Annotated in this window: 46 protein-coding genes; 21 read left to right on the top strand and 25 right to left on the bottom strand. The window is 67.6% G+C overall.

The genetic code is table 11. From position 1 onward, the window contains the following. Both F3J10_RS12320 and F3J10_RS12315 read left to right on the top strand, forming a co-directional pair. Nucleotides 1-1314 (top strand): autotransporter strand-loop-strand O-heptosyltransferase (locus tag F3J10_RS12320; RefSeq protein ID WP_205200272.1); only part of this gene is annotated, 1314 nt, incomplete at its 5' end. A gap of 82 nt (nt 1315-1396) precedes the next feature. Then, entirely contained in the window at nt 1397-1603 is a 207-nt protein-coding gene (locus F3J10_RS12315; RefSeq protein ID WP_167242199.1) for an oxidoreductase-like domain-containing protein, read from the top strand. A 24-nt stretch (nt 1604-1627) separates the two neighbouring features. Here the strand turns inward: F3J10_RS12315 and mgtA are convergent, their stop codons facing one another. From mgtA to F3J10_RS12300, 3 genes are all read right to left on the bottom strand, one after another. Next, on the bottom strand, nt 1628-4432 hold the full coding sequence (gene mgtA / locus F3J10_RS12310) for a magnesium-translocating P-type ATPase (protein WP_167242198.1): 2805 nt from the start codon (nt 4430-4432) through the stop codon (nt 1628-1630). 736 nt (nt 4433-5168) lie between these two features. Then, a complete protein-coding gene (locus F3J10_RS12305; protein WP_025099918.1) occupies nt 5169-5837 on the bottom strand; it encodes a cation diffusion facilitator family transporter in 669 nt (222 codons plus the stop codon). Between the two features lie 350 nt (nt 5838-6187). After that, nucleotides 6188-7966 (bottom strand): S8 family peptidase, encoded by a 1779-nt coding sequence (locus F3J10_RS12300; RefSeq protein WP_167231666.1) that lies wholly within the window; start codon nt 7964-7966, stop codon nt 6188-6190. A gap of 592 nt (nt 7967-8558) precedes the next feature. Here F3J10_RS12300 and hpaI point away from each other — a divergent pair. Next, nucleotides 8559-9356: a 4-hydroxy-2-oxoheptanedioate aldolase gene (gene hpaI / locus F3J10_RS12295; RefSeq protein WP_167242197.1), complete on the top strand. Its 798-nt coding sequence runs from the start codon at nt 8559-8561 to the stop codon at nt 9354-9356. Between the two features lie 58 nt (nt 9357-9414). Here hpaI and F3J10_RS12290 read toward each other — a convergent pair whose 3' ends face one another. Continuing rightward, nucleotides 9415-10308, bottom strand: a complete 894-nt coding sequence (locus tag F3J10_RS12290) for a LysR family transcriptional regulator (RefSeq protein ID WP_025099921.1) — start codon at nt 10306-10308, stop codon at nt 9415-9417. Between the two features lie 122 nt (nt 10309-10430). Here F3J10_RS12290 and F3J10_RS12285 point away from each other — a divergent pair, with 122 nt between their 5' ends. Further along, nucleotides 10431-11492, top strand: coding sequence for an NAD(P)-dependent alcohol dehydrogenase (locus F3J10_RS12285; RefSeq protein ID WP_167242196.1), 1062 nt, complete (start codon nt 10431-10433; stop codon nt 11490-11492). A gap of 52 nt (nt 11493-11544) precedes the next feature. Here the strand turns inward: F3J10_RS12285 and F3J10_RS12280 are convergent, their stop codons facing one another. The 3 genes from F3J10_RS12280 to F3J10_RS12270 form a co-directional block, all read right to left on the bottom strand. Next, nucleotides 11545-12666: a porin gene (locus tag F3J10_RS12280; RefSeq protein ID WP_167242195.1), complete on the bottom strand. Its 1122-nt coding sequence runs from the start codon at nt 12664-12666 to the stop codon at nt 11545-11547. 55 nt (nt 12667-12721) lie between these two features. Next, the gene (locus F3J10_RS12275; protein ID WP_025099923.1) at nt 12722-14071 is read right to left on the bottom strand and encodes an aromatic acid/H+ symport family MFS transporter; all 1350 of its coding nucleotides are present in this window, start codon (nt 14069-14071) and stop codon (nt 12722-12724) included. 87 nt (nt 14072-14158) lie between these two features. Next, on the bottom strand, nt 14159-15139 hold the full coding sequence (locus F3J10_RS12270; RefSeq protein ID WP_167242194.1) for an amidohydrolase family protein: 981 nt from the start codon (nt 15137-15139) through the stop codon (nt 14159-14161). A gap of 161 nt (nt 15140-15300) precedes the next feature. On the opposite strand from F3J10_RS12270, the gene F3J10_RS12265 reads away from it, so the two are divergent. The 7 genes from F3J10_RS12265 (at nt 15301) to F3J10_RS12235 (ending at nt 27364) form a co-directional block, all read left to right on the top strand. Next, nucleotides 15301-16254: a LysR family transcriptional regulator gene (locus tag F3J10_RS12265; RefSeq protein WP_105820916.1), complete on the top strand. Its 954-nt coding sequence runs from the start codon at nt 15301-15303 to the stop codon at nt 16252-16254. Between the two features lie 727 nt (nt 16255-16981). Beyond that, nucleotides 16982-22768: an autotransporter-associated beta strand repeat-containing protein gene (locus tag F3J10_RS12260; protein ID WP_167242193.1), complete on the top strand. Its 5787-nt coding sequence runs from the start codon at nt 16982-16984 to the stop codon at nt 22766-22768. A gap of 211 nt (nt 22769-22979) precedes the next feature. Next, nucleotides 22980-23120: a hypothetical protein gene (locus F3J10_RS12255; RefSeq protein WP_017919173.1), complete on the top strand. Its 141-nt coding sequence runs from the start codon at nt 22980-22982 to the stop codon at nt 23118-23120. Nucleotides 23121-23229: 109 nt separating this feature from the next. Next, nucleotides 23230-23901, top strand: a complete 672-nt coding sequence (locus tag F3J10_RS12250; RefSeq protein WP_025099926.1) for an alanyl-tRNA editing protein — start codon at nt 23230-23232, stop codon at nt 23899-23901. Between the two features lie 536 nt (nt 23902-24437). Then, nucleotides 24438-25430 (top strand): TRAP transporter substrate-binding protein, encoded by a 993-nt coding sequence (locus F3J10_RS12245; protein WP_166913948.1) that lies wholly within the window; start codon nt 24438-24440, stop codon nt 25428-25430. Nucleotides 25431-25524: 94 nt separating this feature from the next. Continuing rightward, nucleotides 25525-26004: a TRAP transporter small permease gene (locus F3J10_RS12240; protein WP_013690060.1), complete on the top strand. Its 480-nt coding sequence runs from the start codon at nt 25525-25527 to the stop codon at nt 26002-26004. A 7-nt stretch (nt 26005-26011) separates the two neighbouring features. Then, nucleotides 26012-27364 (top strand): TRAP transporter large permease, encoded by a 1353-nt coding sequence (locus tag F3J10_RS12235; protein ID WP_017919171.1) that lies wholly within the window; start codon nt 26012-26014, stop codon nt 27362-27364. Nucleotides 27365-27510: 146 nt separating this feature from the next. On the opposite strand, the gene F3J10_RS12230 is transcribed toward F3J10_RS12235, so the two are convergent. The 3 genes from F3J10_RS12230 to F3J10_RS12220 all read right to left on the bottom strand — a co-directional run bounded on the left by F3J10_RS12230 (nt 27511) and on the right by F3J10_RS12220 (nt 29961). After that, nucleotides 27511-28017 (bottom strand): hypothetical protein, encoded by a 507-nt coding sequence (locus F3J10_RS12230; RefSeq protein WP_167242192.1) that lies wholly within the window; start codon nt 28015-28017, stop codon nt 27511-27513. Between the two features lie 110 nt (nt 28018-28127). After that, entirely contained in the window at nt 28128-29171 is a 1044-nt protein-coding gene (locus F3J10_RS12225; protein WP_124095230.1) for an AraC family transcriptional regulator, read from the bottom strand. Between the two features lie 97 nt (nt 29172-29268). Continuing rightward, nucleotides 29269-29961, bottom strand: a complete 693-nt coding sequence (locus F3J10_RS12220) for a hypothetical protein (RefSeq protein ID WP_240155533.1) — start codon at nt 29959-29961, stop codon at nt 29269-29271. 112 nt (nt 29962-30073) lie between these two features. Between F3J10_RS12220 and F3J10_RS12215 the strand changes: the two genes are divergently transcribed. Beyond that, nucleotides 30074-30457 carry an ATP-dependent protease gene (locus F3J10_RS12215; protein WP_123038174.1) on the top strand — a complete coding sequence of 128 codons (384 nt, stop codon included), beginning with the start codon at nt 30074-30076 and terminating at the stop codon, nt 30455-30457. A 113-nt stretch (nt 30458-30570) separates the two neighbouring features. On the opposite strand, the gene F3J10_RS36250 is transcribed toward F3J10_RS12215, so the two are convergent. Together F3J10_RS36250 and F3J10_RS12210 are read right to left on the bottom strand one after the other, a co-directional pair. Next, the gene (locus F3J10_RS36250; protein WP_013690065.1) at nt 30571-30699 is read right to left on the bottom strand and encodes an HHHH-motif protein; all 129 of its coding nucleotides are present in this window, start codon (nt 30697-30699) and stop codon (nt 30571-30573) included. A 279-nt stretch (nt 30700-30978) separates the two neighbouring features. Further along, nucleotides 30979-31497, bottom strand: a complete 519-nt coding sequence (locus tag F3J10_RS12210; RefSeq protein WP_025099936.1) for an Lrp/AsnC family transcriptional regulator — start codon at nt 31495-31497, stop codon at nt 30979-30981. A 192-nt stretch (nt 31498-31689) separates the two neighbouring features. On the opposite strand from F3J10_RS12210, the gene F3J10_RS12205 reads away from it, so the two are divergent. The 3 genes from F3J10_RS12205 to F3J10_RS12195 all read left to right on the top strand — a co-directional run bounded on the left by F3J10_RS12205 (nt 31690) and on the right by F3J10_RS12195 (nt 34754). Next, entirely contained in the window at nt 31690-32706 is a 1017-nt protein-coding gene (locus tag F3J10_RS12205) for a 1-aminocyclopropane-1-carboxylate deaminase (protein ID WP_036031554.1), read from the top strand. Between the two features lie 155 nt (nt 32707-32861). Beyond that, nucleotides 32862-33635: an SDR family NAD(P)-dependent oxidoreductase gene (locus F3J10_RS12200; RefSeq protein WP_017919165.1), complete on the top strand. Its 774-nt coding sequence runs from the start codon at nt 32862-32864 to the stop codon at nt 33633-33635. A 54-nt stretch (nt 33636-33689) separates the two neighbouring features. Then, entirely contained in the window at nt 33690-34754 is a 1065-nt protein-coding gene (locus F3J10_RS12195; RefSeq protein ID WP_017919164.1) for an L-idonate 5-dehydrogenase, read from the top strand. Nucleotides 34755-34891: 137 nt separating this feature from the next. On the opposite strand, the gene F3J10_RS12190 is transcribed toward F3J10_RS12195, so the two are convergent. The 6 genes from F3J10_RS12190 to F3J10_RS12165 form a co-directional block, all read right to left on the bottom strand. Then, nucleotides 34892-35749 carry an ABC transporter permease gene (locus tag F3J10_RS12190; RefSeq protein WP_167242191.1) on the bottom strand — a complete coding sequence of 286 codons (858 nt, stop codon included), beginning with the start codon at nt 35747-35749 and terminating at the stop codon, nt 34892-34894. Next, nucleotides 35742-36932: an ABC transporter substrate-binding protein gene (locus tag F3J10_RS12185; RefSeq protein ID WP_167242190.1), complete on the bottom strand. Its 1191-nt coding sequence runs from the start codon at nt 36930-36932 to the stop codon at nt 35742-35744. The genes F3J10_RS12190 and F3J10_RS12185 overlap by 8 nt, the downstream gene beginning before the upstream one ends. Nucleotides 36933-36934: 2 nt before the next feature. Next, nucleotides 36935-37723 (bottom strand): ABC transporter ATP-binding protein, encoded by a 789-nt coding sequence (locus F3J10_RS12180; protein WP_167242189.1) that lies wholly within the window; start codon nt 37721-37723, stop codon nt 36935-36937. After that, nucleotides 37720-38835, bottom strand: coding sequence for an acyl-CoA dehydrogenase family protein (locus F3J10_RS12175; RefSeq protein ID WP_167242188.1), 1116 nt, complete (start codon nt 38833-38835; stop codon nt 37720-37722). Before F3J10_RS12175 ends, F3J10_RS12180 begins: the two co-directional genes overlap by 4 nt. Then, on the bottom strand, nt 38832-39398 hold the full coding sequence (locus F3J10_RS12170; protein WP_167242187.1) for a carboxymuconolactone decarboxylase family protein: 567 nt from the start codon (nt 39396-39398) through the stop codon (nt 38832-38834). Before F3J10_RS12170 ends, F3J10_RS12175 begins: the two co-directional genes overlap by 4 nt. A 127-nt stretch (nt 39399-39525) precedes the next feature. Next, the gene (locus F3J10_RS12165; RefSeq protein ID WP_167242186.1) at nt 39526-40488 is read right to left on the bottom strand and encodes an AraC family transcriptional regulator; all 963 of its coding nucleotides are present in this window, start codon (nt 40486-40488) and stop codon (nt 39526-39528) included. 247 nt (nt 40489-40735) lie between these two features. On the opposite strand from F3J10_RS12165, the gene F3J10_RS12160 reads away from it, so the two are divergent. Next, a complete protein-coding gene (locus F3J10_RS12160; protein WP_025099945.1) occupies nt 40736-41107 on the top strand; it encodes an MAPEG family protein in 372 nt (123 codons plus the stop codon). A gap of 79 nt (nt 41108-41186) precedes the next feature. On the opposite strand, the gene F3J10_RS12155 is transcribed toward F3J10_RS12160, so the two are convergent. Further along, nucleotides 41187-42104, bottom strand: a complete 918-nt coding sequence (locus F3J10_RS12155; RefSeq protein WP_166915798.1) for a LysR family transcriptional regulator — start codon at nt 42102-42104, stop codon at nt 41187-41189. Nucleotides 42105-42378: 274 nt separating this feature from the next. On the opposite strand from F3J10_RS12155, the gene F3J10_RS12150 reads away from it, so the two are divergent. Further along, on the top strand, nt 42379-42780 hold the full coding sequence (locus F3J10_RS12150; RefSeq protein WP_025099947.1) for a hypothetical protein: 402 nt from the start codon (nt 42379-42381) through the stop codon (nt 42778-42780). Between the two features lie 411 nt (nt 42781-43191). Here the strand turns inward: F3J10_RS12150 and ahpF are convergent, their stop codons facing one another. Together ahpF and ahpC are read right to left on the bottom strand one after the other, a co-directional pair. Then, the gene (gene ahpF / locus F3J10_RS12145) at nt 43192-44778 is read right to left on the bottom strand and encodes an alkyl hydroperoxide reductase subunit F (RefSeq protein WP_167242185.1); all 1587 of its coding nucleotides are present in this window, start codon (nt 44776-44778) and stop codon (nt 43192-43194) included. 120 nt (nt 44779-44898) lie between these two features. Next, nucleotides 44899-45462 (bottom strand): alkyl hydroperoxide reductase subunit C, encoded by a 564-nt coding sequence (gene ahpC / locus F3J10_RS12140; RefSeq protein WP_013690079.1) that lies wholly within the window; start codon nt 45460-45462, stop codon nt 44899-44901. A 52-nt stretch (nt 45463-45514) separates the two neighbouring features. On the opposite strand from ahpC, the gene F3J10_RS36525 reads away from it, so the two are divergent. From F3J10_RS36525 to F3J10_RS12125, 4 genes are all read left to right on the top strand, one after another. Further along, on the top strand, nt 45515-45643 hold the full coding sequence (locus F3J10_RS36525) for a hypothetical protein (RefSeq protein ID WP_258181967.1): 129 nt from the start codon (nt 45515-45517) through the stop codon (nt 45641-45643). A gap of 385 nt (nt 45644-46028) precedes the next feature. Next, nucleotides 46029-46931, top strand: a complete 903-nt coding sequence (locus F3J10_RS12135) for a DUF817 domain-containing protein (RefSeq protein ID WP_167233641.1) — start codon at nt 46029-46031, stop codon at nt 46929-46931. Between the two features lie 221 nt (nt 46932-47152). Continuing rightward, nucleotides 47153-47875 (top strand): YecA family protein, encoded by a 723-nt coding sequence (locus F3J10_RS12130; RefSeq protein WP_025102179.1) that lies wholly within the window; start codon nt 47153-47155, stop codon nt 47873-47875. After that, a complete protein-coding gene (locus tag F3J10_RS12125) occupies nt 47872-48495 on the top strand; it encodes a hypothetical protein (protein WP_166915792.1) in 624 nt (207 codons plus the stop codon). The genes F3J10_RS12130 and F3J10_RS12125 overlap by 4 nt, the downstream gene beginning before the upstream one ends. Before the next feature lie 47 nt (nt 48496-48542). Here the strand turns inward: F3J10_RS12125 and F3J10_RS12120 are convergent, their stop codons facing one another. From F3J10_RS12120 to F3J10_RS12105, 4 genes are all read right to left on the bottom strand, one after another. Continuing rightward, nucleotides 48543-49409 carry an NADPH-dependent oxidoreductase gene (locus tag F3J10_RS12120; protein WP_167242184.1) on the bottom strand — a complete coding sequence of 289 codons (867 nt, stop codon included), beginning with the start codon at nt 49407-49409 and terminating at the stop codon, nt 48543-48545. A gap of 118 nt (nt 49410-49527) precedes the next feature. Continuing rightward, complete coding sequence (locus F3J10_RS12115; RefSeq protein ID WP_025102176.1) at nt 49528-49791, bottom strand: hypothetical protein; 264 nt, start codon at nt 49789-49791, stop codon at nt 49528-49530. After that, nucleotides 49788-51206 carry a putative sulfate exporter family transporter gene (locus tag F3J10_RS12110; protein ID WP_167242183.1) on the bottom strand — a complete coding sequence of 473 codons (1419 nt, stop codon included), beginning with the start codon at nt 51204-51206 and terminating at the stop codon, nt 49788-49790. The genes F3J10_RS12115 and F3J10_RS12110 overlap by 4 nt, the downstream gene beginning before the upstream one ends. Before the next feature lie 267 nt (nt 51207-51473). Beyond that, nucleotides 51474-51968: a hypothetical protein gene (locus F3J10_RS12105; protein ID WP_025102174.1), complete on the bottom strand. Its 495-nt coding sequence runs from the start codon at nt 51966-51968 to the stop codon at nt 51474-51476. Nucleotides 51969-52101: the final 133 nt, after the last annotated feature.

Below are 52101 nucleotides of genomic sequence, written 5' to 3'. Positions count from 1 at the left end.
GTGCCGGTCGGCCCCGCGGCGACGCCGGTCGAGGCGCGCGGCCCGGCCGGCACCGCCGATGCGCCGCCCGAGCCGGTATTCGAGGGCGGCCCGGCGGCGATCGTCGATCCGGGCGCGCCGGTGCTCGAAGGGCCGCACGGGATCCGCTACGACTTCAACTACGGCTGCCGCGTGCAGGTGCCGGCCGGGCCGTGGCGGGTGCGCCTGCTGGACCTGGACGCCGACGTGGTGCTGTTCGACGAGCTGGTGGACGACGGGGTGGTCAGCAGCACGAAGAAATATTTCGTGCGCTTTCGCATCGAGGTGCTGCGCGACGAGGAACTGGTGTTCGAGCATGACTACGACGCTTGCGGCCAGCGCGTCTACATGCGCCTGCCGGTAGGCACGCTCGGCGACATCCTGGCCTGGTTCCCCTACGTCGACGAATTCCGCCGCGTGCACGACTGCCGTGTGTCGGTCTCGATGGGCGAGGCGCTCTGGTCGCTGTTCGAGGACGCCTATCCGGAGCTCGACTACGTGCGTCCCGACGAGGAAGCGAAGGCGCTGGCCGGCGCCTACGCGAGCTACTACCTCGGCATCTTCTTCCCCTGCGACGACCGCACCCACCAGCCGACCGACTTCCGCGTCAGCGGCCTGCAGAAGACCATTCCCTACCTGCTCGGGCTGATGGCCGTCGAGCGCCGGCCGCGCATCGCCGTGCGCGACACCACGCGCCTGATCGCCGAGCCCTACGTGGTGATCGCCGCGCAGTCCTCCTCGCAATGCAAGTACTGGAACCACCCGACCGGCTGGTACGAGCTGGTGAAGTTCCTGAAGGCGAGCGGCTACCGCGTGCTCTGCATCGACAAGCAGCCGGCGCACGGCGAGAAGCTGATGTGGAACCTGATCCCCTACGGCAGCGAGGATTTCACCGGCGACCTGCCGCTGCAGCAGCGCGCCAGCCTGCTGCTGCATGCCGATTTCTTCATCGGGCTGTCGAGCGGGCTGTCGTGGCTGGCCTGGGCGCTGGGCAAGCCGGTGGTGATGATCAGCGGCTTCACGCATCCGCTCAACGAGTTCGAGACGCCGTGGCGCGTGATCAACTACCACGTCTGCAATAGCTGCTGGAACGATACCTCGGTGGAGTTCGACCATCGCGACTTCGCCTGGTGTCCGCGCCATGCCGGCACGGATCGCCAGTTCGAATGCTCGCGCCTGATCACGCCAGGGCAGGTGATCCGCACCGTCAAGAGCCTGATGACGAATCTCGATCTCGATCCGCGCCGGGTGGTGGAACCGCAGGACGAGGCGGCGAAGCAGGGCGGTTGCCGCTGATGAAGCCTCGGGGCCGGGCACGGCCCCGGGGCGATCGGCCTATACTGGCGGCTCGTTACGATTCCCAGCCAGCCCAGCCGCCGTGTCGAAGTCGCCAATCCCCCCGTCCTGTTCCGCCACCGAGCCCGCCGACGATCCGCGCCCCGAGGCGCCCGTGCCGCCCGAGCTCGAGGATTGCTGCCAATCCGGCTGCTCGCCCTGCGTGTTCGATCTCTACGACACCGCGCTCGAGGAGTACAAGGCCGCGCTCGCGGCATGGCGCGAACGCCATCCGCAAGCGCAGCCCTGAAGCGGGCCGCCGGGCGCGTCGCGCTCAGAACCACTCGCGATAGCGCCGCACGTAGATCGTCTTGACGGTCTGCGCCAGCACGATATACCCGAGCATGGTGGCCGCGAGCCACAGCCAGTAGCTGCCGGGCAGCCGCACGAAGCCCAGCGCGTTCGCGAACGGCGAGAACGGCAGCCAGCAGCCCAGCGCGATCGCGGTGACGGTCGAGAGCAGCACCGGCAGCGCGGCCGTGCTCTGCAGGAACGGGATCCGGCGGGTGCGCAGCAGGTGCACCACCAGCGTCTGCGAGACCAGGCTCTCGATGAACCAGCCCGAGTTCATCACCACCTGGCCGGCGGCGCCGCCTTGCGCGTGATACAGCGCGCCCGCGCCGAACACGAACCACATCAGCAGGTAGGTGCTGACGTCGAACACCGACGAGGTGGGCCCGATCCACAGCATGAAGCGGCCGATGTTGCCGGCTTCCCACTTGCGCGGCTTCTTCAGGAACTCCGGGTCCATGCGGTCCCAGGGCAGCAGCAGTTGCGAGGTGTCGTAGATCAGGTTCAGCACCAGCAGCTGGGTGGCCAGCATCGGCTCCCAGGGCAGGAAGGCGCTCGCGATCAGCACCGAGAACACGTTGCCGAAGTTCGAGCTGGCCGTCATGTTCAGGTACTTGAGGATATTGCCGAAGGTCTCGCGGCCCTTCACGACGCCGGCCTCCAGCACCATCAGGCTCTTCTCGAGCAGGATGATGTCGGCGGTTTCCTTGGCGATGTCGGCGCCGCTGTCCACCGAGATGCCCACGTCGGCGTCGCGCAGCGCGGGAGCATCGTTGATGCCGTCGCCGAGGAAGCCGACCGTGTGGCCGTTGGCCTGCAGCGTGGTGACGATGCGCGACTTCTGCATCGGCGTGAGCTTGGCGAACACGGTGGTGCGCTCCACCGCCTCGGCCAGCGCCGCGTCGTCGAGCGCGTCGATCTGCGCGCCCAGCAGCGGCACGCCGGTCGCCAGCCCGACCTGGCGGCAGACCTTCAGCGTGACGGTGGGATGGTCGCCGGTGAGCACCTTCACGGCCACGCCGTTCTCGCGCAGCGCGGCCAGCGCCGGCGCGGCCGAATCCTTGGGCGGATCGAGGAAGGTCAGGAAGCCGCGTACCACCAGGTCGTGCTCGTCGCTGCCGCGGTATTGCTCGCGCGCCTCGGCCGCGGCGATCGTGCGGGTGGCGATCAGCAGCACGCGAAAGCCGTCCTCGCTGTAGGCATTGGCCTGCGCGACCAGGCGCTCGCGGGTGGCGGCGTCGAGCGGCTGCGGCAGGCCGTGCTCGTCCTGGAAGCGTGTCGACACCGCCAGCATCTCGTCGACCGCGCCCTTGCAGATCAGCAGGTGCGCGCCATGCGCATCGCCCACCACCACCGACAGCCGGCGCCGCACGAAATCGAAGGGCAGCTCGTCGATCTTGCGATAGCCGAAGGGCTTGGCGCGATCGCCGAGCGCATCGGCGCGCGTCACGATCGCGATGTCGATCAGGTTCTTCTGGCCGCTCTGGTGCACGCTGTTGAGCCAGGCCAGGCGCAGCACCTCGTCGTCGCGCTGGCCGCGCAGGTCGAGGTGGTGCTCCAGCAGGATGTCGTCCTGGGTGAGCGTGCCGGTCTTGTCGGTGCAGAGCACGTCCATCGCGCCGAAGTTCTGCACCGCGTTCAGGCGCTTGACCACCACCTTGCGGCGCGCCATCGCGATCGCGCCGCGCGCGAGGTTGGTGCTGACGATCATCGGCAGCATCTCGGGCGTGAGGCCCACCGCCACCGCCAGCGCGAAGGTCATCGCGCCGAGCCAGTCGCCCTTGGTCAGGCCGTTGATCACGAACACCACCGGCACCATCACCAGCATGAAGCGGATCAGCAGCGCGCTGACGCTGGCCACGCCGCGGTCGAAGCTGGTTTCCACGCGGCGGCGGCCCGTCACGTTCTTCGCCAGCGCGCCGAACACGGTGCGCTCGCCGGTGGCGATCACCAGCGCGGTGGCGGTGCCGCTCACCACGTTGGTGCCCATGAAGCAGACGTTGGCGAGGTCGAGAGGGGAGCCGGCATCGGTGCTGCCTGCGTTGCCCGTATCGACAGCATCGCCGGCCGCCTCGGCTGCCGCTGCCGGCGCCTGCGCCGACTTGCCGGCCACCGCGCCGAGCGTGTCGTATTTCTCCACCGGCAGCGCCTCGCCGGTCAGCGCGGCCTGGCTGATGAAGAGGTCGCGCGAGGCGAGCAGGCGCACGTCGGCCGGCACCATGTCGCCGGCCGACAACTGCACGATGTCGCCGGGCACCACCTCGCGGATCGGGATTTCGCGCAGCATCGGCTCGGTGCTCGCGGTGGGCCGGCGCCGGACCATGGTGGTGGTGCGCACCAGCGCCTTGAGACGATCGGCGGCCCGCAGCGAGCGGAATTCCTGCACGAAGCGCAGCACCGCGCTGATGGTGACCATGCTCAGCAGGATCGTCATGCCGACATAGTCGCGATCCTCGGGCGCGGCGAACCAGACGTCGGTGCAGAAGCTGATCGCGGCCAGCACCAGCAGCACGTAGACGAAGGGATTGTGGAACGCATGCAGCAACTGGCGCAGCCAGTGCGGCGGGCGATCGTGCGCGATCTCGTTGGCGCCGTGCTGGGCGAGGCGGTCCTCGGCCTGCGAGAAGGTCAGGCCGCGCGTGCCGGTATGCAGGCGGGCGAGCACGTCCTCGAGCGAACGGTTCGCCTCGGCGACGATCGGCGCGGTGGCCGGGGAAGCGGCGCGCTCTCGCGCGCCGGGCTGGACGAAACCGCGCTGGCGGTTGCGGCGAAGGAATCTGAGTGTCATCTAACGCTCCTGATGCCGCGCATGACGGCGCGCGGCGAGCGTCGGGCGCGGCGATCAGCGCGCGCAGGCTCCCCGCCGCGTCGCGTCCTGCGCGTTCGGCTGCTTGGATCGGAATTCGGGGCGGCCCGCCGGCGCGACGGCCGGCGCCATCGCGAGGAGGATCGGCATCGACGCGCCGGCGGGCCGTAATGGACCACCGGGGCTACTGTCGCTATCCATCTGGACTCCTGTCGATTGGGGCAGGGCGCGTGCCCTGCCATGGGCGGGATCGAGGTTCACGCCGCCGAAGGGCGGCTTGCCATGTGCTTGTCGGCGGGCTGCGGCGCGAGCCGCTGACCGGCGCCTCGCGACACGCGCCAGCGGCATGCCATGGCGGTGGCGAGGACGAGCGGCTGCGTGCCGGGCCGAAGGCTCGGCGGCATCATGCGCGATCTGGAAAAAGCGGGGAAATCAGGCCGGCTTGGCCCGAAGAACGCCGCATCCCGAGGCCCGGGATACGGCGGGAGACGAACTCCGTGGGTATGCCTCAGGCGATGGGGAAGCCGGTCGAGGACCGACTATGACTACTCGCATCAGGGTTCACGGAAACGCTCCGGTCGTGAGGACGGGGCGATGGTAATCGGCCCGCTTACGCAGCGTCAAGCCTTGGCAGGCAATTTGTCGTGAAACGGGGAGGGCCGGCGGTCGATCGCGGAACGCGACGAGGCAATGCAAGCGGCAGGCGAGTCTCGCCCGATCAACGCGGCGGGACCGCGCGGCTGCCCCAGCCCGCGTGGGCGGCGCGCATCTGGTAACCACGCCGGGCGAAGCCGTAGCCGGTGCGCAGGATCATCACGCCAATCAGGGTGGCGGCCAGTTCGTCCAGGCGCGGCAGGCCGGCCCGCGCGCCGGCCAGGGCCAGCGTGGCCAGCAGCAGGGTGAGCGCGTCGGCGCGCAGATGGCAGGCGCTGGCCTCGATCAGCGCGGCACCGCCGATCGCCCGGGCGCGCTTGAGCATCCATTGCGAAAGCCCGCCCTTGCCGGCGAGCGCGACGGCCAGCACCGCGAAGGACAGCGCGTTAGGCGAGACGTCGGCGGGGGCGTCGAGGCTGGTGGCGGCGTGCCAGATCATCTGGGCGCCGGTGGCGAGCAGCAGCGCGCCCAGGCCGAACAGCGCGACCGGCTCGTAGGTCGGCCGCTGCTCGGGCGGCAGCTTCGCGTCGAGACGGCAGGCCAGCAGCAGCAGCGCGTCGGCCAGCAGGTCGATCGCCGCGTGGATCGTGTCGGCCAGGATCCCCGACGAGTGCGCGGCGTAGGCGGCGCCGGCCTGCGCGATCATCAGCACCAGGTTGACGACGAGGCTCGTCGTCAACACGCGGCTGGTGATGGCATGGACGGACTGGGACGCGCGCGCTGAACTCGGCATAAAGGCGTGGGGTTGGGTGTGCTTGCTGGTCTAGGCCGGACTCTATCGGCGCCAGATGGCAGACCGATGACATCGGGGGGATTGCGGGGAGCGGGCGATGCGGCGGGGCGGCGGGGCGGCGGGGCGGCGGGGCGGCGGGGGCGCGGGGATGCGGGAATTCACCGAGGCCGCGAGGCGGTCGGTGTCACAGGCGTGTCATGAAGCGGCTCGGCGCGTTGCAGGGCGAGAGCCCGAAAAAGCAACGCCCGCGCAACGCAGGAGCGTGACGCGGGCATCGCGGGATCGGCATCGAACCGCGATGCCGTGACAGGGATCGTTACCGCCTGGAGGACTCAGCTGGCGTGCTTGCCTCAGTTGGTTGCGGACGCAACCGCCGCGCCGGCATCCATCAGGCCCGCGCCCGGCGCCATCGCCGTGCACGAGGAGGCGGTGGTGGCCGCGATCTGCGACGGGCGCGCGGTGGCCGCGAGCTTCTGCGAGATCTGCGCGGGCGTCAGGTTCGGGTTGCGCGTGAGCATCAGCGAGACCACGCCGGCCACCTGCGGCGCGGCCAGGCTGGTGCCGCTGTTGAGCTGGTAGGTGTCGCTGCCCGGCGAGGTGGTGCCGGTGTTGCTGGTCGACAGGATGTTCGAGCCCGGCGCGCTCAGCGTGATCTCGCTGCTGAAGTTGCTGTACCAGGCGCGCTTGCCGGTGCTGTCGGTGGCGCCCACGGCCACCACGCCGGTGCAGTTGGCGGGACGGTCCTGCGCGTTGGCCAGGCCGTCGTTGCCGGCTGCCACCACCACCGTCACGCCGCGCGCGATCACGTCGTTGACCGCCGACTGGAAGGTGCTGCCGCAGGGGCCGTTGCCGCCCAGGCTCAGGTTGATGACCTTGGCCGGCGTGGCATTGTCGGGCACGCCCGGGATCGAGATGCCGGCCGCCCAGCGCATCGCGTCGGCGATGTCGCTGGTGGTGCCGCCGCACTTGCCGAGCGCGCGCACCGGCTGGATCTTGCCGAACCAGTTGGCGCCGGCGATGCCGGTGCCGTTGTTGGCGGTCGCGCCGATCAGGCCGGCCACCTGCGTGCCGTGCCAGCTGCTGTTGCTGGGCGCGCTCGCGCAGTTGTAGAACGGGCTGCTGGTGTCGCTCAGCTCGGACTGGGTGACCCAGTCGCCCGGGTCGGTGGCATCGGCGCTGCGGCCGTGGCCGTTGTTGCCGGTGTTGACGTCGCTGATGAAGTCGTAGCCCGCCACCAGGTTGCCGACGATGTCGGCATGCGGGCGGTAGCCGGTATCGATCACCGCCGTGACGAGGTTCGAGGCGCCGGTGGTGAGGGCCCAGGCGGCCGGCATGTTCACGCCGATCGCCGTATTGAAGTCGTTCCACTGCTGCGAGTACATCGGATCGGACGGCGTGACGGGCGCCAGGTCGCTGGCGAACAGGCGTCGATCCGGTTCCGCGTAGGCCACGTCGCTGTCGGCCGCGAAGCTCTGCGCCAGCGTGGCCGCGTCCGTGGCCGCCACGCGCTTGCCCAGCGAAACCACCGCCGAGCCGTCCGACATGGTGCGTTCGAGCTGCACGTTGTCGAAGCTCGGCAGCGAGCCGCCGTTGCCCGACGAGGCGGCCATGATGCGGGCCTGCGAGCGCTGGTTGTTCCATTGCGTCAGCACGCGGCCGATCAGGTTGCTGATGCGGGTGCTGTCCGGCGCGGCGGCGGCCATCACGCGCGCGCCGTTGGCGCTGCTGGCGGAGGTGGCCGGCGCGAGCTTGACGATCAGGTGGTCGACCGGCGCGTCGAACGGGCTCAGCGTGCTCGGTGCGTTGCTGGTGGGGGTGCCCGTCGAGTTGCCGGAGGAGGTGCTGGTCGAGGTGTTGGTCGCGGCGGCATTGCCTTGCGAGGCCGCCAGCGTGGTGGTGCACATCTGCGAGGTGCTGCCGGAAGCGCCGGTGCCCGAGCTGGACGAGGTGGTGGTGGTGCCGCTGCTGGTGCTGGCCGCGGCGCCCGCCGCCGGGCTGGGCGAATCACCGCCGCCGCCACCGCCGCAGCCGGCAATCACGGACGCGATCAGCGTCATCGACACGACGGAGGCCAGGGTACGGATCTGGCCTGGGCGAAGCTGGGCAGGGTGGAAACGCTCGATCTTCATGGAATCACTCGTTCTTTTATCTCGCAACCGCAATCCCGCGGTCAGGGCGGCCGGTTTCCGACGAGACGGCACGACACCCCGGTCGCGCCTGCCGCCATCGCCTTGATGGAAACCAGTCCGTATCTCCTCGCGCCGCGCTGACGCCAGCGACGCGAGCTACTGATCCGGGTAACGGCGGCGTTTAACATTTCTTAATGGTTGAAGCTCGAATCTTGTCCGGCGAAACGGCGCGCTATTCCGGGGCCGGAACGCAATCCGGGAAATGCATGAAAGGATTGATTTCGATCCTTTGAAAAGGACCGCAAAGACCCCGCTACTCAAGGGATTCGAGGCCATGCCAAAAAACCGGGAAAACCGAAAAAGATTTATGAAAGTCGCCGGGGATTGGCGCGTGGATCGCCAATCGTCAGAACAATGGGCGGGTGCAAAGTCGGCAATCGGGATGGCGGGAAGCGGGCGGGGATGGGCTGCGCCGAGGCCCGGTTCGCGGCGTATTCGCGCGACCGATGCGATCATGGCGGGGGCGCGGCGATGCCGGGCAGGGCGCCGCGATGCTTCCGATCGAACCACGCACGACGAGGAACCTTCACCGATGACCGCCAGTTCCCCTTATGGATTGAACCGCTTCAAGGCCGCGCTCGCGGCGCGACGCCGGCAGGTCGGCTTCTGGGTATCGATGGCCGAGCCCTACCTGGCCGAGATCACCGCCACGGCCGGTTTCGACTGGCTGCTGATCGACGGCGAGCATGCGCCGAACGACGTGCGCAGCATCGTGGCGCAACTGCAGGCCGTGGCGCCGTATCGGGCCGAGGCGGTGGTGCGGCCGGTGGAGGGCAGTACCGCGCTGATCAAGCAGTTGCTGGACGCCGGCGCGCGCACGCTGCTGGTGCCGATGGTCGAGACCGCCGAGCAGGCGCGCGAACTGGTGGCCGCGGTGCGCTACCCGCCGCGCGGCGTGCGCGGGGTGGGCAGCGCGGTGGCGCGCGCCTCGCGCTGGAACCAGCGTGCCGACTATCTCGACCTGGCCGACGAGGAGGTCTGCCTGCTGGTGCAGGCCGAAAGCGCGACCGCGCTGCGCAACCTCGACGAGATCTGCGCGGTGGACGGCGTGGATGGCGTGTTCATCGGCCCGGCCGACCTGGCCGCCTCGATGGGCCACCGCGGCAACGCGCGGCACGCCGACGTGCAGTTCGCGATCAACGACGCGATCGCGCGCATCATCCGCGCCGGCAAGGCGGCCGGCACGCTGACCGACGATGCGGCGCTGGCGCGCCACTATCTCTCGCTGGGCTGCCTGTTCGTGGCGGTTGGCGTGGATGTGCTGCTTTACGCGAACGCGGTGCGCGCGGTGGCGAATGCCTTCGAGGTGGGGCCCGGCGCCGAGCATTGAGGTGGGGCGGCGGTGCCGTGCCGGGCGGCTTCCGGCCCGGCGCCGGCGATCGCGCGATCTAGTTGTCGAAGCGGATTGCGTCGATCAGGACACGCAGCACCGGGCGAAGCTGCCGCCGGTTGGGGTAGTACAAATAGCAGGCCTCGTGAAGCACATGCCAGGGCTCCAGCACCTCGACGAGACTTCCTTCGGCGAGCTGGTCGGCAACCTGCTCCTTCAACAGATAGGCGAGCCCCGAGCCCGTGAGGGCAGCCTTGATCAGCACGTCGATGTCGTTGGTGATGAAGCTCGGCTCCACCACCACGCGATGCCTTCGACCGTTCTTCTGGAACTCCCATTTCAACAGCTCGCCTGATGTCGGGTAGCGCCATACCAGGCAGCGATGCTGCTGCAGGTCCGAAGGGAGCCGGATCCGCGGCGTGCGTTCGAGGTAACCGGGCGTGGCGACCACCGCCGTCCTGAATTCAGGGCTGATCCTGACGGCGACCATGTCTCGCGCGACGTGTTCTCCGTGACGAATGCCGGCGTCGAACCCCTTCGCGACGATATCGACGTCGCTGTCATCGACCGTGATGTCCAGGACCAGATTCGGAAAGCTCGCGCCGAGTTCGGCAAGTGCGGGAAGCACGTGCAGCAGCGCTGCGCTGCGATGCGTATTGATTCGAACCACGCCCGACGGATCCTCCCGTTCCTCCGCCAGGCAGGCCAGGCCGTCCTCGATCTGCGCCAGCGAGGGCTTCAGCTGGACCAGCAGGCGTTGGCCGGCGGACGTGGGGGCGACGCTTCGCGTGGTCCGGTTCAGGAGCCGCACGCCGAGGCGTTGCTCCAGGAGCCGGATCGCATGGCTCAGCGCCGAGCTGGACAGACCCAGGCGCACCGCGGCGCGCGTGAAACTCCCTTCCTCCGCGATCACCGCGAATGCCATCAAGTCGGCGAGATCTTCTCTTCGCATTGCTGAGCCACACTCATAAGATCATCCCATTTATCCCATCTTATCGTGGAATGGCTGGCTTGGGACACTAGCCAGCGTCGACGTACCGAACCCGAATCCCTTCCGAGGAAACAAGCAAACCCATGACGACTTACGCCTATGCCGCCCAGGACGCGCACAGCGCGCTCGCCGAGTATTCGTTCGAGCGCCGCGAGACCCGCGAAGGCGACGTTGCAATCGACATCCTCTATTGCGGCGTCTGCCATACGGATCTGCATTTCTCACGCAACGACTGGAACGTGTCCGCTTATCCGCTCGTTCCCGGCCACGAAATCGTCGGGCGGGTACGCGAGGTCGGCTCGGATGTCACCAGGTTCGGACCCGGCGACCTGGTCGCCGTAGGCACCTTGGTGGACAGTTGCCAGCATTGCGACATGTGCCGCAAGGATCTCGAGGTCTATTGCCGCGAGGGCGTGACGCCCACCTACAACGGTCGAGACAGGATTTCGGGAGGCATGACGCTCGGCGGCTTCTCGAACAACATCGTGGTGCGGGAGGAGATGGTGCTGCGGGTTCCGGAGAATCTCGATCCGTCGCGAGTCGGCCCTCTGCTCTGCGCCGGGATCACCACCTATTCGCCGCTGCGAACCTGGAACGTCGGGCCCGGCAGCCGCGTGGCGGTGGTCGGGCTCGGTGGGCTGGGTCATCTTGCCGTCAAGTTCGCGGCCGCGCTCGGGGCCGACGTGACGGTGATCTCGCGCTCGCCGGGAAAAAGCACGGATGCGCTGAAGCTCGGCGCCGATCGCGTCCTGATCTCCACCGACCAGGACCAGATGGCGGCCGCCGCGTTCTCATGCGACCTCATCATCGACACCATTCCCTACGAGCACGATCTTGCGCCGTATATCGACTTGCTCGACATCGACGGCACCATCGTGGTGGTGGGCGCATTGAGCACCACGCCCGCCTACGACAACACGCCGGTCATCATGGGGCGCCGGCGGATTGCGGGCTCCGCGGTCGGCGGCATCAAGGAGACCCAGGAGATGCTGGATCTCTGTGGGAAGAAAAACATCCTCCCGGAGTGCGAGATCATTACCATTCAACAGATCAACGAGGCGTTCGTGAGGATGGAAAAGGGCGACGTGCATTATCGCTTCGTCGTCGACATGAGCACGCTCGAGGTGCGAGACTCGGTCCAATGAAGTCGCTGCGTCGTGCCGGGCGGCTTCCTGCCCGGCACGACGCCCGCCCGCTTCAGAACAGGTGATGGATGCCGGTGACGAAGGCCAACTGGCGCGGCGTGCCCGAGGCGCCGACCGAGAAGATCGATGCGCGCGCATCGGTCGTGCCGGTGGCCTGCTGCGCGACCGCCTGCAGATAGACCTGGGTCGACTTCGACAGCGAGTAGACGTCGCCCAGCGTGGCCGTCAGGTAGTGCCGGCCGATGAAGCCGGTGGCCGCGATGCCGCCGACGATCGCATTGGCCGGCGTGCTGAGCCAGGTCGCGCCGGTTTCCCAGGTGCGGTAGCTGTCGGCGAACGAACCCGAGACGATCCGCACGTAGGTGAACACCGCGTGTAGCCGCAGGCGGCCGAAGTCGTAGCGCGCGCCCACGCCGGTGTTCTCGATCTTGTCGGCCACGTAGGACAGGGCCGGCTTGCCCTGGAAGCTGCTCAGGCCGAGCCCGGCGGTGGTATCGCCGAGCATGGGGCCGAGCGCGCGATTGTGCTCGTTCACGTAGGCCGCCGCGATTGCCAGCGGCCCGTTGGTATAGCTGGCCGCGCCGCCGGCGATGCGCCCGTTGGAGAAATCGCCCGCCACGCCGCCGAGCCCGTAGAGCAGGCCGAAGGACAGCCCGTTCCAGACCGCCGAGCGGTACTTGATCAGGTTCGCTTCCTGCGCCGAGGTGGTTTCCACCAGCCCGTCCAGGTTGCCCGGATGCGCGGCCAGCAGGTTGTTGCCCTGGAAGTTGTTGCCGAGCGGCGCGACCCAGTCGTAGTTGAACGAGCTCTGCTCGCCGAGCGTGAGCGTGCCGTAGCGGGTGGACGAGAGGCCGACATAGGCCTGGCGGCTGAACAGCGTGTTGGCGCGCGCGAGGGCGCCGTTGTTGGTGAAGAAGCCGTTCTCGAGGCGGAATACCGCGCTCCAGCCGCCGCCGAGCGCCTCGGTGCCGGTCAGGCCGAAGCGATCCGGCTGCGCGACGCCCTGCAGCATGGCGACCTGCGAATGCCCGTCGCGGTTGTTGACGTAGGCGACGCCGGCGTCGAGGCTGCCGTACAGCGTCACGCTGCTCTGCGCGAAAGCCGCCGGGCAGGCCGACGATATCAGTAGTGCGAAGGGAATGGCCGCGCGCGGGCGGCCGATGAACGGAACCATCGGGATCTCCTGGATTGTTATGGAAGGCGCGGCGGCGGGCTGCCGCCGCGTGCCGTCATTCGACGGCTTCGGCGATGCGCGGCGCGCGCAGGTAGTGCAGGCCCATCACGCCGATCGCGGCGGCGGCGCAGGCGATCGGCACGATCAGCAGCATGAACACGCTCGCCAGCCCGATCGCGCTGGCGATCAGCAGCGCGCCGATGAAGGAGCCGGCGATCGCGCCGAGCCGTCCGACGCCGAGCGCCCAGCTCACCCCGGTGACGCGGCTGCCGGTGGGATAGAAGCCGGCGGCCAGCGCGTTCGCGCCGGTCTGCGAGCCCGCCACCGCGAAGCCGACCCCGAAGATGCCCAGCGAGAGCGACAGCAGCTCCTGGTAGCGCCAGGCCACCAGCAGCACGCAGAGGATGCCGGCGCCGTAGGCGCCCACCAGCACCGCGTAGGGGTTGCGGCGGTCCATGGTGCGGCCGATCAGGACCGAGCCCACCGTGCCGCCGAGCTGGAACATCGCCGTGACGACGGCGGCCTGGGCCAAGTCGAAGCCGGCGTCGCGGAACAGGCTCGGCAGCCAGTTGGTGACCAGGTAGACCACCAGCAGGTTCATCCAGAACACGCACCAGAGCGCCAGCGTGCCGAACTTCAGCGCCGGCGCGAACAACTGCGCCACCGGCGAGCGGCCGGCCAGCCCGGCGGGTTCGTCCACCACGAAGCGGTGCCCGGCGTCGGGCGCCTCGCGCGAGATGCGCCGCAGCAATGCGGCGATGGTGTCGGCCGGCGCCTGGCGATGGATCAGGAAGCGGATCGACTCGGGCAGGGCCGCCAGCATCAGCAGCCCGAGCGCGAGCGGCAGCACGCCGCCGATCACGAACATCGCGTGCCAGCCGTGGCGCGGGATCACGTGCGCGGCGACGAAGCCCGCCGCGGCCGAGCCGAAGGTGAAGCCGCAGAACATGGTGGTGACCACCAGCGCGCGGCGGCTGCGCGGGCTGTACTCGGAGGTCATGGTGATCGCGTTCGGCATCGCCGCGCCCAGGCCGACGCCGGTCAGCAGCCGGCACAGCGTCAGCAGCGTGATGTTCGGCGCGATCGCCGAGAGCAGGCTGAACAGGCCGAAGCCGAGCACCGAGCCGGTCAGCAGGCGCTTGCGGCCGATCCGGTCGCCGAGCGGGCCGGCGAAGAACGCGCCGATCGCCAGGCCCGCCAGCCCCGAGGCGACCAGCAGCGTGACGGCGGTGGTTGAGGGATGCCAGTCGCCGCGCAGCGCGGGGACCACGAAGCCGATCAGGGCGGTGTCGAGGCCGTCGAGCGCGACGACGGCGAAGCACAGCGTGGCGATCGCGAACTGGAAGCGGGAAAACCGCTGCGCGTCGAGCCAGCGCTGCACGTCGAAAACGTGAGCGGGTTGCACGGGGATGTCTCCTGGTCTGTCTTGTCGTTGTGTTGCGCGCGCGGCCCGGCGTCTGCCGGTGCCGCGCGCGTTGCCGCCCGGCGCGGTTCAGTCGAGGCGGAACAGTCGCCGCGCGTTGTCGCGGCCGATCTTCTGGCGGTCGTTGTCGTTGATTTCCGCGCGATCGAACCACTGCGCCGCTTCCTCCATGGTCTCGAACGGGTAGTCGGAGGAGAACAGCACGCGGTCGCTGCCGATCTCGTCCATCGCGTTGCGCATCGCGATGGTGCGGAAGTTGCCGCTGGTGGTGAGGTTGAAGTTCTCGCGGAAGTAGTCGATGAAGGGCCGCGTGGCCTTCACGCCCAGCGGGTTCTTGCCGGTCGCCGAGGCCCAGTGCGAGGTGCGCCAGATGTTGTTCTGCACCAGCTCGCCGAGGTGGCCGAGGATGATCTGCAGCTTCGGATGCGCGTCGAACAGGCCGCTGCCGATCAGGCGCAGCGCATGCACGCCGGTTTCGGGCGAGAAGGCCCAGGCCGGGCCCATCAGCCAGGGATGGCCCTCGATCGAGCGCTGCTGGCTCGGCAGCGGATTGCGCGGATGCAGGTAGAAGGGCACGCCGAGCCGCTCGACCTCGGCCCAGAACGGCCAGTATTGCGGCAGGTCGTAGTAGGTCGAATCGTCCTCGCTGCCGACCTGCGAGAAGCCGTTGACCAGCGCGCCCTGGAAGCCCAGTTCGCCGACCGCGCGCTCGAGCTCGCGCGCGGCCGCTTCCGGGTCCTGCAGCGGCAGCGCGGCGAACGCGCCGAAGCGCTCGGGGCGGCGCGCCACCTGTTCGGCGAGCAGGTCGTTGGCGCGGCGCGCCACGTCGATCGCGCGCTGGCGATCGGTGATCGCCTGCACGGCCGGCGCGTTCAGCGAGAGGATCGCGTAGCCGATCCCGCAGGCGTCCATGCGCTCGATGCGCTCCTCCTGGAAGTCGAGCAACTGGCGGCGGCGCACCTGCCAGAGGTCGTGGGTGAAGAAGCGTTCGGAATCGCCGATCGTGTCCGGCGACGCGAAGTGTTCCTCGAGAGCAATCTTGTTGTCCATGTGAGATCCGGGAGGGTTGAGGGTAAACCACGGGGGCCGCGCCGCTGGGGCGTCTGGCCCGGGTCGATACCAGCTTAGGGATCGCGGGGGCCTCTGTTAAATTGATCGTCTGAATGCCGGCATTCAGCGCATCAATGACCCTCGTTCTCCCCGCCACGCCAATGACGCACGACACCGCGCTGCGCAATATCGATCTCAATCTGCTGCTCGTGTTCGACGTGCTGTATCGCACGCGCAGCACCACGCGCGCGGCGCAGGCGCTGCACCTGACCCAGCCTTCGGTGAGCAACGCGCTCAAGCGGCTGCGCACGCTGTTCGACGACGTGCTGTTCGTGAAGACGGCCGAGGGCATGCAGCCGACGGCGCGCGCCGACGAGATCGCGGCGCTGGTGGATCCGGGGCTGGCTTCGTTGCGGCTGGCGATGCAGGCCGGCAAGCCGTTCGAGCCCGAGGCGGCCGATCGCACCTTCCATCTCTACGTCAGCGACCTGGGGCAGGCGATCTTCATGCCGCGGCTGGTGGCGCACCTGCGCGAGGTGGCGCCGGGGCTGAGGATCGTGACCAGCGATCCTTCGCTGGACGATGCGCAGCAGATGATGAAGCTCGGGCAGATCGACCTGGCGATCGGGATGTTCCAGGGGCTGCACGACGACTTTCACCAGCAGCGGCTGTTTCACGAGAGCTACGTGGCGCTGGTCCGGCATGATCATCCGGCGATCGGGGAGCGGCTCTCGGCGGAGCGCTTCTTCGCGGCGGAGCATGTGGTGTACACGCCGACGGCGGGGAGCCATGCGCGCTTCGAGGCGGCGCTCGACGCGCTCTCGGGGCCGGGCGGCAGGGCGAGAAGGGTGGCGCTGCGGCTCGCGCATTCGTTCGGGATCGAGCGGATCGTGGCGTCGAGCGATTTGGTGGCCTGCGTGCCGAGCAGGTTGGCGCGGGTGCTGACCCGGCCGGACGTGCGCGCGCTGGCGCTGCCGTTCGATATCGCGCCGACCGATATCGCGCAGTTCTGGCATGAACGGTTTCATCGCGACGAGGGGCATCGATGGTTGCGGACGCTCGTTTATCGGCTGTTTCATGACGCGAGCCCGAGTGCGCTGGACGGGGCGGCTTGAGGGGGCGGCTTACGGTTCTTTCGGGCCGAGCCCGGCGCGACAAGGCCGTGGCGGCTTTCGGGGGGCGTTCGCGGGCGTTGGCCTGTTACGGCTGTAACGTGACGCAAGCGCCGCCCGGCTTGGGATGCGCAGGTTCCGCCAGGGGCGGTTGTACATCGCGAAAGATCCGGTAAGACACGGAAATTGCATCCGCGCCCGCAAATTCATACAGTGACATGCACTCTTTCCCCAAAGAGTGTTATCGAAACGCGGTTGGCCTCGACTCCGGATACCCGGGTCGAGGCGTTTTTTTTTGCGCCGTCGCTGCCGAGGGCATTGATGACGCGCGAGCGTGGTTAAAAAAATTTGCGAATGACCCGGCGCAATCGTTTTCATGGTGGACCTGTCAATTCATCGAGATTGTCAATTTGTAATGCTCTGTTGTAATCTTGTTGGCGTATCAAAAAAATAACCAGGCCGCCCAACCGCGTCTTGTCATTTCCATTTCCGGGGAAATCTTTGTTTTGCCAACCTGATCCGCTTCGAGGCGTCGTGATGTCTCGAACGCACTAGATTCCACGCTGTTCCTGCTGGTTTTCGCCATGTGGCGTCATGGTGCGTCGGCGCTCGTCCCGTGTTTTCTGATGCTCATGTCAGTTCGCATGGATGCGCCGGCAATTCATCGCTGTCGATCTCGTACTCGAGCGAGATACGGCAATAAAAAACAAATCCATTTTGGGGTTATGCAATGGTCCGCGTGCGCGTTCGCAACTCGAAAGAATACGAATCTCCCAAGCTGTCGCCCGCGATGGGCGTATTTTTTGCACTGGTGGGCGCCGGGATCATTCCCGCCTATGCCGCCCCCGGTAACGTGAATCTCGGCACGCCCGGTGCGAGTTTCGACATCAGCGCGGCCGGCGGCGATCAGGTGATCGGCGCGTTATCGGGCGTGGCCGGTACCAGCGTCAATCTCGGCGCGAATTCGTTGAGCTTCGGCGACGCGAGCAATCAGACCTTCGCCGGCACGATCGGCGGCGCTGGCGGTATCACCAAGACGGGCTCGGGCACCGAGACGTTGACCGGCACGAATACCTACGCGGGTACCACCGCAATCAGCGCGGGTACGCTGGCACTGGGCGCGGGTGGTTCGCTCGCGGCGAGCAGCCCGGTGAATCTGTTGAGCTCGGGCGCAACCTTCGATCTCGGCGGCGCGAGCGGCGCGCAGACTATCGGCGGCCTGGACGGCCGGGCCGGCACCAGCGTCAAGCTTGGCGACAACGACCTGCGTATCGGTGATGCGGGCAATCACAGCTTCAGCGGCACGATTTCCGGCACGGGTAGCCTGATCAAGGCAGGGAGCGGCTCGGAAACGCTGTTCGGCGCGCAGACGTATACGGGCAGTACCATCATCGAGGCAGGCACGCTCGGGCTTGGTCTGAACGGCTCGCTTCCTGTTGCGACCAAGGTTGATTTAAGCGGTGCCAGCGCCCGTCTCGAACTCGGAACCGGCGAGCCGATTACTATCGGCGGCCTGTCCGGCGTGGCCGGCTCGAGCGTCGACGTTGTCCACGATCGCCTCACATTCGGCGACTCGGGCAACGAGACGTTCGGCGGCACGATTTCGGGCGAATCCGGCATCACCAAGGCGGGTTCGGGCACCGAGACACTGACTGGCGCGAATACCTATGCGGGATCGACGATCGTGACCGCCGGCACGCTCGCGATCGGCGGCGGCGGATCGCTGTCGACGCAGAGCTCGGTCCAGTTGACGAACTCGGGCGCCGCGTTCGACGTGAGTGGCGCGACCACTCCTCAGGCGATCGGCGGCCTTGCTGGCGTGGCAGGCACCACGGTGGCTTTGGGCGGTAACACGCTCACCATCGGCACCACGATCAACGATCTGAACACCGCGAGTTTCGGCGGCACCATCAGCGGCACGGGCGGTATCGTCAAGAAAGGTACCGTGACCGAGACGCTGACGGGTACCAATACCTTTACCGGTGGCGTGACCGTCGACGAAGGCACGCTCGCGATCGGCGCGGGTGGTTCGCTGGCAGGTGGCAACCAGGTGAATCTCGCCAATGCGGGCGCGATCTTCGACATCAGCGCGGCGGGTACGCCGCAGGCCATTGGGGCGCTGTCGGGCGTGGCAGGCAGCAATGTCGTGCTCGGCGGCAATCACCTATCTTTCGGCGATGCCAGCGATGCCAGCTTCGGCGGGACGATTTCCGGAACGGGGGGGATCACCAAGACCGGCACCGGCACCGAGACGCTGACCGGCATCAACAGCTATACCGGCGACACCACCATCGCGGCAGGTACGCTGGCGTTGGGCCCGGGCGGTTCGCTGGTGGGCGGCGGCACGGTCAATCTTGTCAACGCGGGCGCGACGCTGGACTTGAGCGGTATGACGATTGGAACATCGATCGGCGGCCTGGCCGGGGTGAGCGGCTCGACCGTCAATCTCGGTTCGAACGTGCTGCAGATCGGCAACGCGACCGACCAGACCTTCGCCGGCACGATCGCGGGCGGCGCTTCGGGCGGCATTTTCAAGCAGGGCTCGGGCACCGAGACGTTGACGGGGGTGAGCACCTATTCGGGCTTCACGCAGATCGCTGGCGGCACGCTCGCGATCGGTGCGGGTGGCTCGATCGCGTCGAGCGCACTCGTGAGTCTTTCAGCGGCAGGCGCGAAGCTCGATCTCAGCGGTGCGGGCGGTCCTCAGACGATCGGGTCGCTGTCGGGAATCAGCGGCACGACCGTCGCCCTCGGTGCAACCGACCTGACGCTCAACGCCAATCTGAATCGGAATTTTTCCGGCACGATCACGGGTACCGGTGACCTCACCAAGAGCGGCGCGGGTACCCAGATGCTGAGCGGCGTGAACACGTATACCGGTGCCACCAACATCAGCGCAGGCACGCTCGTGATCGGCGAGGGCGGCAGCATTAGCGCCAGCAGTGGCGTCAATCTCCTCGCCGCGGGTACGGCCTTCGATATCTCGGCAGGCAGTGCTCCGCAGACGATCGGTGAACTCTCCGGCGTTGCCGGCTCGCGGGTTTCGCTCGGCTCGAATGTGCTGGCGTTCGGCAACGCGACCGACCAGACTTTCGCCGGCGCGATCACGGGTTTTGCCTCGAGCGGTCTCTTGAAGCAGGGCTCGGGCACCGAGACGCTGACGGGCGTGAGCAGCTATTCCGGCTTCACGCAGATCGCTGGCGGCACGCTCGCGATCGGCGCGGGCGGTTCGATCGCGTCGAGCCAACTCGTCGGTCTTTCGGCGGCAGGCGCGAAGCTCGACCTCAGTGGCGCGGGCGGTCCTCAGACGATCGGCTCGCTATCGGGAATCAGCGGCACGACCGTCGCCCTCGGTGCGACCGATCTGACGCTCAACGCCAACCTGAATCAGAACTTCTCCGGCACGATCACCGGCACCGGTGGCCTTGCCAAGGGTGGCACGGGAGCCCAGATGCTGAGCGGCGTGAATACGTATACCGGCGCCACCAACATCAACGCGGGCACGCTCGGGATCGGCGACGGCGGCAGCATCGCGGCCAGCAGCGGCGTCAACCTCGTCTTTACGGGGACGCGCTTCGACATTTCGGCGGGGAGTACCCCGCAGACGATCGGCGCACTGTCGGGTGCCACGGGTTCGCTGGTCTCGCTGGGTGCGAATACGCTGACGTTCGGCAACGCGACCGACCAGCGGCTCGGCAGCGCGATCATCGGCACGGGCGGCATCATCAAGGCAGGCGAGGGCACCGAGACGCTGACGGCATCGAACAGCTATACCGGCGGGACGACGATCAACGCCGGCACGCTGGCGATCGGCGTGGGCGGCTCGCTCGTCGCGACGGGGGCCGTGAAGCTCGCCAATGCAGGCGCGAGCTTCGACATCGGCAACGCTGGTTCGAATCAGACCATCGGCGATCTGAGCGGCGTGACGGGTTCCAGGATTGCGCTCGGCGCCAACACGCTGACGTTCGGCGGGGCAGCCAATACCACCTTCGCCGGCACCATCGGCGGCCCGGGCGGTGTGGTGAAGACGGGCTCGGGCGTTCAGACGCTGTCGGCCGACAGCACCTACAGCGGTGGAACCACGCTCGCTGCCGGCACGCTGGTGGCGGGCTCGAATGGTGCGCTCGGTACCGGCACGCTGTCTATCAGCGCTCCCGCGACGCTGGATACGTCCACGGCGGTTACGCTCGGCAACGCCGTGAACCTGGGCAGCATCGCCACCATCGGCGGCAGCCACGACCTCACGCTGGCCGGCGACGTGTCGGGCACCGGCGGACTGGTGAAGAACGGCGACGCGACGCTGACGCTGTCGGGCAACAACAGCTTCAGCGGCGGCACCACGCTCAATGCCGGCACGCTGGCTCTCGGCAGCGCCACGGCGCTCGGCGTCGGCTCGCTGGCCGTGAACGGCGGCAAGCTCCAACTCGGCAGCGGCTCGCTCACGTTCAACTCCCTGAGCGGCGTGGCAGGCAGTGTCATCGATACCGGCACCGGGGGGCTGACCGTGGCGGGCGCCGGCGCTTATGCCGGGACTCTCGCGGGCAGCGGCACGCTGACCAAGAGCGGCGTGGGCACGCTCACCCTGGCCGGCGAGAACACCTATACGGGTGGCACGACGATCACCGGTGGCACACTGCAGGTGGGCAATGGCGGCACCACCGGCTCAATCACGGGCCACGTCGCCAATTTCGGCCAACTGGTGTTCGCGCATGCAGACAATGTGGTGTTCGACGGGCAGATCAGCGGTACCGGTTCGCTCATGCAGAGCGGCGCCGGCACGCTGAGACTGACTGGCACGAATGCGCTGAGCGGAGCGACCACGGTCGGCTCGGGCACGCTCGACGTAGCCGGTACGCTAGCGCAATCGACCGTGAACGTGATGAGTGGCGCGACGGTCACCGGCACGGGCACGATCGGCGGCCTGGTACTCAACCGCGGTGCGACCGCGGCCTTGCAGCAGCCCGGCGTCCCGCTGAACGTGGCCGGCAAGGTGGAGTTCCAGGCCGGCTCGATCTTGCAGGTCGTCGCCACGCCGCAACAGAGCGGCTCGGTGGCGGCTACCGGCAGTGCATCGATCAACGGCGGTACGGTGCAGGTGCTGGCCACTGGCACCGGCAGCGCCCAGACGCAGACGCTCGCGGCCGACCGCGCCAGCAGGATGGCCGCGGCGAACACGGCCGTGTATTCGCCTCTCACGCGCTACACGATCGTCAGCGCCGATGGCGGCGTGACGGGGGCATTCACCGACGTGAGCACCAATCTCGCGTTCCTGAAGCCGTTGCTGAGTTATTCCACGAACAGCGTGGTACTGAGCTTCGTGACGAACGGCGCGACGTTCGCCGACGTCGCCCAGACCCGGAACCAGCGTTCGGCGGCCGCCGCGATCGGCTCGCTCGGCGCCGGCAACCCGATCTACGACACGCTGCTGTCGAGCGAGGCGGGCAATGCGCGCGCGGCCTTCAACGCGCTCGATGGCGAGTTCTACGCGAGCATGAAAAGCGTGTTGTTGACGGACAGCCGCTACGTACGCGAGGCCGTGACGGATCGTGTGCGTCAAGGGCTCGCCCCTTCGAGCGGACCGCTTTCGGCGCTCGCCGCCGGCGGTGCCTCGCAGTGCGGAGATGCGAGCACCGTGCTGTCCGGCCCCGCCGGCGGCGCGGCCGCGCAGCAGCGCTGCCAGACCGCTTCGTACCAGCCGGTGGTATGGGGGCAGGCGTTCGGCGGCCGCAGCCGGTTGGATGGCGACGGCAATGCCTCGTCGATCTCGCGCAGCATGACCGGCTTCGTGGCCGGTGCGGATCTCGGCTTCGGCAATCATTGGCGTGCGGGTGTGGCGGGGGGCGTGACGCATAGCAGCCTCGACAACGACACGCAGTCGTCGGCGAGCGTGGATAGCTACTCAGTGTCGATCTATGGTGGTGGTCAGTTCGGTGCGCTCGGTCTGCGCGGCGGCGCGGCCTATACCTTCCATCGCGTTGACGGCGACCGCTATTTGTCAGTCCCGGGACTTTCCGATCACACGCAGAGCGGCGTGAACGCGCGGACCGCCCAGGTGTTCGGAGAAGTCGGTTACGCGTTGCCGGCTGGCGCGCTGGCCTTCGAGCCTTTCGTCAATCTCGCCTATGTGAACCTGCATACCGATGGCATGAGCGAGACGGGCGGTGCTGCCGCGCTGAGTAGCGTCGGGGAGTCGAACGGTGTCGGTTTCTCGACGGCAGGCTTGCGTGCGGCCACCAAATTCGACCTGATGTCGAGCGGTAGCTTCACGGCGCGGGCGATGGCCGGCTGGCGTCATGCCTTCGGGACGACCACGCCCACTTCCACCTTCGCGTTCGCCGGGGGCGGGGCGTCGTTCCAGGTGGCCGGCGTGCCGATCGCGCGTGATGCGGCGGTGGTCGAACTCGGCATCGATGCGAATCTCACCCGGCGTCTCAAGCTCGGCCTGACCTACAGTGGCCAGTACGGCAGCGGCGTGCGCGACAATGCGGTGCTGGGCAATCTGCTCTGGAAGTTCTGATGCTCGTCGCGAACGGAGGCCGACGGCCTCCGTTCGTTCTTCGAGGCATGCCTCGGCTTGGCCGGACAGCGGTGATCAGGACGGATATCTTCCATCATTGCTGCTCGATCACGCCTCGCAATTCCTTCATCCCTCCCGCAAGCCATGCGAAGATGCCCCTTCGCATAACCCAGCACCACGCCCGCCGACCGGGCGCCAGCACGGAGACTCGATGAACGAATGGTGGACCGGCGCAGCGGCCGCGGCCTGGCGGACCGGCTTGTGGGATTTGCTCGAGCGCCTCTGGGAATTCCTGGTGCTGGTGTTCCACTTCCTGCTCTGGCTGCTGCGTTTCCTGGGCGGCGGGGGTTGAACGATCGCGATCCGGAAAGCAAGATTTCCGCAGGAATATACAAGACCACGCGTTTTGGCCAGGCTAATCTCACGGCTCCTTATCCAGCCTCTCCGCCGCCGCGCCAGCCATGCCCACCCGTAAACGTTTCTGGGACGACCCCTACCTGACCCACCTCGATACCACCGTGCTCGCCGTCGACGGCCAGCGCGTCCATGTCAGGGAAACCATCTTCTTCGCGTTCTCGGGAGGGCAGGAGAGCGACACCGGCACGCTCGGCGGCTACCCCGTGCTGCATGCCGACAAGGAAGGACTCGACCTGGTCTACACGCTGCCGCCCGATCACCAGCTCCGCGCCGGCGACGGCGTGGCGATCTGGATCGACGGCGCGCGCCGGCTCGGCCTGATGCGCCACCATTTCGCGGCGGAAATGATCCTGCAACTGGTCTACCGGGCGCGCCCGGGCATCGAGCGGATCGGCGCGCACATCGCGGCCGACAAGGCCCGCATCGATTTCGCCAGCGACACCAGCCTGAGCCCGCTGCTGCCGGAACTGGAACAGGAAGCGGCCAGCCTGGTGGCTTGTGCCTTGCCGATCCACACCGCCTTCAGCGACATCGACGCCGAGCGTCGCTACTGGCAGGTCGAAGGCTTCGCCTCGATGCCGTGCGGCGGCACGCATCCGCGCACCACGGCCGAAGTCGGCGCGCTCACGCTCAAGCGCCGCAACACGGGCAAGGGCAAGGAGCGCATCGAGATCGTGCTGGCGCCCCTTGTCGGCAGCGGTTTGAATCGAATTTGAAATCGAATCGACGGCTTTCGGTAAGCCGGCAATCGGACGTCATGAGTCATTGATGAGACGTCATTCATCCGCATCGGGCGCCGCCAAGGCGCCCGATTTCGTTTCAGGGGCGGAAACGAAACGAGGTTAACCCGCAATGATCAGTTGTCTAATGACATATCCGGAAGCGTCCCAAAACGCAAAAGAATTTGTCTTCGAGGCTCAGGGGTGGTCGTGTCCTGGCGATCGAAAAAATATCACAACTAGCTGAAATATAAGAAAAATAGCTTTTTGTGACGGACCTGCGGCATCAACCCTCTGCGGGTATGCACCAAGTGTACAAGCGTGGTTCCGCCCCGATAGACTCGCTCCCTAGTTGTACGACGTGAGACAGCGGGTGGGCTGCCTGACGGTGGTCAGACGACAACGATGCAAGATGCCGGCCGAGCCGGTCCGCGGGGTGAGCTCCGGACCGATCCTGCCGGGCCCGAGGCGGTAGCGCCCGGGCGGGCAGGCCGGCACATCCAACACGCGATATACCCAGAGGAGACTTGACCATGAAAACGATCTTCACGCGCAAGCGCGTCACCGTAGCGATCGTCGCGGCACTCGCCGCCGCCACGACGCTGTCGGCCGAGGCCCGCGTCTTCCGCTCCGCCGATGTCCACAGCGACAACTTCCCGACGAACATGGCTGTCAAGTTCATGAGCGACGAGATCAAGAAGGCGACGGACGGCAAGGATTCGATCAAGGTTTACGGCAACAGCGCGCTCGGTTCGGAAAACGAGACGGTCGACCAGGTGCGCCTGGGCGCGATCGACATGGTTCGCGCCAACGGTGCCGCCTTCAACGAGATCGTGCCGGAATCGATGATCCCGTCGTTCCCGTTCCTGTTCCGCGACATCGAGCACTTCCGCAACGTGATGTACGGCCCGGAAGGCCAGAAGATCCTCGACGCGTTCAAGGCCAAGGGCATGATCGCGCTGACCTTCTATGAAAGCGGCGCGCGCTCGATGTACGCCAAGCGTCCGATCAAGTCGCCGGCCGACATGAAGGGCCTCAAGGTGCGCGTGCAACCTTCGGACCTGATGGTCGACGAGATCAAGGCGATGGGCGGCACGCCCACGCCGATGCCGTTCTCCGAGGTCTACACGGGCCTGAAGACGGGCCTGGTGGATGCCGCCGAGAACAACCTGCCGTCCTACGACGAAACCAAGCACTACGAAGTGGCCAACGTGTTCTCGGAAACGCAGCACGCGATGACGCCGGAAGTGCTGGTGTTCTCCAAGAAGGTGTGGGACACGCTGAGCCCGCAGGAGCAGACGATCATCAAGAAGGCGGCCGCCGATTCGGTGCCGTACTACGTGCAGCTCTGGACGGCGCGTGAAGGCGATGCGCGCAAGGCCGTGCTCAAGGGCGGCGCGACCATCGTGCCGGCCGCGCAGATCGACCGTGCCGCGTTCGTGAAGGCGATGCAGCCGCTCTGGACCAAGTACGAGAAGACCCCGATGATGAAGCAGATCGTCGACGAGATCCAGGCGATCAAGTAATACGCGGCGCGCGGCCCTGCAAGGGGCCGCGCCAGCGCCCCGGCGGCCGCGCGAGGTTTCGCCGGCCGCCTTTTCTGTCCGATGAGGTTCGAAAATGAGGTTCATCAAGCACTCGAACGACGTGCTGTTCATGGCGCTGGCCGTCATCGCGTCGGCGAGTCTCGTCGTGCTGACGGCGCTCGTGTTCTACGCGGTCGTGATGCGCTATGTGTTCAACAACGCCCCTGATTTCGTCGAGCCGATCGCGCTGCTGCTGGTGATCGTGATCGCGATGTTCGGCGCCGCGATGAAGGTGCGCGACGGCGGCCATATCGGCCTCGACTCGTTCGTGCGCCGGCTCTCGCCCAAGGGCCAGTCGATCATCCACGGCTTCCAGCACCTCTGCCTGATGGCGTTCGCGGTGGCGCTGATTCTCGGCTGCCTGGAGATGGCCGAAACCACCTTCGAGGACCGGATTCCGATCATCGGCCTGCCCGAATCGGTGCGCTACCTGATTCCGCTGCCGGCCGGTATCGCCATCATCCTGTTCTCGCTCGAGCACCTGCTTGCGCTGTGCAAGCGCAACCGAACCTGATCCACACATGGAACTCGCAATCCTCTCCATCAGCTTCCTGCTGCTGCTTTTCCTCGGGGTGCCCGTCTCGTTCGCGCTCGGGCTCGCGTGCGTGGCCACCTACCTGGCCGAGGGCCTGCCGATCGCCACCTCGATGCAGTCGGTGATCTCCGGGATGAACGCGTTCTCGTTCCTGGCGGTGCCGTTCTTCATCTTCTCCGGCGAGCTGATGCTGCATGGCGGCATCGCGGACCGCATCCTGAAGTTCGCGCAGGCGATCGTCGGCCACTTCCGCGGCGGCCTGGGCATGGCCAACGTGGTGGCCTGCACGCTGTTCGGCGGCGTGTCCGGCTCGCCCACGGCCGATACCTCGGCGATGGGCGGCGTGGTGATCCCGCTGATGAAGCGCGAAGGCTACAGCGCCGCCTATGCGGTCAACGTGACCACCCACGCCTCGCTGGCCGGCGCGCTGATGCCGACCTCGACCAACATGATCATCTACGCGTTCGCCGCGCAGGGGATCACGGGCATGCTCAACGGTCATCCGGTGAGCGGCGTGTCGATCGGCGACCTGCTGTTCTCGGGCCTGCTGCCGGTGCTGTGGGTGATGGGCTTCGTGCTGATCGCCGCCTACTGGCAGGCGCGCCGCTACGGCTTCCCGCGCCGCGAGGACGGCAGCACGGCGCTCTTGAAGTTCCCGGGCTGGTACGCGGTGGCACGCTCCTTCGTGGGCGCATTGCCGGGCCTCGGCGTGATCGCGATCATCCTGGTGTGCGTGGCCAAGGGCATCGCCACCGCCACCGAGGCGGCCGCGATCGCGGTGGTCTACTCGCTGGTGCTGACCATCTTCGTGTATCGCACGCTGACCATGAAGAAGCTGTGGCGCGCGCTGTCGCATGCGGCTCGCACCACCGGCGTGGTGCTGCTGCTGATCGCCGTGTCCAACATGCTGCGCTTCCAGATGTCCTACCTGGAGATCCCGGACGCGATCGAGCACCTGCTGCTGCAGTCGAATGCCCAGCCCTGGTTGATGCTGCTGTACATCAACATCCTCCAGGTGTTCCTCGGCACCTTCGTGGACATGGCGGCGCACATCCTGATCACCACGCCGCTGTTCCTGCCGATCGCGATGGCTTGCGGCGTCGGCCCGGTGCAGTTCGGGATCATGCTGCTGCTGAACTGCTCGCTCGGCCTGGTGCATCCGCCGATCGGCTCGGTGCAGTTCGTCGGCTGCGCGATCGGCGAGGTGTCGATCGGCGAGACCACCAAGACCGCCTGGCCGTATTACCTGGCGATCTTCAGCGCGATCAATATCGTCACCTACTGGCCGTTCTTCTCGACCTGGCTGCCGAGCGTGATCAGCGGACATCCGGTGTTCTGATCCGATCCGGCTGCAACGGATGGGCCGACGGCGGGCGCGGAGCAATCCGCGTCCGCCGTCTCGTTTTCGGCGGGCATGAAAAAGGCCGCATTGCTGCGGCCTGTCTTGCATGGCGGCGGGTTCCGTTCAAACCCGCGTCGCGATCATCAATTCCACCAGCCTTGCCCGGAAAGTCCGCAGGCCAGTTCCTCGATGCCGCTGCGCCACCACCACGAATCGGAGCAGGAGTTGACGAGCGCGGTCTGGAATCGCGCCGGTTCGGAAACCGCCGGGCTCGGCGGTGCCGTGAAGGCGACGGCGCCTTGCAGGGGCGTGGCGCCCGTCGGCACGAGGGCCGCGGCCGCGTGAGCCGGCGAGAGGGATGCATTCACCGAAGCCATCGCCAGCGGGGCGGACAGCAGCGATACGGCGGCCAGCACCGCGGCCACATGATTTGCACAAGGAACATGACGCATATTCTTCTCCGGAAGTAATAGACGACCACTTGTCGATTCTGGAATCTCAATCCCCCATTGAGATGCAGTTGATAATTTGTTGTGCATAACAAAAAAAGCGGTCTCTCGCGCATCCGGATCGCGTTCATTCGATATTTGATTTTGGGTTCTGCGAGGCGCCGGCACGTGCATGGGTACGAACGGCGACCGTCCTTTCACGCGGAAAAAATCATCTCGGACGTAAAAATGGTAGCAGCTACGCCGCGGGGATTTTTGCCCCAGCGTCTCCAAAGCTTGACGCTGCGTTTCGACGAAGGTTCGACGAAGGATCAGGAATCCAGGCGATCGAGCACGTCGCGCAACGATCCCGCGGAATGTTTCGCGGGTGACGAAGCGGGCAGGCGAGCCTCGCGCGAGGCGGCGCGCTCGCGAGCCTCGCTGGGCGAACAACCGTAAGCATTTCGGAAGCTTCGGCTGAAGTGGGATTCGCTCTTGAAGCCATATTGGAATGCCAGCGTCGACAGGCGCTGCCGGCTCGATCCGGCTTCCTCGAGAAGCTTGCGGATCTTCACCAGGCGGCGATGCTGGATATAGGCGGCAACGCCTGTCTCGCGCGAAAACAGCCGATACAGATGCGCGCGCGAGATGCCGATGTCGCGGCAGATCCGCGATGGCGTGAGATCCGCCGACTTCAGATGCGCATCGATATAGGCACGCACCCGCAACATCACGGCCTGGTCGATTTCCACCTCGGCCTCGCCGAGCGTGCGTGCCGTCGGCGCCAGCGCGGCCGATACCAGCGCCAGGGTCGCGCGTTCGACGTTGGGCATGTCGGCGGGCGCCAGATGCGGCAATTGACGTTGCAGCGCGAACAGGTGATCACCCAGCAAGGCGCTCAAGGGCCCCTGCAGGACGGCGCCGTGCAGGTTGGCGGATCGGATGGGGGCGGGCAGCAAGTCCCGCGCGATCGTCAGGATCAGCGTGTCGCCCGCGACGATTTCCGAATCGAGCTCGTAGGCCAGATCCAGTACGTAGAGATTCGACGCCTCGGCGTGAATCGGCGTGCGCGCCGCGTATCCCGACAGGGAGTGGGTGATGCCTAGGCAGAGGTAGAAGTGATCGAGGCCGTCGCGACGGATCATGGCCGGCGATCGCTTGACGCCGTAATGCACCGGCTCATGTTGGCCGATCCACTTGCCGCATCCCATCAACAACGAGCCGACATAACCGGTGCTCAGGTCGTAATTGAAACGATGGGCCAGCGATCGTTCGATCTCGACATCGAAGATCGCGTTGACTTCGTCTCGCCAGACCTCGAATCGTTGCTCTGCCGAGTAGGCATCGGTGCGGAAGCGATAGAAAAAGGGATTCAATCTTGATTCTCCTTTTGCCGGCTCGACTGCGAGGTTCCATGCCGTGATATTGCCTCGTTTCACTCCATGCCGAATCGTGTCGTGCGTGCCGACGCCGTCATCGTGCGGCCGGCTCCGAATCCGCCGCCTTCAAGCGATCGCTTCTCACCCAGCCCTCGACCGGGCCATTTTTTCTCGCGCTCAGGTAAACGACGGAGGTAAAGCCCCGATAGGTTCGATCGGCCTGGACGGATTCGCCGCTCAGGATGAACACGCCGGGCATCCTGCATGAATCGTCGGGGGCCGAGTGGAACGGCAGTCGCCCGTTTCCGACCACGATCATCCTGCCTTGGGCCGGTGGCAGACGAGTCGATGCCTGCGAGGCTTGCTCGTCGAGAGCGTCACAGCGTTGCGTCATGCTCGGCGCCTCACGAAGACAATCCGAAACGAATTTCCGGTACTTTGCCTGATCCACCGCGAGCAGGTCCGGGTGATCGGGATCGCGCGTCATATCGAGAGCCTTCATCGCCCTGGTATCCAGGTTGACCCAGCCGATCGTCACCTGGTCGTCGGGATTGTCCGCGCCCTTGGCGGGCAGGGACAATCTCACGCTGTAGACGCCGTCGGATTCATCGGCGATGCCCAACTGGATATCCTGCTTCTTCATCGAACTGCGCTCGAGCGGGGGCAGGATCAAGGCACTCAGCTCGCCGCTGCAGACTTCGGGCGAGGCATGGGCGAATGCAGCGCCCGAGGCAAGCATCGCGGCGCAGAGAACAGCGTGCTTCATCGCAATCCGGTGGTTCGGCATGATGGGTAATGTCGTCGGTGGAATGGCTGCGGGTGATGCAGGATATCAAGCTCGTCGCCTACCCAGGATGCGAGTCGTGAGATGATGCGCCACGACTACGATGGGATGGAACATGGCAACGACCTTCGATGAAGCAACCGCGGCGGCGATCGCCGCGTTTGCCCAACTGGATTTCCACACCGCGGCGCAGGCGATGCGTGCCGAAGCCGACTACGATCACGAGCGCGACCAGTGGATCACGCGCTATATCGACGAACAGGGCGGCGGCGAGGACGACGACGAATACGATGCCCTGCACGAGGAAGCCCAGACCACGCCGGAGTTCATGCAGTTCATCGATGCCGCGCGCAAGGAAATCCTCGATTACTTCGGCGTGACCGACGAACAACTGGACTGGGTGATCCTGCTGCGCGAAGACGACAGCGACGAGCTGTGGGCGGAGGTCAACCGGCAGCGCAACGCGCTGGGAACCGGCGAGGTGCGGGGGGATCTTTGAGCTGGTGAATCAAAAGCAAAAGCGGCGCCGAGGCGCCGCTTTTTTCATGGCGGGCGACCACCCGAGTCGCCACGGGCCGGTGCATTCGCGCCGACCCGTCGAATCCGTGAGACTTAGTGGACCCAGTGGCAGCTACGGTGATGATGATGGTCGAAATGGCAGACCTTGTGCGGGCGGGCTTCCGCGTTCGTCACGAGGAGGGCGAGCGTCACGGCCAGGGCCGAAGCGAGCAGAGTTTTCATGGGTGTGTCCTGAGCGGAGTGGTGTGGTTTTGATGGCCGGAACCCGCCTTGCCGGATCGGCTCGAGGCCTTCTCGACGCGGTGTTCCGGGTTCGTCGTCGAACGCTCACGATCATACGAACAGGCTCTATTTCAGGTGCAACGGTTTGTAACCGCGCATTTAATCCAGCATTCAAATGGCTTGCAATCGCGTCCGCCGGCATCCGCCGCGAACCGGATAAAGTCGGGCGAAGGCAAGCCCCTTGCAGGTTTGCGCGAGGACGCAAGGACGGTTCCCGGCTCACACGGGAAATTGCGTGGTCGAGAGGATTTCCTTGAGCACGACGAAGGTGCGGATCTGGCGCACGCCGGGCAGGTAGAGCAACTGCTCCGCGTGCAGCCGGTTGAAGGTCTCGCTGTCGCGCGTGCGCACCAGCATGAAGGCGTCGAATTCGCCGGTCACCACGTGGCACTCCATGCAGCCCGACACCTTCTGCGCCGCCTTCTCGAATGCCGCGAACGACTCCGGCGTCGAGCGGTCGAGCACCACGCCGATCATCACCAGCATGCCGGCATTGAGCGCCTTCGGTTCGAGCAACGCGACGATGCCGCGGATCAGCCCCGCTTCCTTGAGCTTCTCCACGCGCCGCAGGCAGGCGGGCGGGCTCAGGTTCACGCGCTCGGCCAGCGCCACGTTCGAGATCGAGGCATCGCGTTGCAGCGCGCGCAGGATCGCGCGATCGACGCGATCGAGTTCGGCGCCGGCAGCCACGGCGGTGGCGGCCCTCGCGGTTGGTGATGTTCTTTTTGTTGCGCACATGGCGTCGATTTCCTAATGAAATTTGGCTTGATTATCCAATGACTTCAGAAACAAAGGAAATCGGCGCCAATTTCACAACCCTGATTCGTTCGATCGCTTCTACGATATTTGCGTCGTTTCGATGACAGGCACGCAGGCCGGCACCGTCCACGTCGCGAGCACGCATCCATCCCATCAAGCCAGGAGCGAGGCATGAACCTTCAGAAATTCCCGCGTTACCCCCTGACCTTCGGCCCGACGCCGATCCAGCCGCTCAAGCGCCTGAGCGCCCATCTCGGCGGCAAGGTCGAGCTGTTCGCCAAGCGCGAGGATTGCAACAGCGGCCTGGCCTTCGGCGGCAACAAGACCCGCAAGCTCGAATACCTGATTCCCGACGTGATCGCGCAGGGCGCCGATACGCTGGTCTCGATCGGCGGCGTGCAGTCGAACCAGACGCGCCAGGTGGCGGCGGTGGCGGCGCACCTCGGCATGAAGTGCGTGCTGGTGCAGGAGAACTGGGTCAACTACTCGGACGCGGTATATGACCGGGTCGGCAATATCCAGATGTCGCGCATGATGGGCGCCGACGTGCGGCTGGTGCCGGACGGCTTCGACATCGGCATCCGCAGGAGCTGGGAGGAGGCGATGGCCGACGTGCGCGCCAAGGGCGGCAAGCCCTATCCGATCCCGGCCGGCTGCTCCGAGCATCCGCTGGGCGGCCTGGGCTTCGTCGGCTTCGCCGAGGAAGTGCGCGCGCAGGAAGCGGAGATGGGCATCCGCTTCGACTACATCGTGGTCTGTTCGGTGACGGGCAGCACGCAGGCCGGCATGGTGGTGGGCTTCGCCGCCGACGGCCGCGCCGATCGCGTGATCGGCATCGACGCCTCGGCCAAGCCGGCGCAGACGCGCGAGCAGATCCTGCGCATCGCGCGCGGCACCGCCGATCGCGTCGAGCTGGGCCGCGATATCACCGAAGCCGACGTGGTGCTCGACGAACGCTTCGGCGGCCCCGAATACGGCCTGCCCAGCGAGGGCACGCTGGAGGCGATCCGGCTGTCGGCCAGGTTCGAGGGCATGCTGACCGATCCCGTCTACGAGGGCAAGTCGATGCACGGCATGATCGAGAAGGTGCGGCTCGGCGAGTTCCCAGCCGGCTCCAAGGTGCTCTATGCGCACCTGGGCGGCGTGCCGGCGCTGAGCGCCTACAGCTACCTGTTCCGCGAGGGTTGAACCGGCGGCGGCGCCTCCCGCGCCGCTTGATCACGATTTGTGATCACACGATCAGCAAAGAGCATTGGCGGCGTCCGCCAGCCTGCGGTTTACTGAGCGCCCGCCGCAGCGCGTCGATTTCCGGCCGCGCGCGGCGAGCACCTTCGGAGACAGGCATGGCAGACGTCAACAGCCTGTTCCGGCTCGACGGGCGCCGCGCGCTCGTGACCGGGTCGGGACGCGGCATCGGACTCGCGCTCGCGCGCGGACTCGCGCAGGCAGGCGCCAGCATCGTGATCAACGATCGCAATCCGGACAAGGCGGCCACGCTCGCGGCCGGCTTCCGCGAGCAGGGCTTCGAGGCCTCGCACGCGGTGTTCGACGTGGCCGATTCGGAGCAGGCCACGGCCGCCATCGACGCCTTCGAGGCGGGCATCGGCGCGATCGACATCCTCGTCAACAACGCCGGCATCCAGCGTCGCGCGCCGCTCGACCAGTTCGAGGACGCCGACTGGCACGCGCTGATGCGCGTCAACCTGGACGGCGCCTTCATCGTCTCGCGCGCGGTTTCGCGCCACATGATCAAGCGCGGCCGCGGCAAGATCGTCAATATCTGTTCCGTGCAGAGCGAGCTGGCGCGGCCCTCGATCGCCCCCTATGCTGCCTCCAAGGGCGCGCTGCGCATGCTCACCAAGGGCATGTGCGCCGACTGGGCCCGCTACGGCATCCAGGCCAACGGCCTCGCGCCCGGCTATTTCGAAACCGAGCTGAACCAGGCGCTGGTCAACGATCCGGCCTTCAACGACTGGATCTGCAAGCGCACGCCGGCGGGCCGCTGGGGGCGCGTCGAGGAGCTGTGCGGCGCGGCCGTGTTCCTCGCCTCGTCGGCGGCCGACTTCATCAACGGGCAGACGCTGTTCGTCGACGGCGGCCTGACCAGCACGGTCTGAGCCGGCGGCCCGGTACAAGAACATATCCCGAATCCAGGAGCAGGAGGAAACACCATGAGACTGCGTTGCATGTGTCTCGTCATTCACGCACCGAACGATCTGCGCTACGAGGAGGGCGAGGTCGAGGCGCCGGGCGCGGGCCAGGTGCGCGTGCAGGTTGCGATGGGCGGCATCTGCGGCTCGGACCTGCATTATTTCCGTCATGGCGGCTTCGGCGCGATCCGGCTGCAGCAGCCGATGGTGCTCGGCCATGAAGTGGCCGGCACGGTGGTCGAGGTGGGCGAGGGCGTGACGGCGGTGAGCGTCGGCGATCGCGTCGCCGTCAATCCGAGCCGGCCTTGCGGCAAGTGCAAGTACTGCCTCGAAGGCTTGCCGAACCAGTGTCTCGACATGCGCTTCTACGGCAGCGCGATGCGCATGCCGCATATCCAGGGTGCGTTCCGCGGCGCGCTGGTGTGCGACGCCGTGCAGTGCGTGAAGGTGGCCGACCATGTGCCGTTCTCGCTGGCCGCGATGGCCGAGCCGTTCGCGGTCGGCCTGCACGCGGTGTCGCGCGCGGGTCCGCTGATCGGGCGGCGCGTGCTGGTGTCGGGCTGCGGGCCGATCGGCGCGCTGGCCGTGGCCGCCGCCAAGGCGCATGGCGCGCGCGAGGTGGTGGCCACCGACGTGGTGGACGAGCCGCTGGCGGTGGCGAAGGCGCTCGGCGCCGACAAGGTCGTCAACGTCGCCGCCGATCCGGAATGGACCCGGGCCTACGCGGCCGACAAGGGCAGCTTCGACGTGATGCTCGAATGCTCGGGCAACGAGCGCGCGCTGCGCGACGGGCTCGAGGTGCTGCGTCCGCGCGGCGTGGTGGTGCAGCTCGGCCTGGGCGGCGACGTGGCGATTCCGCAGAACGTGGTGGTGGCCAAGGAACTGACGATTTGCGGCTCGTTCCGTTTCCACTCGGAATTCGCGCTGGCGGTGCAGTTGATCAACGAAGGCCGGGTCGATCTCGCGCCGGCCATCACGCGCGTGTTCCCGGCGCGCGAGGCCAACGAGGCCTTCGCGCTGGCCGGCGATCGTCGGCGCGCGATGAAGGTGCTGATCGACTTCGAGGAAGCCGTCGCCGAAGCCTGAACGACGGGATGGATGGGCCGCCTCGCATGAGGCTGCCCGAGAAAAATTCGACATGGCGGCCGTCGAGCACGCCGTGCGGAACCTGAGAGAACCCGCGGGAAGCCGCGCTAAGGCAGCGCTAGAGCAGCGCCTTCGCCTTACCGGCCTTCCTCCGCCGAGCCGCCGCCATTGAGCCGCGCGGCCAGCGAACGCGCCGCCATGTCGAGCGCGAAACCGAGCACGCCGATCACCAGGATCACGGCCGCCAGCTCCGAGTAGGCGAGCCGGTCGCGCGTGTCGAGGATCAGGTAGCCGAGCCCGGAGCTCACGCCGATCATCTCGGCGGGCACCAGCACGATCCACAGAATCCCGATCGCGAGCCGAACGCCGGTCAGCACATGGGCGGCGATGCCGGGCACGTAGATGTGCCACAGCATTTCGGCGCGCGTGGCGGCCAGGCTGCGGCCGAGTTCGATCCAGCGCCGGTCGAGCTGGGCGACGCCGGCCGCCGTGCTCAGGATCAGCGGCCAGACCGCGGCGAAGGCCAGCAGGAAGATCACGGCGCGATCGCCCACCCCGAGCGACATCACCGCGACCGGCATCCAGGACAGCGGCGAGATCATGCGCAGGAACTGCAGCGTCGGCGACAGCGCGTGTTCCAGCCAGCGCAGCCTGCCGATCGCGAAGCCGGCCGGCACGCCCACCAGCAGCGCGCAGCCCAGGCCCGCCGCGATGCGGCGCAGGCTGGTGGCGACGTGCGTGAGCAACTGGTCGTCGCGGACCAGCGCCGGCAGCGCCTGCCAGGCGCGCAGCGGCGAGAATTGCGCGACCATCACGTTGTTGCCGGCCAGCAGTGCCACCGCCAGCCACCAGATGCCGAGCGCGGCGAGCAGGCCGGCGATACCGAGCAGCGCGCCGCGCAGGCGCGAGGCGGCGCCGGAGCGTGGCGCGACGCCGCCGCCCTGCGCCGCCGGCAAGGCGTCTTCCTCGCGCCTGGCGGGCAGCACGCTAGACAAGAATCGTCTCCTTGCGCGCATAACCGGCCGGCAGGCCGAACGCGGCCATGCCGCCGGCCGCCTCGATGCTCTTCTTCACGAAGCGATCGTCCACCAGGTCGCGTGCCGCGAAGGCCGGATCGAGCTGGGCCAGGAAGCCGTTCGCGCCTTCCGTCTGCGTGGTCTTCAGGCGGCGCACCAGTTCCTCCGTGTAGCTCGGGAACGGATAGGGCTGGAAGTCGATGCGCTTCTCGTGCCAGTCGGCGTGCTGGATCGCGCGATCGCCGAGGTAGCGGCCCGCGTCGCCGGGCGGCGGCGCGAGCACCCGCCCGAGCAGGGCCGAGGCATGCGGTGTGTAGTGGTTGGCGCCTTCCCTGGACAGCAGCTTCGCCGCGTCCTGCGGATGCGCGCGGGTCCAGAGCTGGGCCCTGATGATCGCGTCCACCACCTTCTGCGACCAGCCCGCGCGCTGCGTGAGGTCCTGCTCGTGCATGAAGATCGTGCAGCAGGCGTGATTGCGCCAGACGTCGCCCGTGAAGCGCAGGACCTTGCCGATGCCGAGCTGCTCGGCCGCCGCGTTGAACGGCTCGGCCACCGTGAAGCCGGCGATCTGCCTGGCGGCCAGCGCGGGCGGCATGTCGGACGGCGCCATCACGATCAGCGCGACTTCCCTGGGGCCCGGCGCGGCACCTTTCTTCAGCACCGGCTGCAGGCCCTGCGCGCGCAGCATGTCCTGCAGGATCACGTTGTGGATCGAATACCAGAACGGCACCGCCACGGTCTTGCCGCCCAGGTCGGCCAGCGAATTCACGTCGGGCGCGACCGTGATCGCCGAGCCGTTCACGTGGTTCCAGGCCACCACCTTGGCCGGCGCGCGGCTGCCGTAACGCGCCCACAGCGTCATCGGCGAGAGCAGGTGGACCACGTTGACCTGCCCGGACAGGAAGGCCTCCACCAACTGGGCCCAGCTGCGCAGCAAGGTCGGCTTCTCGGCATGCACGCCGGCCGCCTCGAAATAGCCGTTCGCATGCGCCACCAGCAGGGGCGTGGCATCGGCGATCGGCAGGTAGCCGATCCGCACCGGCGCGTCGGGCTCGGCGGCCGCGCGTGCGGACAGCGAGTGCAGCAGCGGCGCGGCGCCAGCCACGGAGAACAGCGTGGCGAGCTTGAGCCACTCGCGGCGGGACATCGGGGTATCGCACATCGTCAGGCGTCCATCGTGTAGGCGGGCGTGGCGGCGGCCGGCTGCATCGTCTCGTGCAGCGCCGCCAGGATCGGGATGCGCAGCGCGCCGAGCGCCGGCAGTTGCGCGTCGCGCGGCGCGGGCACGTCCACCGGCCAGTTGCCGGCCAGGCGCCCGCCGTTGCCGAGCAGCAGCACGCGGTCGGCCACCCGCAGCGCCTCGTCGATGTCGTGCGTGACGAGCAGGGCAGTCGCGCCGGTGCGGCGCACCACCTCGACGAACAGGTCCTGCATGCCGGCGCGGGTGACCTCGTCGAGCGCGCCGAAGGGCTCGTCGAGCAGCAGCACGCGCGGCTCGCGCGCGAGGCTGCGAGCCAGCGCGGCGCGTTGCGCCATGCCGCCCGAGAGTTGGGCCGGGCGCCAGTGGCGCGCGTGTTCGAGGCCGACCGCGCGCAGCGCGGCCGTCACGCGGGCTTCGCGCGCGGCGCGCGTCAGCCGCGCTTGATGCTTGAAATCGAGGCCGAAGGCGACATTGCGCTCGACGTCGAGCCAGGGCAGCAGGGCCGGGTGCTGGAAGGCGAGCGCGATGTCGGCGCGCGGGCCCTTGACGGCTTCGCCGTCGAGTTCGATGCGCCCGGCGCTGGGCGCGGCGAGGCCGGCGATCGCGCGCAGCAGCGAGGACTTGCCGCAGCCGCTGGGCCCCAGCAGCGCGACGATCTCGCCGGGCTCGACGCGCAGGCTGAGCGCCTGCAGCACCGCGCGATTCGGATAGCGCAGCGCGAGGCCGTCGATCGCGAGACGGGCGCCGCTCATGCCGCGTCGGCCCGGCGATGCCGGGCGAGCTGGGTCTTCAACTGCACCAGGCTCGGCGTGACGATCGGCACGAAGGAGGCTTCGCGCACGCGTCGCGCGGTGCCGTTCGCGCCATCGGCGCCGCGCAGGTAGCCGCGGCCGCCGACGGCCTGCACCTCCAGCGCGACGGCCGCCTCGACGGTCTCGACCAGTGCGATGCGCAGCTCGAACAACGTGGCCGGGCGGGCCAGGAAGCTGCCGTCGAGCACGCCGTTCAGCAACTGGTCGCGCTGCCGGGAAAGTTGCGCGCGCACCGTTTCGATCTCGCTGGCGATGGCGCCGCGCGAGGCCTGGCCGGCTTCGCCGGCGGCGGCCAGCGCGCGGCGCGCGAGCCCCAGCGACATCCCGCATTGCAGGCCGAGGAAGGCGGGGCGCACGCGCGCGAGAAAGGCCGGCGCGTCGGCCGCGATGCGCCACGAGGCGTCGAGCACCGTGCCCTGGACGCCGAGCGCGGCGGTATTGCTGCCGCGCATCGCCACCAGGTCGAGATCCTCGCTGCGTTGCAGGCCGGGCGCGTCGTGCGGCAGCGCGAAGATCGACGGCGCGCTGCCGTCGTCGTGCTCGAACGCGGCGGCGGCGAGAAAACCCTCGCGGCGCAGGTTGGTGATCCAGGGCAGGCTGCCGCCGAGCCGGTAAGCGCCCGATGCGTCGCGCGAGGCGCGCATCTGCAGCGACTCGATCGACGACAGGTACTTCATCGCGTTCGAGAGCCCGGTGGCGCCGGCCGTCTCGCCGCCGAGCAGGGACGGCAGCCAGCGCTCGCGCAGCGCCTCGCCGTCGGCATGCAGCAGGTATTCGATGAAGGTGCGATGTCCCCACAGCACGAAGGCGGCCGTCAGCGAATGCGTGGCGACCTGCGCGAGCGCGTCGATGGCCTCGGCGATATCGCCGCCCGCGCCGCCCGACGAGGCCGGCACGCCGATCGCGGCCACCCCGGCGCGCGCGAGGCGCGGCAGCACCTGGGCGGCAAGCGTCGCTTCGGTATCGAGCGATTCGGCGTGCTGGTCGAGCCAATCGCCGAGCGCGGCGGGCGCGGCCTCGGTCGAGAGGGGGCGGGGCGTGCTTGCGTTCATGCGGCCCGCGCCTTCGGTTCCCAGCGATAGGCTTCGAGTTGCGGGTTCAACTCGTTGCGCGCGAAATTGTTCGCGAAGTTGCAGAGCGTGGCGAGGCTTACGCCGAGGATGACTTCCAGCGCGTTCGCGTCGTCGAAGCCCGCTGCGTGGAAGGCGGCCAGCGCGTCGTCGGCCACCGCGCCGCGCGTGGCGATCACGGCGCGCGTGAAGTCGGCCACCGCGTCGAGGCGTGCGTCGGCGATGGTCGATTGATCGCGGATCGCGTCGACCACCTCGCCCGGCAGTTGCGCCTTCTTCAGCGCGACGGCCGTGTGGCCGGCCACGCAGAAGCCGCAGCCATGGATCGCGGCGGCGGTGATCTGCACGGTCTCGCGCTCGGCCAGCGACAGGCCGCTGCGGCCGTTGATGCCGGCCACGGTCAGGTAGGTTTCGAGGGCGGCCGGCGCGTTCGCCAGCGAGGCCACCAGGTTCGGCAGATAGCCGTTGGCGGCCAGCGCCTTATCGAGAAACGGGCGGCTCGCTTCGGGAGCGGTGTCGACGGTATGCAGCGGCAGGCGGGCCATGGTGTCCTCTGGAAAGGCGGAATCGTTCGGAGCAACCATTGTCGCGGCGCGGCAGGGCGGCGGACAATGCGCGGCCGTCTGCGCTTCCTGCGGATTCGTCTCGCTGCCGGGAGATCGTGCGTGGCCGTCAGTGGACCGGCGCGTAGACCGAGGCGTCCTGCATCCGCTCGCGGCGGCAGGCGCCGGGCTGCATGCCGGTCACGCGCTTGAAGGCCTGCGCGAAGGCCGATTCCGAGCGGTAGCCGACCTGCTCGGCGGCATCCCAGGTCGATGCGCCGTGGCGCAGCAACTCGGCGGCCACCTTCATGCGCAGCAGCGCGAGGAATTGCGCGGGCGGCTGGCCGCAGGCATCGGCGAATTGCTTGCAGAAACGCGCGCGCGACATGTGGCAGAACTCGGCCATCGAGGTGGTGGTCCAGGCCTGGCCGGGCTCGGCGATGATCGCGTTGACCAGCGGCGCGAATTCGGCGCGGCGCATCACGGCCCACAGGCCGGGTGCGAAATCGTCGGCGCCGGCGACGGTGCGCAGCGCATAGAAGAACAGCACGTCGGTGAGCCGGTCGACCAGCGGCGAGGGCGCTTCGGGCGTGCGCCGCGCCTCCTCGCGGATCAGGTCGAACACCACGCGCGCGCCGGCCAGCCGGGCATCGTCGTGGCGCGCGATGAGGTGGTCGGGCAGCAGGCCATGCAGCGCGTCGCCCAGGTCGGAGCGGAACTCGAAGAAGCCGCAGGCCAGGCCCACGCTGCCCGCCGAGGCATCCGCCTCGAGTGCCGTCATCGCGCCCAGGCGCGTGCCGAATTGCGGATCGTCGGGCGCGGTGGCCTCGGGCGACAGGCAGTGCGCCACGTCGTGCAGCAGGAATACCGCGTCGCCGGCAAGCAGGCGCGTGCTGCGCGGCGCGCGCGTGGCCGTCGCGCGCAGATGCAGCCAGCATTCGCCCTGCAGCACCAGATGGAAGCTCGCGCGCTGGTGTCCCGCCGTCGATGCCCGGTAGGCGCCGCAATACCGGCCAGCATGAAACAGGGTGCTGCGCAGTTCCAGGCCGGACAGCAGCCAGTCGGCGGCGCGTTCAACGGGAGACGTCGACATGATCGGTGCAACGGCGAAGCGCGAACAAAAAGGGAAACCAGCTTAGCGCCTGGCTTCGGCCGCACCAAGGAAGCTTTGGCGGGATGCTTATGCGCCTTGCTGATAAGCCGGCGGGCCGGGCCTCGACGCGCCGATCGTGCGGCGCGGCAGAGGAAGCCGTCTAGATTTCCTGTGCCGGCGCCGCATGCCGCGATGCTAAGCTTCGCCGGATCTTGTCATTGACCAATGTAAATAATGGAGACTGGAGATGATCCGTTCGCAACTCTGCCTGTTGATCGTCGCGCTGCTGCCCTTCGTCTGGACCGTCTGCGCGAAGGGCCGCAAGGGTTATGACAATCGCGCGCCGCGTGCCTATCTGGCCAAGCTCGAAGGCTGGCGCGGGCGCGCCTTCGCCGCGCACCAGAATGCCTTCGAGGCGCTGGTGCTGTTCACGGCGGCGCTGGCGGTGGCCTGGCACAACGGCGCGAACGTCGTGCGGGTCGACCAGCTCGCCACGGCCTTCGTGGTGCTGCGCGTGTTGCACGGGCTGGTTTATGTCGCGAACTGGGCGGCCTTGCGTTCGCTGGTGTGGTTCGCGGGGATGATCTGCGTCGTCTGGCTGTTTTTGGTTGCGCCCTGAGCCTGGAGGGTGATCAGGCCGTGGCCGGATTGGAGCGGATTCCGGCCGTTGCCGTCGAGCGCCGACGAGCCGTTTGCGCTCAGGCCGTCTCCCGATCCGCGCCGCTCGCCACCCAGTCGCGCACGGCCTGCACGAACAGGCGCAGCGGCGCGGGTGGATGCCGGTTCGCCGGGTAGTAGAGCGCGAGCCCCGGCAGCGACACGCTCCAGTCGCGCAGCAGCGCCACCAGCCGGCCGCCGGCGAGATGCTCGCCCACCAGGCTTTCCGGCGCCCAGGCTACGCCGATTCCGGCCAGCGCCGCCTCGATCATCGAATTCAGGTTGCCGAGCGTCATCGGTCCTTCCACGTCGAGGCTGCTGGTCTTGCCGTTCGACTGGAAATCCCAGCGGAACATCGCGCCGCTCTCGAAACGGTAGCGGATGCAACGATGCTGCATCAGGTCGGCCGGCCGCGTCGGCGCCGGGTGGCGCGCCAGGTAGTCGGGCGAGGCGACCGCGATGAAGCGCATGTCGGGCCCGAAGCGCACCGCGATCATGTCGCGCGGCACGTCGTCGAACACGCGGATGCCGGCATCGAAGCCGTCGGCGACGATGTCGATCAGGCGCGTCTCGGTCACGAACTCGACGTGGATGTCGGGGTAGCGCTGCAGGAACTCGGGCAGCACGTTGCGGATCAGGATCCGCGTCGAGGTTTCCGAGGCGTTGATCCGTACCGAGCCGGTCGGGCGGTTCTGCGCCGTGGCCACTTCGTCCACCGCGTTCTCCAGGTCGCTGAGGGCTGGCCCGACCCGGCGCAGCAGATGCTCGCCGGCCTCGGTCAGCGCCACCGAGCGCGTGGTGCGATTGAACAGGCGCACGCCCAGGCGCGCCTCCAGGCTGCGCATCGAATGGCTGAGCGCCGACGGCGAAACCGCGAGCGCGCGCGCGGCGGCGCGGAAACTGCGCTGCTCGGCGATCGCGACGAAGGCCGTCAATTCGGAAAGACCGGCACGCAACATTGTTGAACTCGGCTCATCGGGTTGGGGAAAATGCGCGGTATTGTGCGCGTAGCGTAGCACCGGCGATGTGGGGCGTGTTGGGCGGGAAGGGGGCGGCGTGTCGGCGATGCGGTACAGGGCGTTCTGGCCGATGACGGCTGCCAGCCGGCCCCCGCTTGTCACCGGCGAGTATTCATGGCGTAAGCTGGAGGACGAGCGTCGGGATTCAGAACGAATCGCGGGAGGGCGCCGAGGTGCAATCGGTGGCAAACCCGGCCCTTGCGTAAGGACAAGGATGCGGGATCAGTCGATCACGATCCCGGCTGTCTGTCGTAGTGTGGCTCTTGATGACGGCAACACGCTTCCGGTGCCAACGATTGAGGGCTTTGCGATGAATTTGATGTCGGATGGGAGGTTCGCTGTGCGTGATTCCTACCAGTTCGCCCGCAGGCATGCTCGCGAGATCGACGAGATCGTGCGTGCTCGTAATTTCACCTCGCCCGCTTATGTCGACGATGGCGACACCTCGTTTGACCTGACGATCCTGATCCAGCCGGCTGGCCAGCCGACGCTGCTGGATATGGCCGCGATCGCTCTCGAGTTCGAGGCACGCTGGGGCAAACGTGTTCAGTTGGTGACGCCGGACGTGCTCGGCCAGGAGAACCGCCATCTGGTGCGGGAACTGGAGGCCGTCTGATGGTGGTTGCAAAGTCGAGGCGAGAGCTTTGCGCGTTCATTGCCGATTCGATCCATACGATCGTGCATGGGCATATCCAGGGCTACGATTTCAGCAGCTTCAAGGTTGACGATTGTGTGGGAGACGGTCGTTCGGGACTTGACTCCTCTCGCAAGCCATATCGATAAGCTGGAAGCGAGCACCAGATAGCACAAGGCCCCGTCCATCGCTGGCGGGGCCTTCATGACATTCCCTGACCTATGTATCAACAAGGGCCGTGGCTCGTGCGCCACGGCCCCGTCAAACACCAATGCCCGCTTGCGCGGGTCAGGAAAAAACACCCTCGCCGCATGGGGGGCATGACAGGCGAGGGTCAAGGGTAGAACCGTTGAATCGATACTGCGTGGAGCCGGGCACTCCCGGCTTCGACACTCAGGCGGTGACGGCCTCGCCAGCGGCAACCGGCACTTCCACGTCCTGGCGGATCAGGTAGTCGAAGGCCGACAGCGAAGCCTTCGCGCCTTCGCCGACCGCGATCACGATCTGCTTGTAGGGCACCGTGGTCACGTCGCCGGCCGCGAACACGCCGGGAATCGACGTCGCGCCGCGCGCATCCACCACGATCTCGCCGTGCTTCGACAGCTCGATCGTGCCCTTCAGCCATTCCGTGTTCGGCACCAGGCCGATCTGCACGAACACGCCTTCGAGTTCGATGCGCTTGGTTTCGCCCGTCTCGCGTTCGAGGTAGACCAGGCTGCCCAGCTTCTGCCCGTCGCCGAGCAGTTCGGTGGTTTGCGCGCTGGTGATCACCGTCACGTTCTTCAGGCTGCGCAGCTTGCGTTGCAGCACTTCGTCGGCGCGCAGCGTCTGGCCGAACTCGATCAGCGTGACTTCGCGCACGATGCCGGCCAGGTCGATCGCGGCCTCGACACCCGAGTTGCCGCCGCCCACCACGGCCACGCGCTTGCCCTTGAACAGCGGGCCGTCGCAATGCGGGCAGTAGGCCACGCCCTTGTTGCGATATTCGCGTTCGCCCGGCACGTTCAGCTCGCGCCAGCGCGCGCCCGTCGACAGCACGATGGTCTTGCCCTTCAGCACCGCGCCGTTTTCCAGGTGGATCTCGTTGACCTTGCCCGGGATCAGGGCCGTGGCGCGCTGCACGTCCATCACGTCGACGTCGTATTGCTTGACGTGCTGTTCGAGCGCGACCGCGAACTTCGGCCCTTCGGTTTCCTGCACGGAGATGAAGTTCTCGATGGCCATGGTGTCCAGCACCTGGCCGCCGAAGCGCTCCGCCACCACGCCGGTGCGGATGCCCTTGCGCGCCGCGTAGATCGCAGCCGCCGCGCCGGCCGGGCCACCGCCCACCACCAGCACGTCGAACACTTCCTTGTTGGCGAGTGCCTTGGCGGCGCGGGCGCTGGCGCCCGTGTCGATCTTCGCGAGGATTTCCTTCACGCTGCTGCGGCCCTGGCCGAAGCTCTCGCCGTTCAGGAACATGGTCGGCACCGCCATGATCTGGCGTGCCTCGACTTCGTTCTGGAACAGCGCGCCGTCGATCGCCACGTGGCGGATGCGCGGGTTGATCAGCGCCATCACGTTCAGCGCCTGGACCACTTCCGGGCAGTTCTGGCAGGACAGCGAGAAATACGTCTCGAAGGAAAAATCGCCGTCGAGATTGCGAATCTGTTCGATGGTGTCCTCGTCGAGCTTGAGCGGGTGGCCGCCGACCTGCAGCAGCGCCAGCACGAGCGAGGTGAATTCATGGCCCATCGGGATGCCGGCAAAGCGGATCCCGGCAGCCTTGCCCGGTTCGCCGATGCTGAACGAGGGCTTGCGCTCGGCGTCGTCGCGGCGTTCGATCACGGCCACGCGCGGCGACAGCTCGCCGATCTCCTTCAGCAGCGCGATCAGCTCCTGCGACTTCGCGCCGTCGTCGAGCGAGGCGACGAGTTCGATCGGGCGGGTGAGCTTTTCGAGGTACGACTTCAGCTGGTTCTTGAGATTGGCGTCGAGCATGGTGATTCGGATTCCGTAGTGTTTTTGGCACCTCGCCGGAGGCGAGGAGACGTGCGGCGGGGAAGCCGCACGATCATCGGGCGCCTGATGGCGCCCGTGTACCGCTGATGCCCGCGAAACTTAGATCTTGCCGACCAGGTCCAGCGACGGGGTCAGCGTTTCAGCGCCCGGCGTCCACTTGGCGGGGCAGACTTCACCCGGGTGCGACGCGACGTATTGGGCAGCCTGCACCTTGCGCAGCAGCTCGCCTGCGTCACGGCCGATGCCGTTGTCGTGGATTTCGGCGATCTTGATTTCGCCTTCCGGGTTGATCACGAAGGTGCCGCGCAGTGCCAGGCCTTCTTCTTCGATCAGCACGTCGAAAGCGCGTGCCAGCGTTGCCGTCGGATCGCCGACCAGCGGGTACTGGATCTTGGCGATGGTTTCCGAGGTGTCGTGCCATGCCTTGTGCGTGAAGTGCGTATCGGTCGACACGCCGTAGATTTCCACGCCCAGCTTCTGGAATTCTGCGTAGCGATCTGCCAGGTCGCCCAGTTCGGTCGGGCACACGAACGTGAAGTCAGCCGGGTAGAACACGATGACCGACCACTTGCCCTTCAGCGATTCTTCGCTGACGGGAACGAAATCGCCGTTGTGATATGCGGTTGCCTTGAACGGTTTGATCTGGCTGTTGATGATCGGCATTTGCGGTTTCCTTTGAGTGAAAAGGTGATCGGGATGATCAAGAAGCGACAGTATGACGATTGCCGCCGAGCTTGGGAAATTGCTTGTTTCAATGAGACGGATCGGGATTTTCTATGTGTCCCGATTTCAGGACGGCGCACTGCGCGGGCCGGGCTGGAAAGCCGGGCGCCGTGGCGGCTGATGCTGCGATGGGCTGGGGCTGGAAGCCTTGCCGCGCGGGCTTTCGGGCGATTCCGCGTGGCCTTGGCGAGTTGAGCCCGGGGGCAACGGCGAGCGCGACGCAGTACCGCGTCGAAATGACACGAATGGCAGGATTTTCGCCGATTCGCGCGGGCTCGTCCAGTCCCGTTTTCGGGCAGGACGGCGCGCATCTTGCACTGTTTGACGCGCTTGTGACGGCTCGCGTCAATATCCCGACGATTGCGTCGATATACTGCGTCCATCCTTGTACAAAACGAAATGAAACGGGGCGCGGCGATGATGGAAAAAACGTGGTTGGAGCGATGGCTTGTCATCGGCATGTCGTCGCGACGTGGGCGCGCATCGCGCATGCCTGGCGCCGCTCGATGACGGCCAATCCCCCCTCGCTCGCGATCCGCTCGCGCGCCGACGCGGTGATCGAGGCGCTGGCCGCGCACGGCACCAGCTTGGTGCCGCTGCGGGGCCGTCCCGCCGAGGCCCTCCATGCCTTCCTCGTGTTCGGCTTCCGGCAGGCCTGGGTCTGTCTGTTCGGCGGCTTGATGGTTGCGTTGCTGATCGCCACGCATGTCGTCTATCCGTCTCATGCGGCCTTGTCGCGCTACGACCTGCTGACGCTCGCGGCCGTCGCGATCCAGATCGCGCTCGTCGCGCTGCGCCTCGAAACCTGGGACGAGGTCAAGGTGATCCTGCTGTTCCACGTCGCGGGCACGGCGATGGAGGTGTTCAAGACGGCGGTCGGCTCCTGGCTCTATCCCGAAGCCGCCGTGCTGCGGATCGGCGGGGTGCCGCTGTTCACGGGATTCATGTACGCCTCGGTCGGCAGCTACCTGGCGCGCGCGATCCGCGAATTCGACCTGCGTTTCACCGGGCATCCGTCGCTGCCGGTCACGGCCGCGCTGTCGGCGGCCATCTACGCGAATTTCTTCACGCATCACTACTGGATCGACCTGCGTTACCTGCTGATCGGCCTGGTCGCCGTCGCGTTCCGGCGCTGCCAGGTGCATTACCGCGTCAGCACGCGCTATCACCGCATGCCGATGCTGCTCGGTTTCCTGCTGATCGCGCTGTTCATCTGGCTGGCCGAGAACGTCGGCACCTTCAGTCACGCCTGGCTCTATCCCGCGCAGCGCGACGGCTGGACGATGGTCTCGCCGAGCAAGCTCGGCTCGTGGTTCATGCTGACCATCATGAGTTATGTGATCGTCACGCTGGTGAGTCCGCCGCGGCGGTGGCAGGGGCAGGCCGAGGCGAAGCGGGAGGAAAGCTAGCTTGGCCGTCGCGTGATGGAGACGAGAGGCTTGCGAAACACGGCCGCATCGCTTTCGCCACCACCAGCCGGCAATCGTCTCGCCTCCCGTTCACGCAATCGTCGCGGCGCGCGCCCCGAGCGGCGGTAGAATGCCGGTTTTCCATTTTCCGCCGCATGGCGCGCGCAGCCGGATCGACCCCGATCCAGCCGCTTCGCCCGCCCGCGGCGCGGTGCCCCGCAATGACCCATACCGACGACAAGACCCTCGACGAGCTCGACCAGTTCCTGATGTCCGACATCATGTCGGAAAACACCATGACGATCGAAATGCTCGACGGCTACCTGACCGCGATCGCGATCGGCCCGGCCACCATCGCGCCGACCGAATGGCTGGCCGATGTCTGGGGCCCGAGCGAGGACGACGCGCCTGATTTCGAAAGCTACGAGCAGGCCGAGCACGTCTTCAACCTGATGATGCGCCACTACAACGCGATCCTGCAGACCTTCGACAAGGATCCCTCGTCGATCGCGCCGCTGTTCAGCGTCAACGAGGTGGGCGAGGACGACGACGCGCACGAGTACATCGACGCCGAAGCCTGGGCCAACGGCTTCTTCCAGGGCATGGGCCTGCGCTGGGACGACTGGCAGCCGCTGCTCGAGCATCCCGAGGCCGACGAATGGCTGCGCCCGCTGCGCCTGCTGGGCGGCGACGAGCTGTCCGAGGAGGAACGCGAGCTGGTTGCCGTGCCGGCCGAGCGCGAGAAGCTGTCGGAGCAGGTGCCGCCCTCGGTGCTGAAGATCCACGAGTTCTGGCTGCCGCATCGCGCGCCGACGCAGGAGCGCCTGCTCGCGCAGACCATCCAGCGCGACGCGCCGAAGGTCGGCCGCAACGATCCCTGCCCGTGCGGCAGCGGCAAGAAGCACAAGAAGTGCTGCGGCACCGATGACGGGCAGCCGGATTGAGCGTCGTGCCCGCGATGCGCCTGCTGCTGGCCGCTACCATCGCGTTGTCGATGTGCCGGCTCGCCGCCGCCGAGCCGCCGGTGCTCGGGCTGTGGGAGCAGTTGCCCGTCGGCGACGGTTCGGGCGGCGTGGCGGCGGTGCCGCGCGTCGACCTCGTGTTCACTGATCGCCGTATCGATGGGGACACGCGCTTCAGCGGCCTGGTCGATTCGGGCAGCCGGCTCTCGGTGCTGTGCTGCGTCGAGCTCGGCAAGGGCGACGAGACGAGCTTGCCGGCCCTGCTGAAGCGCCATGCCTGGGATCGCGATACGGCCGAGCACCTGCGCGGCATCAAGGGCTGGCACTACGTCTATGAAGCGCGGTTGGTCGAGTCCGGCGCGCGGAACCCGAGAATGCGCAAGCTGGTCGCGGATCTCGCAATGCCGCCGGCGCTATCGCCGTATTCAGCCGCGGTGATCGCGGCGCCGCTGCCCGCCGCCGAAATCGAGCCGCACTTCCAGGCCGGTGGCGCCTCGATCGTCTATCGCCTGCGAACCTCGCCGGACAAGCAGCGCGTGCTGCACGGCTTCTCGATCGATGGCGGGCCGGTGACGTTCAGCGAGGACAACTTCCCCGATTGATGGCCACGCCGGTCGCATGACCGGCGCCGCCGCCCGCCGGCGCGACCTTACTTCAACCCGAATCCCAACTCCGCCAGCGCGCTCGCCAGCCGATCGCGCCCGGACAGCGCTTCCGCCCCGCGCACGCGACGCGATGCCTGCCCGGTCCATCCCGATTCCGGCATCTGCTGCATCTGCTGGAACGCGCTCATCGACGCGTTGTAGTCGGCCAGCGCCTCGGCCGTCTCGGCCTGGTAACGCTCCTCGTGCAGCACCAGCGGGGCCGGCAGGCGCGGCTTCACATCGGTGACGACGTCCGGATCGGGATAGCCGATGGTCAGCCCGAACACCGCGAACGCCTCCTTGGGCAGCCCCAGTTCCTGCGCGACCGCCTCGGGCTGGTTGCGCATCCCGCCGATATAGCAGCAGCCCAGCCCCAGCGATTCGAGCGCGACCACCGTGTTCTGCGCGGCGAAGGCCGCGTCGGCCACGCCGACCAGGAACGCCTCCAGGAACTCGAGGCCGCCGCCGGGCATCTGCTCGACGTCGGACACGCGGCGCAGGCGCGACAGGTCGGCGATGAACACCAGCAGCAGCGGCGCCTTGGCGACGTGGCGCTGGTTGCCGGCGAAGCTGGCCAGGCGAGCGCGGCGCTCGGCGTCGCGCACGGCCACCACGCTCCAGGCCTGCAGGTTCGACGAGGTCGGCGCCGATTGCGCGGCGGCGGCGATGGTTTCGAGGATGTCGTCGGGCAGCGCGCGATCGGCATAGGCGCGCACCGAGCGGTGGCGCAGCAGGGTCGCGATGACCTCGTTGACGGCCGCGTCGTCCGCGCCCTGCGCCGGGCTCCAGGCGGCGCCGTAGCGCTCGCGCAGCAGGGCGTGGCGGGAGGCGGTGGCCTGGGTCTCGTCGAGGGCCGTGGCGATATCGTTCATGACCGGGTGCATCTCCAGTACGTCGGTGAAAAAGCCGCCATGGTATGCGAGATGGCCGAGCTTTGCCGAGGCGCGCCGCGTGGGCGCCACGCTTCGACAGCTTGGTGTCAGCGGGCCGTCAGCTCGCGTCGTGCTCCGCATCGCGCTCGACGAAGCCGCCGCAGCGGTCGCCCGGCGAGACCAGCCGGTCGAGCTTCAGGCACAGCCGGCTGCGCCCGACGCTGGCGCCGTAGCCCGAGCCGAACGAGGCCAGCCCGCCGATGCGGGCCTCCAGCAGCGCGCGGTCGTCGGCCCAGTGCGCGCAGCGTGCGCAGTCCGCGCGCGCGGCGTCTGCCGGCTCCGGGGCGGCCCTGAATCGGCCGATCAAGGCGGCGACGTTCATTGGCCCAGCGTCGCCCAGTAAGGCGCGAACACATGCACCGACAACAGGTAGCCGATCACGATATTGACGGCGACGCCGGCCGTGAAGGCGATCAGCGGCCGGCTGCCGGCCGCCGACAGCGCGCCGAAGCGCGTGGTCAGCCCGATGCTGAGAAAGCAGAAGGTGAAGGCCCAGGTGCGCAGCGCCGTGATCGGCGCGACGAAGGCCGGCGTGACGACGCTGCGGTAGTCGGCCAGCGAGTAGTGCGAGGCGATCCAGGTAACCAGTGCCGAAGCCAGCACGAAGCCGATCACGAACTTGGGAAAGCGCGTCCAGATCTCGCCGGCGCGGGCCCGCGTGGTGACTTCCGCGCCGCCGTCCTCGCGATCCCAGCGGGTGGTCGCGACGATCGCCAGCACGAAGGCCCAGATGCCGATCCAGATGTCGCGGCCGACCACCTTCATCAGCACGAAGGCCTGCAGCGAGGCATCCGGCGCGCCGGCCACCGCGCCCGGCGCGTGCCGGGCGAAATCGCCATAGGCCTGGGCGGCGGCGATGCCGGCCGCGTCGGCGAATTCGGAGGTGCCGATCCAGGCGCCGGCGATGCCGGTCGGCAGCCCGAGCGCGCGCGAGATGCCGGGCAGGGCGAACACCATCACGATCGCCCAGACCACCACCAGGGTGATGGCCACCGAGGCCTGCTCGCGCCTGGCGCGCACCGCGCCGGCGATCGCGATCGCGGCCGATACGCCGCACACCGCGCCGCCCACCCCGAGCACGGCGGCGAAACGCCGGTCGAGCTTGAGCGCGCGCGCCACCGCGTAGATCACGAAGAAGGTGGCCAGCGAGACGATGCTGGCCTGGCCGACCGCCACCGGACCGGCCCAGGCGATCAGCGTGAGCGGCAGCGTGGCGCCCAGCAGCACGATCCCCACCTTGATGTAGAACTCGACGCGCAGCGCCGGCGCGAGCCAGGCCGGCACCGTGAACAGGTTGGAGACGAGCAGCCCGAGCAGCAGCGCGATCAACGGTGGTTCGAGGTTGTAGGTGCTGGCCTGGGCCCAGGCGCCGATCGCGAAGATCACGCCCGAGGCCAGGAACAGCACCAGGAAGCCGGGCAGGAAGCGCGCCAGCGGCAGCTTCAGCGCGGCGATCGCGATCGAGAACACCAGCGCGAAGGCGACGAACAGGGCGACATAAGCCCCCGCGTGCCTGCCGACGTCGGCGGCCAGTTGCGCGAGGCTGGACCACCTGGCCGGCGCGACCGCGAGGCCCTTGATGCTGCCGCCGGTGGCGAACAGCAGCCAGGCCGCGAGGATCGCGAACAGGCCGATTCCCACCGCCCACCAGTCCTCCGTGCCGAACGGCCTGCCGCCGGTAGTGCCCGCCGTGCGCGCGCCGTCCTGGCTGCCGCGCGTGATCGATGTGTCGCTCATCGTATTCCCCTGATCGATTGGTCTGCCCCGCGTCGCCGGAACGCGCGCGAGGGCGCGCCCGATGCGGGGCCGGGCGTCCCTGGGCCGGTCGGCCGGCGGGTACGCCCAACGATCGAGTATGGAAGCCCGCGCAAACGCGCGGAAATGACTTATTCGACTTTGCTTATGGCCTGGCCCATGGCGCAGGCAGGCACGGCGTGCGGCTGAAAGCGAAGGGAAAGGTGCTCGCGCGGCGGCGATCGTCGCCGCCGCCGGCAGGGCATCGATTCAATGCATGTAGGTGACGTTGCGCTCGCGGGCGCGGATCTCGAGCCCGGCGTCGAGCAGCGAGATCGAGAACCAGCGCGTGAGCTTGAGCACGCCGCTGACCGAGAACGCCGGCAGCCAGTCGTTCAGCACCCGCATCGCGGCCTCGCCGCGCGTCGACTGCAGGTGCGCGATGGCCTGCAGCAGCGAGGCCTCGTCATAGGCGAGGTCCTGCGCGCAGCGGCATCGCATGTCGAGCGGGCGCGAGGCCGAGCAGGCCAGCGTGTTCATCATCAGGTCGAAGTGGTCGAGGCCGTCGGCATGCACGCCGGCCTCGAGCAGCACGTCGCGCCAGGTGTGGGCGGCGCGCGCGCCGGCATTGGCGTTCGAGCCGCAGCCGGGATGCAGCCAGGTTCGGACCGCGCTCAGCACGACGCGTTCGGCGGTATCGGGATCGCCCGCGAGCGGGTCGTCGAACAGCGATGGGCGGCCCGCGGCAAGTCGGGTATCACTCATGGCACCTCCAGAAGCTTCCAGGGGTTCGGGTTAGGCGGCATCGGGCACGGCCCGCCGCCGCTGGGCGCCGCGTCTCGGGACGCGGCACGGATCGGGGACGGCGACGCGCCTCAGCGCTCGCCGCCTTGCGCGA

The sequence above is a fragment of the Burkholderia sp. Cy-637 genome (assembly GCF_011753175.1).
Classification (GTDB): domain Bacteria; phylum Pseudomonadota; class Gammaproteobacteria; order Burkholderiales; family Burkholderiaceae; genus Burkholderia; species Burkholderia gladioli.
Note: the sequence above shows the minus strand (reverse complement) of the source record. Positions and strands in the feature narration are given on the sequence as shown.

What these genes read in the sequence shown, in the direction of transcription:
- mgtA (WP_167242198.1), bottom strand. Translation starts at nt 4,432, where the DNA reads ATGACACTCAGATTCCTTCGCCGCAACCGCCAGCGCGGTTTCGTCCAG.
- F3J10_RS12305 (WP_025099918.1), bottom strand. Translation starts at nt 5,837, where the DNA reads ATGCCGAGTTCAGCGCGCGCGTCCCAGTCCGTCCATGCCATCACCAGC.
- F3J10_RS12300 (WP_167231666.1), bottom strand. Translation starts at nt 7,966, where the DNA reads ATGAAGATCGAGCGTTTCCACCCTGCCCAGCTTCGCCCAGGCCAGATC.
- hpaI (WP_167242197.1), top strand. Translation starts at nt 8,559, where the DNA reads ATGACCGCCAGTTCCCCTTATGGATTGAACCGCTTCAAGGCCGCGCTC.
- F3J10_RS12290 (WP_025099921.1), bottom strand. Translation starts at nt 10,308, where the DNA reads ATGCGAAGAGAAGATCTCGCCGACTTGATGGCATTCGCGGTGATCGCG.
- F3J10_RS12285 (WP_167242196.1), top strand. Translation starts at nt 10,431, where the DNA reads ATGACGACTTACGCCTATGCCGCCCAGGACGCGCACAGCGCGCTCGCC.
- F3J10_RS12280 (WP_167242195.1), bottom strand. Translation starts at nt 12,666, where the DNA reads ATGGTTCCGTTCATCGGCCGCCCGCGCGCGGCCATTCCCTTCGCACTA.
- F3J10_RS12270 (WP_167242194.1), bottom strand. Translation starts at nt 15,139, where the DNA reads ATGGACAACAAGATTGCTCTCGAGGAACACTTCGCGTCGCCGGACACG.
- F3J10_RS12265 (WP_105820916.1), top strand. Translation starts at nt 15,301, where the DNA reads ATGACGCACGACACCGCGCTGCGCAATATCGATCTCAATCTGCTGCTC.
- F3J10_RS12260 (WP_167242193.1), top strand. Translation starts at nt 16,982, where the DNA reads ATGGTCCGCGTGCGCGTTCGCAACTCGAAAGAATACGAATCTCCCAAG.
- F3J10_RS12255 (WP_017919173.1), top strand. Translation starts at nt 22,980, where the DNA reads ATGAACGAATGGTGGACCGGCGCAGCGGCCGCGGCCTGGCGGACCGGC.
- F3J10_RS12250 (WP_025099926.1), top strand. Translation starts at nt 23,230, where the DNA reads ATGCCCACCCGTAAACGTTTCTGGGACGACCCCTACCTGACCCACCTC.
- F3J10_RS12245 (WP_166913948.1), top strand. Translation starts at nt 24,438, where the DNA reads ATGAAAACGATCTTCACGCGCAAGCGCGTCACCGTAGCGATCGTCGCG.
- F3J10_RS12240 (WP_013690060.1), top strand. Translation starts at nt 25,525, where the DNA reads ATGAGGTTCATCAAGCACTCGAACGACGTGCTGTTCATGGCGCTGGCC.
- F3J10_RS12235 (WP_017919171.1), top strand. Translation starts at nt 26,012, where the DNA reads ATGGAACTCGCAATCCTCTCCATCAGCTTCCTGCTGCTGCTTTTCCTC.
- F3J10_RS12220 (WP_240155533.1), bottom strand. Translation starts at nt 29,961, where the DNA reads ATGCCGAACCACCGGATTGCGATGAAGCACGCTGTTCTCTGCGCCGCG.
- F3J10_RS12215 (WP_123038174.1), top strand. Translation starts at nt 30,074, where the DNA reads ATGGCAACGACCTTCGATGAAGCAACCGCGGCGGCGATCGCCGCGTTT.
- F3J10_RS36250 (WP_013690065.1), bottom strand. Translation starts at nt 30,699, where the DNA reads ATGAAAACTCTGCTCGCTTCGGCCCTGGCCGTGACGCTCGCCCTCCTC.
- F3J10_RS12210 (WP_025099936.1), bottom strand. Translation starts at nt 31,497, where the DNA reads ATGTGCGCAACAAAAAGAACATCACCAACCGCGAGGGCCGCCACCGCC.
- F3J10_RS12205 (WP_036031554.1), top strand. Translation starts at nt 31,690, where the DNA reads ATGAACCTTCAGAAATTCCCGCGTTACCCCCTGACCTTCGGCCCGACG.
- F3J10_RS12200 (WP_017919165.1), top strand. Translation starts at nt 32,862, where the DNA reads ATGGCAGACGTCAACAGCCTGTTCCGGCTCGACGGGCGCCGCGCGCTC.
- F3J10_RS12195 (WP_017919164.1), top strand. Translation starts at nt 33,690, where the DNA reads ATGAGACTGCGTTGCATGTGTCTCGTCATTCACGCACCGAACGATCTG.
- F3J10_RS12185 (WP_167242190.1), bottom strand. Translation starts at nt 36,932, where the DNA reads ATGTGCGATACCCCGATGTCCCGCCGCGAGTGGCTCAAGCTCGCCACG.
- F3J10_RS12180 (WP_167242189.1), bottom strand. Translation starts at nt 37,723, where the DNA reads ATGAGCGGCGCCCGTCTCGCGATCGACGGCCTCGCGCTGCGCTATCCG.
- F3J10_RS12175 (WP_167242188.1), bottom strand. Translation starts at nt 38,835, where the DNA reads ATGAACGCAAGCACGCCCCGCCCCCTCTCGACCGAGGCCGCGCCCGCC.
- F3J10_RS12170 (WP_167242187.1), bottom strand. Translation starts at nt 39,398, where the DNA reads ATGGCCCGCCTGCCGCTGCATACCGTCGACACCGCTCCCGAAGCGAGC.
- F3J10_RS12165 (WP_167242186.1), bottom strand. Translation starts at nt 40,488, where the DNA reads ATGTCGACGTCTCCCGTTGAACGCGCCGCCGACTGGCTGCTGTCCGGC.
- F3J10_RS12160 (WP_025099945.1), top strand. Translation starts at nt 40,736, where the DNA reads ATGATCCGTTCGCAACTCTGCCTGTTGATCGTCGCGCTGCTGCCCTTC.
- F3J10_RS12155 (WP_166915798.1), bottom strand. Translation starts at nt 42,104, where the DNA reads ATGTTGCGTGCCGGTCTTTCCGAATTGACGGCCTTCGTCGCGATCGCC.
- F3J10_RS12150 (WP_025099947.1), top strand. Translation starts at nt 42,379, where the DNA reads ATGCGGGATCAGTCGATCACGATCCCGGCTGTCTGTCGTAGTGTGGCT.
- ahpF (WP_167242185.1), bottom strand. Translation starts at nt 44,778, where the DNA reads ATGCTCGACGCCAATCTCAAGAACCAGCTGAAGTCGTACCTCGAAAAG.
- ahpC (WP_013690079.1), bottom strand. Translation starts at nt 45,462, where the DNA reads ATGCCGATCATCAACAGCCAGATCAAACCGTTCAAGGCAACCGCATAT.
- F3J10_RS36525 (WP_258181967.1), top strand. Translation starts at nt 45,515, where the DNA reads ATGACGATTGCCGCCGAGCTTGGGAAATTGCTTGTTTCAATGAGACGG.
- F3J10_RS12135 (WP_167233641.1), top strand. Translation starts at nt 46,029, where the DNA reads ATGACGGCCAATCCCCCCTCGCTCGCGATCCGCTCGCGCGCCGACGCG.
- F3J10_RS12130 (WP_025102179.1), top strand. Translation starts at nt 47,153, where the DNA reads ATGACCCATACCGACGACAAGACCCTCGACGAGCTCGACCAGTTCCTG.
- F3J10_RS12120 (WP_167242184.1), bottom strand. Translation starts at nt 49,409, where the DNA reads ATGAACGATATCGCCACGGCCCTCGACGAGACCCAGGCCACCGCCTCC.
- F3J10_RS12115 (WP_025102176.1), bottom strand. Translation starts at nt 49,791, where the DNA reads ATGAACGTCGCCGCCTTGATCGGCCGATTCAGGGCCGCCCCGGAGCCG.
- F3J10_RS12110 (WP_167242183.1), bottom strand. Translation starts at nt 51,206, where the DNA reads ATGAGCGACACATCGATCACGCGCGGCAGCCAGGACGGCGCGCGCACG.
- F3J10_RS12105 (WP_025102174.1), bottom strand. Translation starts at nt 51,968, where the DNA reads ATGAGTGATACCCGACTTGCCGCGGGCCGCCCATCGCTGTTCGACGAC.